Raw genomic sequence first — 56,170 nt, forward strand, 5'->3', positions numbered from 1 at the left:
TCTTTGCCGCTGGCTTTGTCGGTAAAGATTCGATCAAGCGCCACATCGGCCAACTGGCGTTCAGTGTTTTGTGATGTTGAGCTTACCCGGATGTATCCAACGTTTTGACCTTTCATAATGCCCGCCTATGTGTAAATTAATGTCTTAGATACAGATTAACACTTGTAAAATAATTGTCAAATTAACTTTTATTTACACGGTAGAAAGCGGGTTTGCGGGCATGGTTGGAAGTGTAAAATAATGTATACATTTATTACGCCTGGATGCGGCTAGGGTGGAGAGGGGGCGAAACCTGGTAGAGAATACAATCAGGTTGATTTGTTTAAAATTTAAGCATTCCCGCAATTTGAGACAATTTTGACATCTCAGAATCGGTATCGGCAGATGAGACCGTCGGCCTTACTTGGCCAAAGTATTTTCTTTGCCTAGTTCCATCAATATATTCAACATTATTTTCAATCTCAAAAAATCTGGCCTGGCATATCCTGCTTCCTACGATAAGCTCGACTGGGCTATTTCCATGATTGAACAATTCTAAGGGTATGCATCCACGAAAACCAGGTTGTACCATTGTATTCAAGGGGATGCCCAGCCTTGTATAACTACTTCTTGAAAGAATATCGGCATAAACATTAGAAGGTAAAGAAACATATTCTAATGTTGTGCATAGAACTACTTGATGAGGGTAGAGGACGAATTTTTCACCTAAATCCCTACGTGTTTCTTGAAAGTATGACCCTATTGCTCGGTGATTTGGAATGTCTGGATTTATACTTGTTCCTATCGATGGTTTCCTTGTGAGAATTGAAACAAAGAAATCATAGCCAAGCCGCAAATCGATAGTAACAGAGCCAATTTGCGAGATATCTAGCAATGGGTCGATAAATAAACTATCAGGCGAATCAGAGTTAAGCAATTCACACAATCTATCTTTATCAAGAAGGTTCAATATGCCTCCATCTATCGGTAATCATAGAATTTCTAATAGATTTCTCGACTAGATCATTTATAGCTCGTTTAGTAGTAACTTCGCCTGCTTCACTCCATAGACTTATCGGATTAATTTCTAGGGATTTAAGATAGTCTGCACCAGCCTCGAAGATCCCATGAAGTTCTGCATTGTTTTTAATTGCGTAAGGACGGGCATTATTAAAAGAATCGAATACATTTGGCGCAGAGTAAAACACTTTTAGTTGTTGTAGCCCCTGGCTTAAAAGTATCGATTGGAACAGATTGATAATGTCAGAGTTGTTTCCAGAAAGGAACGTATCTATCAAAGAAAGTCTATCACTTGTAGCTGGATGCGTTACAGTCGGGGGGGTTGTTTTTGGCAAATTCAGCTAAAAAATCCCTAATCGCTTTTCCTGCATAGCTTGCCGCAAAAAGATCAGCAAAATATTCTCTTCGATGATGAATTGCTATTTGATTTACTAAGTCAGGACTTAAACCGCTAAAGTTGATACTTGGCAATGGAAGCATCGCACTAGGCACCAATAATAATGACTGGTTCACTATGCCTTGATGGATATCTATAAAGTGCCCAAGTTCATGGTAAAGCGCTACATTTAATAATGGTCGATGTTGATAAAGCTTTGGAAAGGCTATTTGTACCAGTTCGCTCTCAAATTTAATACCAGTATACGACTCAGCCAGAATGTAAAATTGTGGCCATACCCCCTCAAAATAAAAACTGTAATTCTTTTCTTGTGTGAGAGCTGTAGTTATTAGGGCTTTTTTATGCGTCCAATCTTCAAGGGCAAGCTTTAAACAATGCGCAATTTCATATGGTATTTTTTTGGAAGTGCTGCCTGATAGAAATTTAGACGCAGTCCAAATTTGATTCGTCATAGAATCTGCAACATCTAGTGGTATCGCAGAGAAGTTTGATATGAGGTTATCAGTTACTGACCTAATCTGCCCGAGGTAGACATTTAACTCGTGACTAAAATAGGGGGTTTCAGCTATTTTGGCTAATTGATTGCCTAATAGCTGAAGATTTGTTTTAGTAAGCAGAATAATGCCTCATTTTTTCAAGTACTTTATTAGCGATTACAGTACTAATGCTTTCAAAGGTAGTAATTTCGTCAACGGCGGCTGTTAGTTCGGGATTTGAGCTCATTTCTAAAGCTAATGCTATAGATTCAGAGCTTGTTTGTGCCGATACGTGATGAGGGTTTTCATGCAATGCTTTAGCTTCAGTAATAACTGTAACAAGGTGGGATTTTAAGCCTTCCGGCACATTCTGTGATGGATTTGCAGCCAAAGAAAAAATGAGCCGAACTAGACCAAGAGATGTATCACTAGTGGGAGTTGCTGCAATCATTGGCGTCACCTATTATGTTAATTATTTGTAACTTACTATGGTTGCTTTTATATTTTTAGAGCAAGCTGCAAGGTATTTTTAGCATTAAGTACTTAAATACTATAAAAACTATTTTAGCCTAAGTACTAAGATTCTTAATCGACTTAGGCTAATCAACTCTGCATGTAGCAACACTAGCTATACAGATCATTCTGGGGCCACCAGTAAAACCTTAACGCCCAATAAGTTTGAATCATCCAGGAACTAGCAATCAAAATCAAGAACTCCAGTAACAAATTTTGTTATTGGAAAGGTATTTTTTTGTTTTTTAATGGATCATCAGTGGATCATTTTAAATAGCGATAGATCTGAAAATATTTTAACTCATTGATTTAAATGGTGCCGGCAATAGGAATCGAACCTACGACCTTCGCGTTACGAGTGCGCTGCTCTACCTGCTGAGCTATGCCGGCTTTGTGATTTATTTGTAAATAGCTTTGGGATCCTTCAAGACGGGTTCCTTGGTTTGCCATTCCCCGTCGGTCAGACTGCGGTAAAAGCAGCTTTCCCGGCCAGTATGGCAGGCGATGCCGCCTTCCTGCGCTATTTTAATCAAGATCACGTCCGCATCGCAATCAAGTTGTATGTCGATGACTTTTTGCCGGTGGCCGGATTCCTCGCCCTTACGCCATAAACGTTGGCGGGAGCGAGACCAGTAGGTGGCGTAGCCTTCGCTGACGGTTAGCGCCAGCGACTCGCGATTCATCCAGGCAAACATCACTACCCGGCCAGTGTCGTGCTGTTGGGCGATGACCGGCACCAAACCGTCTTCCGACCATTGGATTTCATTCAGCCAGGTGTCGCTCACAGGCGTACCTCTATGCCGCGTGATTGCATGTGGCGCTTGGCTTGTTCGATGGTGTATTCGCCAAAATGGAAAATACTGGCGGCCAGTACGGCGTCGGCCTTGCCTTCGATGATGCCGTCGGCTAGATGATCCAGATTGCCGACGCCGCCGGAGGCGATCACCGGAATGCTGACCGCTTCGCTAATGGCGCGGGTCAGTAGCAGGTCGAAGCCGGATTTGGTGCCGTCTCTGTCCATGCTGGTCAGTAGAATTTCGCCGGCGCCGAAGTCTTTCATTTTAACCGCCCATTCCACGGCATTGATGCCGGTGGGTTTTCGGCCGCCATGGGTAAAAATTTCCCAACGATTTTCCTCGCCCGACTGACTGACTTTCTTAGCGTCTATGGCGACCACTATGCATTGCGAGCCGAATTTTTCCGCTGCCTGATTGACGAATTCCGGATTGAATACGGCCGCGCTGTTGATGCCGACCTTGTCTGCGCCGGCGTTCAGCATGCGGCGAATATCCTCCAGGGTCCGAATGCCGCCACCGACCGTCAGCGGAATAAATACTTCGCTGGCGACTTGTTCGACCACATGCACGATGGTATCGCGGTTGTCGTGGGTGGCGGTGATGTCTAAAAAGGTGATTTCATCCGCGCCTTCCAGGTCGTAGCGGCGGGCGATTTCCACCGGATCGCCGGCATCGCGGATGTCGACGAATTGCACGCCTTTTACCACGCGGCCGTTATCGACATCCAGGCAGGGAATAATACGTTTGGCAAGACTCATGAGTTACGCTTGATTATGTGTTTGGGCCGGCTAAAATCAGACGCCCGGATCGGCATAGGATTCGGCGAGTTTTTCCGCTTCGGCAAAATCCAGTGTACCTTCGTAAATGGCGCGGCCGGTAATGGCGCCCATGATGCCTTCGTGAGCGACTTCGCCCAGTGCGCGAATATCGTCGATATTGGTGATGCCGCCGGAAGCGATAACCGGGATGGTGATTTCGCGCGCCAGTTTGGCTGTGGCCTCGACATTGACGCCCTGCATCATGCCGTCACGGGAGATGTCGGTGTATATGATGGCCGATACGCCCTGGGCTTCAAATTTTTTGGCCAGATCGATGACATCGTGACGGGACAGTTTGGACCAGCCGTCGATGGCCACTTTGCCGTCTTTGGCATCCAGGCCGACGATGATATGTCCGGGGAATTCAATAGCGACATCGCGCACGAAATGGGGCTCGCTGACGGCTTTGGTGCCGATGATAACGTATTCGACGCCGGCTTCCAGATAGGCTTGAATGGTGTCTTCATCGCGGATGCCGCCGCCGATTTGTACGGGTACATCGGGATAAGCCTGCACGATGGCATGAATGATGTCCGCATTTCTGGGTTTGCCGGCAAACGCGCCGTCCAGATCGACTAAGTGCAGGCGGCGGGCACCCGCTTCCACCCATCGACCGGCCACGGCAACGGGGTCGTCGGAAAATACCGTATTATCGTCCATCCGGCCTTGGCGCAAGCGAACACATTTCCCTTCTTTTAAATCAATTGCAGGTATCAGCAACATAGTTCAATCTCAACGGTTAAATCACTTTATCGAAAGGTTAAAAAAGCCGATGTGCGGCAGTCGGTTTTAAGAGGTGCCGTCCCAGCACAAAAAATTTTGTAATAACTGCAAGCCTACAGCCTGACTTTTTTCCGGGTGAAATTGCACGGCAAACACATTATCCCGGGCCAATGCGCAGGTGAAAGGCCTTGGGTAATCAGTGCTGGCTATGCTGTCTTGTTCATGGTCGGGGTTGGCGTAATAGCTGTGCACGAAATAAAAACGGCTGTCCTGAGCAATGTTCCGCCATAAAGGGTGCGGCTTTTGTTTGACTCGGTTCCAGCCCATATGCGGAATTTTCAGCGGTTGCCCTTGCTCATCGCATAAGTGGTCGGCAAAACGCCGCACGTGGCCGGGAAACAGATTTAGACAATTGATGCCGCCGTTTTCTTCGCTGTCGCTCAATAGTGCCTGCATGCCCAGGCAAATACCTAAAAAGGGCTTGTGTTGCGCTACCTGCTGAATCACCTCGACCAGATGTAAGTCATGCAGCGCCTGCATGCAATCGCGCATGGCGCCTACGCCGGGGAAAACCACCCGGTCGGCATTCCGAATTACGTTTGCATCGGCACTGATTTGCACATGGGTTTGCGGGTCGGCATGTTGAAGTGCTTTGGCAATAGAGTGCAGATTACCCATTCCGTAATCAATAACGGCAACTGATGACATAAAAACCAGAAAATTAAGAAGGAAAACAGCTCAAGCGGATTATAGACTACCTTTGGTTGATGGCATGATGCCAGCCATTCGCGGGTCCGGACTAATGGCCATGCGCACGGCGCGGCCAAAAGCCTTGAAAACGGTTTCGGCGATATGGTGGGCATTACCGCCTTTCAGGTTGTCGATATGCAAGGTCACCCCGGCATGATTGACAAAGCCCTGAAAAAATTCCTTGAATAAGTCGACATCGAAACTGCCTATCAAGGCGCGTTTGAATTCGACTTCGTAAAACAAACCAGGCCGGCCGGAAAAATCCACCACTACCCGCGACAAGGATTCGTCGAGCGGACAATAAGCATGACCGTAGCGGTAAATGCCTTTCTTATCACCCAAAGCCTTGGCAAAAGCTTGGCCCAGGGTAATGCCGATGTCTTCCACGCTGTGATGAGCGTCGATATGCAGGTCGCCATTCGATTCAATGTCCATATCGATTAGGCCATGCCGGGCAATTTGATCCAACATGTGGTCAAGAAAAGGCAGCCCGGTTCGAAAAGAAGCGGTGCCATTGCCGTCGAGATTGACGGCAATTTTAATCTGCGTTTCGAGCGTGTTACGTTCGACCTGTGCGGTACGTGGGTTCATGCTGGCTGTGAATGGGTTATTTCGGCGCTAGTTTACGTGATTGTGACCACTACGCCAAACTCTTGCTGGCAATTTCGTAAACATCCTTGGAAAGCGGTTCCGTGGCGGCGATGCGATGCAGCTGTTGCTTCATCAATTCCTGCCGTTTGCTGTCGTGGCGGCGCCACTGTGCCAAGCCGGTGACCATGCGGGAAGCGATTTGCGGATTCAAGGTGTTCAGCGCCAAAACCTGGTCGGCCAGGAAGCGATAGCCTTCGCCGTTTATGGCGTGGAAATGCAGCGGATTGGCTTGGCTGAATGCGCCGATCAAGGCCCTCACCCGGTTGGGAGTGTGCATATCGAAGGCGGGGTGTTGCATCAGTCGTTGTACGGTGGCAAAGGTATTAGGCATGTGGCTGGCGGCTTGTAAGGCAAACCATTTGTCGATGACCAAGGCTTCGTTTTGCCATTGCTGGTAAAAGCTGTCCAGACAGGCGGCTTTATCCGGGTGGTGGCTGTTAACGATGGCCGACAAGGCCGCCATTTGATCGGTCATATTGCGGGCTTGTTCGAATTGCGCTTTGGCCAATGCGTAGCTTGGGCCGGATTCCAGTTGGTTGAGATAACTCAGACAGACGTTTTTCAAGCGCCGTCTACCGATGGCGTCGGCACTGAACTGACCGGATTCATCCCGGTGGTGGATGCGGTAAACCCGGTCAAAATCGTCCCGCAGGTCGTGAGCCAAGGTTGTTTTGACGAATTCGCGGGCATGATGGATGGCTTCTACATCGACGATCGGCATTTGCCCGGCCAGATAGCTTTCGTCCGGCAGAGACAGTAACAAGGCTTGATAGGATAAATCGTCGCCTTCCTCGGCCAACAGGGCATGGAAAGCTTTTACTACCAAGGCATTTAGATGCAACGGGCGCTGCTGGTGTAAATCTTCGATCAAATCGAAAATCACTTTTACCGCCAGCTGCTGGCCGGCTTCCCAACGGTTGAAGGTATCGCTGTCATGTTGCAGCAAAAAGGCCAGTTCCTCCAGGCTACGCGGTATGTTTAAGTTCACCGGCGCGGAGAAGCCGCGTAACAGCGAAACCACCGGCGGTTGGGCCAGTTTGTCAAACACAAAGGTTTGCTCGGATTGGATCAGGTTGAGGGTGATCTCCTCATGGCGTTCGCCGTCGAGGACGATGGGCGCCGGCGAGCCGTCCGGGGCTAACAAGCCCAGTTTGACCGGAATGTGCAGCGGGGCCTTTTTCGGCTGGTTGGGTGTGGGTGGGCAGTTTTGTTGAATCGTTAAACGCAGTTGCCGGGCCTCTGCATCGAACTGTTGACTGACTGTCAGTACGGGCGTGCCCGCTTGCGAATACCAGCGGCGGAACTGATTTAACTCTGCGCCGTTAGCTGCTTCCATGGCATTGATAAAGTCTTCGCAGGTGACGGCCTGGCCATCGTGGCGGGCAAAATATAAGTCGCAGCCTTTCCGAAAGCCTGCCGCGCCCAGCAGCGTGTGCAGCATGCGCACCACCTCGGCGCCCTTTTCGTAGACGGTCAGCGTGTAGAAGTTGTTGATTTCGATATAGGCTTCCGGACGTATCGGATGCGCCAATGGCCCGGCGTCTTCGGCAAACTGGCGGGTTCTCAAGGCGTTGACGTCTTCGATTCGCTTGACGGCCGCCGAGGTGCGGTCGCCGGTAAATTGTTGGTCGCGAAACACCGTAAAGCCTTCTTTCAAACTCAATTGAAACCAGTCGCGGCAGGTCACGCGATTGCCTGACCAATTGTGGAAGTACTCATGTCCGATCACGCCTTCGATATGCTCGTAATCGCTGTCCGTGGCGGTGTCGGGACGAGCCAGTACGAATTTGGTGTTGAACACGTTCAGGCCTTTGTTTTCCATGGCGCCCATATTGAAATGGTCGACGGCGACGATCATGTACAAATCCAGGTCGTATTCCCGCCCATAGGTTTCTTCGTCCCAGCGCATGGCATTTTTCAACGACTGCATGGCGTGCGCGCATTTGTCGACGTTGTGCGGTTCGACGAAGATCTCCAAGGCAATGTGGCGACCGCTCATGGTGGTAAAGCCGTCCGCCACGCAATCCAGTTGCCCGGCCACCAAGGCAAACAGGTAACAAGGCTTGGCGAAAGGATCTTCCCAGCTGACCCAATGCCGATTGTGGTCCAGTTCGCCCTGGCCGATCTTGTTGCCGTTGGACAGTAACACAGGATATTGGCTTTTATCGGCTGTAAGCGTGGTTTTAAAGCGGCTCATTACGTCCGGTCTGTCCAGAAACCAGGTGATTTTTCGAAACCCCTGCGCCTCGCATTGGGTGCACAACATGCTGCTGGACAGGTACAGGCCTTCCAAAGCGGTGTTGGCTTTGGGGTTGATGCGGTTTTCTATGCTAATGACGAAGCTTTTATCCTGCGGAACCTGGTGGATAGTCATTGCTTCCGGCGTAATCACAAAATCCTCAGTCGCAAGCTGATTGCCGTCGATGCCAATACTCACCAGCTCCAGTTCTTCACCCATCAGCGTAAGAGACACTGCTTGATCGGCGCTTTGCGGATTGCGGCGCATGCACAAACGGGATTTAACCAGGGTATGCCGGTCATCCAAATCGAAATTTAATTCGACACTGTCGATCAGGTATTCGGGGGGGGTGTAATCTTTGAGGAAAACAGTTTGGGGAGTGGCGTCGCGCATGATTTATCGCTCGTTTTGAGGGGCAGGTTTAGGTTTGTAGGATATCAGCCAATAGGTCAGTCCCAGCGCGACGATTACCGCAGCCATGGCGATAACATAGGGCCAGTCCAAATCCTTGAAATCCAGCATAATGACTTTTCGTGCTACCGCCATCAAGGCCGTGGCGATCACCAGTTTAATCGGTAAAGCATCGTATTTGATGTAGACGGTGATATTGATAAAAATTTCGATGGCAATCAATACCGACAGGAAAGAGCCGAAGACTGCCAAAATATCCGTAACGGTCAGCAGCATGAAGGGCGCTGCCATAAGCCGCTGGTAAATGACGTAAAACACATCGGCCACGCCCCATAAAATCACCAGGGTCATGAGCACGGCCATCACCTTCACCGCGAAATGAATCACGACATGCAGTGCATTGATAAGGCCATCTTCAGCGACAGGCGGCAATTTTTCCTCGACATTATCCATGTCGCGTAAGTTGCGGCTGGAAGATGGGCGAGGCGGTGTTGTCGGGCGAATTGGGGGTTTATCCATGAGTTGAGTTCCGCTGATGTAGAAACGCGGCATAGGCCAGCAGGCCCCATGCCAGCAAAAAAGCCAAGCCGCCCAGCGGGGTGATCATACCCAGCCAGCCAATGTTCAGTATCGCCAGTAAATATAAGCTGCCGGAAAATAATACTATGCCCGTCACCAAGGCCCAGCCGGCCCAGGTCAGGAATTTTTGCCGAGGCAGTGTCGCTATCAAGGCCAGTAGCAGCGCATGCCACATTTGGTAGCTTACCGCAGTTTTGTAGATGTCCAGGTAATGTTCCGACAGCACATTTTTCAAGCCATGCGCGCCAAAAGCGCCCATTGCCACTCCCAAAAAGCCGGCTACCGCGGCAAATATCATGAAACGTGCTTGCATTATTTCTCCAGTAGACGCGGCATCAATTGCACCAGATTACAGGGACGGGTGCGGAAATCCAGTTGATCCTTGATCAGGTTTTCCCAAGCGGTACGGCAGGCCCCGGAGGAGCCCGGCAGGCAAAAGATGTATGTACCGTTGGCCACGCCGGCCAAGGCGCGGGATTGCACGGTGGAGCTCTTAATATCTTGATAAGAGATCATTCGAAATACCTCGCCGAACCCGTCCAGTACTTTGTCCAGTAATGGCGTAATGGCTTCCGGGGTGCCGTCTCGACCGGTGACGCCGGTGCCGCCGGTGCTAATGACGGCATGAACCGCCGGGTCGGCAATCCATTGGCTGACAATGGCCCGAATCCGATAGATATCGTCGGGTACTATTTTTTTGTCGTGTAGCTGATGACCGGCTTCGCTCAGGCCGTTGACCAAGGCCAAGCCGGAGGAGTCGTTTGCCTCGGTACGGCTGTCCGATACGGTCAACACGGCCAGATTTAAAGGCAAAAATTCTCGAGCTTCACTCATTGGCGTCTCCTGAAAATGGTCTTGCATTCTAAGTAACAGCTCGGCGGCAGGCAAGCGGCGATTCAAGATCATGCCCTTGAATGATTTTGAGCGGGGTAAACCGCTACTTAAATGAGTGATTGGCCTGCAAGTTATTTCCAAAATGGCAGAGTGATTTTCGTGTAGGTCATATTCATGTCATTGCGTCAAATGCCTTGCTGCAGAGTTTACCGGCGCGGGATATGACGCAATTATTTCATAGGCAGGCGATTATCGGTCGTGATTTGTACTTTAGTGCAGTGTTTGGCGTAGATAAAAGCTGTTAATATGCGCGACTATGCGTGAAATGCCATAAAGGTTGTCTTAATTTTGTTTCAAAATACTTATATTTTTGTCATTATTGCGTAATATGCCTCATGTATAAGTCATATCGCATTTTTACTGCGTTATATGACGCAATTATTTCACAGACAAATTCATTCAGGGAGAAAACGAATGAGAGCAAGCGTTTATAGCTTTATAGCTGTCGGCATATTGGGTTTTTCCAATCTGGCTTCCGCCAGCATTTGGGAGCCTACAGCCAATGTAGTCAATTTTTTTAGTTTTCCGGCTTTTGCGGCCGGTCCGGTTGCCTGGTCGCCAACCAGTACCCTGGGGATTTTTGAAGATACCGAAACGGCTTTCACGACGACACCCATTGCCCAATTCAGCAGTGGCGCGAATATCGCGTTTAGCCAAATTCAAGGCAGTCAGGACTGGTCTATCAGAGTGGATTCTCTGGTAAACGGAGCGACCGTTTCTTCTACCGGCACTCTGGCGGATTCCAGTCGCTTTCAAGTTGCCTGGCTTTCCAGCGAGGGCACTGCTAGCGAAAAATGGGTGGTGCAAACCGGTAGCACCTCAAATCCCTGGACGCCGAATTTTTGGCAATTGCTTTTTACAGACACTTCATTGGTCAGCAATAACGTTTCTATCGCCTATGCGACTAACATAAAGCCTTACCAGGCCGGTCCCGTTAGTAATACGCCTGTGCCCTTACCGCCCGCTGCGCTGAGCTTTTTAACCGGCATCGTCGGTTTTTTAACCTTACGTAAACGCCGCACTGCTTAAGGGTAAATCCTCCGTTTAGATTCCACTCCTATTTTTCAAACGATGCTCGGTCGGATGGAGAAGGGTGGGATCAAGCTACGGAGGCTTTGTTTTTTGAAGAGAACATTTTGAGTCTCATGCTGAAGTGAGGCGTTGAGCGGCTATTTCGGCTATTCCATTGCAAAGAACCGCTTAACTAAAGCATTAACTTTTCCATAAAATGCGCTCTGGCTTGAGTCGGTTGTAGGCTGAGGCCGGCATTTTCAGCCAGTTGATGGAAATTTTCAGATCGTTCGGACATAAACGATGCGGCCAGCATCAATTCCAGTTCGACTTGCGGCACCTGGCGCATGAAACGGCGCACTAGCTCCGAATCCACGCCGTCACCGCCAAACTCGCCCAAGGCCAAAGAACGGGAAAAACCGTAGAACTGCCGGATACGGTTTTCGCACAGTTGGGCATGGCGGGCCCGGTTGGCGGGGTTTTGCAAAGACTCGGCGATTGCCAATGCGGTGATGGAGGCGTTGTAAAAGGCGTTCAGCACACCGTGGGAATAAATAGGGTCTACAAACGAGGCGGCGTCACCGATACAGTAAAAGTTTTCTCCGCATAATTTACTGGAGTAGTAGGAATAGTCCGGCCGTTGGCTAAACGAGTTTTCCAGGTATTCGGCCTCATCCAGCAGCAGGTCCAAATAAGGGGCTGATTTCAAAGTGTGCAGAAAATAGCGTTCGCGTTGGGTTTTATCCATGGCGCGAGCTCTGTCGGTGTTGATAACCAGGCCGACGCTACTGACCTGGCGCATGGCAATATGCCAGATCCAGCCTTCTTCAAACGAAGTCACGAAGGTGACCGGCCGAATTTTAGTGACGTCACCGGCCGGATAACTGCGGCCATCGGCACCGACATAACGGGAGTTTTTAAAATGCCCCCACAAAGACAAAAAGCGCATGCGAGAATCGATTAACCGTTTGGATTTGAATTGTCCGGCCAGTACGGCAGACGAACCGCTGGCATCGATCACAAACCGGCAGCGAATCGCACCTTCGAACGTATCGCCGCCGCGCTTATCCAGATAGCTGACTTCCGGCAGCTGCAATTCCAGTTTGGCATCCCGCACGGCTACCTGTTGAAACACCTTCGCACCTTGATTTTCGGCATGTTTCAGCAATATCTCATCGAAAATATCGCGTTCTACGTGCAGAGCGGGGCGGGTGAAGCCGAATTCGGCAAAGGCAATCCGGTGGATTTTGCCGTTCCAGACCGTAATGCCGCCGGCCTTGGCGACAAAGCCTTGTTGTTCCATCAGTGGCGCGGCGCCGGTCAGCTCGGCATATTTCCATACGTGGGGGATCAAACTTTCCCCCACTTGCGGTCGCGGGTGCCGGGCTTTTTCCAGTAGCACCACATCGACGCCTTGTCTGGCCAGCAAGGCCGCCACGCTGGAACCGGCGGGCCCGCCACCGATGACCACTACATCGCAGCGTTGCGGAATACCGTTATTAATCGACAATATTGTCCACCTTGTCATTTTTGAAATGCACGATAAAACGGTTGAAACGATTCGACCAGTAGGTCCAGTCGTTGCTGTTCAAAGAAGGGGTTTCGTTTTGCGGCGGGTAACCGATGGCCGCCAAAACCGCTTTGCGGCTCATGCCTTTTTTGACTTGTCCGGCCAGAATGGCGTCCTTTTCAGTCGCGGAAAACTGACTCAAATCGACTTTGTTGGGGCCGGCGATTTTTTTAAAGGCTGTCTGCATGTCGTCTACAGTGTGCTTGGGGACGTTTTCTATGCTCAGCGGCTGGCCGCTTTCCACTAATCTGAGTTCCGCTTGATCGGCGCGGATGGATTGCAGGCTAACGGCGGTATTGATTGGAATCAGTATGCCTTTCCGGTAGTTAGTGGTGCGGAAATTGTTCTTTTCCTGAAACAAGCTGAACTGGGTGTAATACACCTGTCCCGGTTGTACGCCAGGCGCAAGTTGATCCGGTTTCAGTTCTTTTTTGCAACCTGTCAATAAAACGATCAGGCTTAGCAAAGTCAGTAAAAAAGTTTTTCTGTGCATTGGCATATCCTCATGGGCGGGTTATGTAAGTGCTGATGGATCATCCCGATAGCGTTTGGATCGGTACATCGAATAATACACGTAAGAAAATCCCAGGAACAGCGCGATAGATGCCAAGGCTAGTTCCAGGGTTAAGGGAATCAGTAGTAATGAAGACAGGAGTTCCAGCAGAATCAAACTCAACAGGGTGTTAACCACGCCGATTCTGGACATGCGCGAACAGACGTAAACACCCAGCGGAGCGCCCATGACGACGATAGGAATGGCGGCCAGCCAATATTCCGTTACCGGCGGTACAAAGCGCCCCGACCAATAAATCATTGCAAATGCGGACCAGGAGGTCAGCACCATCATGACGATGACAGTCGGTGTTGCGGACTTTTCGCAGAGCCGAAACCATAACACCAAGACCGAAAATACAATGATTTCCAGGCCGCTGCCCAACAAGCCGCTGATGAGGCCGCCCAACATGCCGAAGGCCAGCAAGGTAAGCTTTTCCAGGCTGCCGAAAGCAGGCAGGCTAACATGGCGGTCGCGGTGCGGGTCGCGATTATGCCACCACAGCGCCAACGCAAAGCTGCTCTGAATGACGGTAAACATCATTCTTACCGCGCTGGCGGGTAACTGCTCGGCTATCATGAAGCCGAACCACAGCATGGGTATCGCCCCCAGTACCACCCAAAACACTGCTCGCCATTCCACCCGTATGTGTAATAGCAAAATGGTCAACAAAGCAGAGCCCATTCCTACGCTTTGCGTGACCAGCGAAAATAATTTGGCTTGCGTGGCGGGAATGGCCAGTATTTTGGTGAATACCGGAAAAGCCACCGCGCCGCCGGCTTCGCTGGTGGCGCCGGCAATAAACGAACCGAAGGCCATGGTCAGTGAAATCGGCCAATGTTTGGCCAGGGCCCATAAAGGCGGTGTACCGGGCAGAAAATACCAGCCTAGCCAGGCCAGCGGCGGGATGAGTAGCGTGAGTTTTTTGTTAAGAGGCATCGGCTTTGATCCCAAGTTTGTCCAGAAAGATAGCCGGCGAAGCGTAACTCATTTCGCCGCTGGTGCTATCAACCGCCGCCTGCACGGTATGGCCCTTGGCCAGCACTTCGCCGGATTCGGCATCGGTGATCAGATATCTGATTTTCATGCGGTATTCCCATTCCACCAATTCCGCCGATACCTTGATGCGTTGATCAAATTTTGCCGGACGGACATAGCGTAATTGAATGTCGACGATGGGCCAAATGTAGCCCGTGGCGCGCATGGTCATGTAACCGTAGTCTATGGTGTCCAGCATCGCGCAGCGGGCGATTTCGATGTATTTACAATAATGCCCGTGCCAGGCTATGCCCAGAATGTCGATATCGAAGAAAGGTACGGTCAATTCCACTTCGGCGCGGATCATGGTGAATCATTCTCCAAAGGCTGGTTTTTGCCGCCGGTTTCGGCCGGGGTCTGCCAATACGGATAAAAATTAAACCATTGCAAGGGGGCGATACGGCAATGGATTTCCAGCTGTTCGGCATAACGCCGCGCCAGGGTTTTCAGCATATCCCGGCGTTGCGGTTCGGCGCGAGGAATGCGGATGGATTCGGCAAAAGGTTGCAGATCAATTTTATAACGGCCCTGTGTCGGATAACAAAAAAGTGTAAACACCGGGCAGCGCAGCAGCGAAGCCAGCAAATACGGGCCCTGAGGAAAAGCGGCATTCGCTCCCAGGAATGGAACGGTTATGGTTCGCCCGCCTTGTACGGGTACTCTGTCGCCCACCATCACCAAAAATTCGCCGGCTTCGATTTTTTCCTGTAATTCGATGGCGATGGCCGGATTCAGTTCGGTAACCTGAATCAGTTTGATGGTGGCGCTGCCTTTACCGCCGCCCAGCAGGCGGTTGAATTTTTCGGCATGCCGGGTGTGAACCAGAATATTCAGATGAATGTGGCCGCGCAGATTGGCGATGGCCTGACAAATTTCCAGGTTGCCGATATGGCCGCTGACCAGCATGGCGCCGCGTTTTTGCGCCAGCAGCTCCAGCAGTAACGGCCGGTTGGGAAAGTCAATTTGGCCGGCATCGATATAACCCATCCAGGCGATGATTTTATCCAGCAGGGTTTCACCAAAACCGAGGAAATGTCGGTAACTTTGCCACCAGCCCCCGCCAATGGGTGAATCGGGGAAATATTGGTTCAGACGGCGCAAATAATCCCGCGAGGCCTCGCGTGCGATGCTGCCGGTGAAGAAATAAAAACTCACCACCGGGACTAAAATTAACCGAAATGCCCAACGACCGAAGATCCGGTAAATCCACACCAGGGCCTTGATGCCCCACACCAGACTGGTTTCTTCCAGCGAGGCCCAGTGTTTGGGTGTGTTATCCGCCGTCATGACCAATGTCGCGCCAATAGTTGCGGCAGACGGGGCAACATGCCGAAGAATAGCCGGGCATGGGTCAGGCTGATGCGCAGATTGTCTTCCCAGCCGCGAAAGTGCGAAACGCCGTCTTGCGGATAACCCACTTTGGTGGGCATGGAAACGATGGGCAGGCCCTGCCAATACAGTCGAACCAGAATCTCCACATCGAACGCCATGCGCTCTTCAAGGTCTACGCCGCGAATCAATTGGGCGCAAGCGGCAAGCGGATAAACCCGGTAGCCGCACATGGCATCGCGAATTTGCAGGGATAAGGTGTTGATGATCACCCAAATTTGCGTCAAATACCGGGCGTAATAGCGTAGCTTGGGTATGGAGGCGTCGAAAATCGGTTGGCCCAGCACTAGCGCTTGCGGATTTGCTTGAGCGGCGGTGATAAATTGTTGTAGATCGTTTAGATTGTGCTGACCGTCGGCGTCGATTTGCACGGCATGGGAATAACCCAAGTCATGGGCATGCAGGATGCCGGCCTTGACGGCGGCGCCTTTGCCTCGGTTGGTATCCAGTCGCAGGGTTTGCAGCCAAGGGTATCGCGCGGCCAAGCCGCGTATCACTTCCGCGCAGGCCGGCCGGCTGCCGTCGTCGACCAAAATGCAGGTTAACGGGTCGGCCGCCAAATGCGCCACGATGCCCGGCAACGGCTGCTCGTGATTATAAACCGGGATCAGAATGCAAGGCTTAAACGGAAAGGTCATGGAAGTAGATCCTGCCCGAGCTATATTCGCGGGTTTCGGAGTGGTAACGAAACTCCAATTTACAAGCCCGTGGCGGATAACGCAAACTCAGTTCGAAGTGCTGGTCCGGCAATAGCAGTTCCTTGAACTTCACCGCTTCCATATGGCTAAACACGGCTTGCAAGCCCAAATACCGTTGGGCGTAATGCACGGCCCATTGGATTTGGACTACGCCGGGCACGATAGGCACTTGCTCGAAGTGGCCGGAAAAGTAAGCCAAATTTTGCGGGATGCATAAAGACAGAATAATCCCGTCGGCGGTTTCGCGGCTGCCGATGAACTCGGGATATAGCGCCGGGTTTTGCTCAAGCGGGGCGGAAGGCTTCAATAGCTTGCCTTCACTTTACGGCGCACCAGCATTTCGCCAGCCATTAACAGGCCCATCAAGACATAGGACAGGCAGCCGTTGTACAAGCTCCACAGCCAGGGGTCGCCATACCAGAGGGTGAGCAGGGACAGGCCGGCATTGCAGAAGAAAAACACACTCCAAATCAGGGTGACTTTACGGGTGTAAGCGACGCCTTTGGCGGGTAAATCCGGGTCTTCCAGACGAGCCAGCCGTTCTACTGCGCTGGGTGGATAGACCAGGCTGTAGGCAAAAACCGCAAAAAACGACAGACTCACCAAGACCGGGTAACTGAGTAGCCAGCGGGTTTCGTTCAAAAAGGCAATCGCCAATAAAAAGATCAAGCCGGCCGGCGCCAATATGGCCGCAATGCCGGCCGGTTTCGGGCTGGGGTTTCGGGCCAACAGGCGCAGCAAAAAAACCGCCGCTAAAGCCAGCGCGATTGAGCGGGGTTGAAAATATTCCAGCGAATACCAGACCAGAAACGGGTAGCCGATCGTGACGGCCCAGATAAGACCGCTTAGGCCGATGCGTAACATGGCAATGAGTCCGGTTTCGGTGGGGTTGCTGGTTTGGCGGATAGGCTTAGACGCTCCGGCAGCCGTTTGCGGATGAGCATGGGCAATTATGCAGAGGTAATACGATGTACCGTGTCGACGACGTCCTGTATGGTGCGGGCGTTTTTGAAGTCTTCCGGGTTAATGCGTTTGCCGGTCAATTCCCGCAGTCTGACCATCAAATCGACCGCGTCGATGCTGTCGATATCCAGATCCGTACTCAAGTTTGCAGTTGGGACGATGTCCTCGGGCGCCAGCTCGAACATTTCCGCCATGATTTCTTGCAAGAATTTAAAAACATCTTCTTGGGTTTTCATACTGATTTATTTTCCTGTTGCGATACCACAAAGTTGGCCAGATTTTTTACCGAGGCGAAATGCTCGACCAATCCGGTTGAATGGGTATCGATGTGAATATTGTATTTTTTTTTCAATGCGACGCCCAGTTCCAATGCATCGATGGAATCAAGGCCCAGGCCGGCGCCGAAAAGCGGCGTTTCAGAAGCAATGTCAACCGGAGTGATGTTTTCGAGTTCAAAAATGTCGATGATTAAACGTTTAAGCTCGGCTTCAAGATTTTCCATGCTGTGCCAACTGCTCAATAAAATACGCTTCCAGTTGCCGGGTCGACTGCCGCGTTATTTGCGAGCGGCAGCTGTGTTCGGAAATTGGCGTTAACCGTATATGATCCCCTACAAACAGGCTCAAAGTAAACCTCTTTTCAGGTATCTGATACCATTTTTCGCGCTTGGTCAGGGTGGTTGGATGGCAGCCGATAGTAACCGGTAAAAGTTTAGCCTCGGCTTGCAGGGCTATGGCGGCGGCGCCGCGCTGAAATTTGATGGCTTTGCCGGGCGTGGTGCGGGTGCCTTCCGGAAAAATGATCAGCGAGCTGCCCGCGTTTAATTCTTCCGCGCAACGTGTCACCAACATTTCCGGATCTTCGGCATAGATATAGCCCATGGCACGAATGGGAATGCGCATGAAGGGATTGCGAATCAAGGCGGGTTTCACAATACAGGTGGCGTTGGGGATTTGCGAAATCAGAAATACGATGTCAAGCAAACAGGGGTGATTGGCGATAACCAGATTGCCGTCGGCAAGAAGCTGTTCCCGCCGGCCTTGCACTTGGTAATTAAGAATACCGATCACCCGCATGAAATTCATGTAAACCCGGAAAATGCCTTGCATTAGCCGGCGAGTGCGGCGTTTTTTATCTCCGCGCCGGCCCAGGAAGGGTTCGAACAGAGGAAATAACAGCCCCCAAATCAGGATACCCATGGCGCCGAACAGAAAAAAACTCAAACCGGTGCCGCACAACCGCCAGTAATAATTCAGGCGCTCAAGCATAGTCTAAATTCCAGTGCCAGTGCGCACGTTCCAATCGACAGCTGCCATGGCGGCGATTATTCAGAATAGCTTGTAACAGGTCGGCTTCGTTGCTGTCGCTATTCGCAGGAATGTCCGTGGCTTCGCGAAGCAGATTCAGTTGAGGGCCGTGCTGGCCGGCTTTGCTCAAAACCATCGCCAAGGCCCAAGTTTGTCCGGATAGCGCCAAATAAGCCTGATAACATTCCGGCAAAGGTTGTTCGTACCAGACCAGCATTACTTGGGGCGCTTCCAGCAGCAAGCCGGCCGCTTCCAAAAATGGGGTGAAAAAACCTTCGCTGCCGCCGGCCAAGGAGAGATAAGCCTGGGAGCTTTCGCTATGTAAACTGTGCAGGCCGCCGATGGCGTTGTGCACGCACAGGCTGAAGCGGCTGGGCGACACGCTGCCGTCGCTGGCTAAACCGGACAGTATTTCCAGATAATACTGGCTTTCGCCGTGACAGGAAAAAAATACCGTCGGCATATCGCCGCGGGCCAGCCGGCAATGCCAGGCAACCGCGCAGGCCGCGCGGGCCAGCGGCGATAAGCGCCGCCGCTGCATCATCGGTAGAAAACTTACATCGGCATTATCGGTTTGATTGGGTAATGTTTGTCCAGCCGGCCAGATTTCCACCGCTGCCGGTAAAGGCTGGGATTGCCATATGCACCAATGCTTCAAGGTAAAATCCAGCGGGCAGGCCGCGGATGACACTGGTTCGGGATGTTTCATCCGTGGTCACCTATCAATTATCCCAACGCCGGAAAACCAAGGAGGTATTCACCCCGCCGAAGGCAAAATTATTGCTCATCACATACTCGGCAGCCAAAGTGCGGCCCGTGCCGGTGATGTAATCCAGTTCAGCGCAACGGCTGTCGACATGCTCCAGATTCAGATTGGGATGGAACCAGCCGTCGCGCATCATCTGAATCGCCGCCATGGCTTCCAGCGCGCCGCAAGCGCCCAAGGTATGGCCGGTATAGCCTTTCAGGCTGCTGATCGGCGTATTGGCGCCGAACACCGCCGCGGTGGCGTAGCTTTCGGCGATGTCGCCTTGCTCGGTGGCCGTGCCGTGCGCGCTGACGTAGGCGATTTGCGCCGATTCAAGTCCGGCATCCTGCAAGGACAGGCGCATCACCAGTTGCATGGTGTCCGCATTCGGCTGGGTAATGTGGGCGCCGTCGGCATTGGTGGCAAAGCCGGCCACTTCCGCATAAATTCTGGCGCCGCGCGCCCTGGCGCGCTCCAGCTCCTCCAAGACCAGCGTGCAACCGCCTTCGCCAATGACCAGGCCGTCGCGGTCCCGGTCGAAAGGGCGCGGGGTCAGTTCGGGTTCGTCGTTGCGGGTGCTGGTGGCGTATAAGGCGTCGAATAAAGCCGCTTCGGTCGGACAAAGTTCTTCGGCCCCACCGGCCAGCATCACATCCTGCAAGCCGAATTTGATGGCCTCGTAAGCGAAGCCAATGGCCTGGCTGCCCGAGGTACAGGCGCTGACCGCCGGAATAACCCGGCCGCGAATCTGAAAAAATACCGCCACGTTGGCCGTGGTGGTATGTCCCATCATTTTTAAATAGGTGGTGGCGTTCAGATTGCCGATATCGTTATCGATCAACATTCTGCCGAAATCGGCGATGGCCGGCGTCGAGCCTACCGAAGAACCGTAAGCCACGCCGGTACGACCGCCGCTGACTACCGGGTCGCCCAGCAGGCCGGCATCAGTCAACGCCAATTCGCTGGCGCGGGTGGCCAGCAGGGAGACGCGGCCCATGCTGCGGGTATTCTTGCGGGTGTAATGAGCAGGCAGATGAAAATTTTCCACCGGTCCGCCCAACCGGGTCAGCAGGCCGTTATATTTATCCCAGGCCGGCAAAAAACGGATGCCGGATTGCTTGTTGATCAGCCGGTTGCGGATTTCCTGCCAGTCGTTACCGATGGGTGAAAAGCCGGCCATGCCGGTCACGACCACACGGTGGGTCAACATAAACCACCATTCACGGAGATCACCTGGCGGGTGATATAAGCGGCATCGTCGGACATCAAAAACGCCACCAGTCCGGCGACTTCGTCCGGCGTGCCGGCGCGTCTGGCCGGAATGGCCGCCAGAATTTCATCCAAGGGTAAATTGTCCAACATCTCGGTTTCGATCAGGCCGGGGGCGACGCAATTGACGGTAATTTTGCGTTTGGCCAATTCCAGCGCCAGCGCCTTGGTGGCACCGATGATGCCGGCTTTGGCGGCGCTGTAATTGACTTGGCCGCGGTTGCCTATCAAGCCGGATACCGAAGACAAGGTGACGATGCGTCCGGGCTGGCGGCTTTGCACCATGGGCATCACCAGCGGGTGCAGCACGTTATAAAAGCCGTCCAGATTGCTGCGCAATACCGCGTCCCAATCGTCGTCGCTGAGGGCCGGAAAGGCGTTGTCGCGCGACAGGCCGGCGTTGCAGACCACGCCGTAGTAAGCGCCGTAACTGGTGATGTCGGCTTCCAAAGTGTCGCGGGCAGTTTGCCGGTCGGCCAGGTCGAAACAAAGCATCCGCGCTTGTCGGCCCAGCTGTACGATTTCGTCCCTGACCTGCTCGGCTTCGATTAAACGGCTGCGGCAATGCACCACCAGATCGTAGCCTTCGCGGGCCAAACGCAGTGCGATGGCTTTGCCTATGCCACGGCTGGAGCCGGTTACCAGGATGGTTTTTTGCTTCATACGCCTTTTCCGGCCAGAAATGTTTTTGAATCTTGTGGCATCAGTAAATTCAGTTTTGAGGTTGCCTGGATGTTATCACCTTCCAGGTGGCAATCGAATACCACCATATCATTGGCGGCCTCGATGATTTTTTCGGCCCGGATGGTCAGTTTCGCGCCGCAGCGGAAACTACCGGCCGAGCATTGATAATGGCGGGTGCCTAATAAAAATCCCAAGTCTATCGCCTGGCCGCGCAGTTTGCGCTGATAGCCGGAATATGCCGCCACCGCCTGTGCCATGAACTCCAGGCCCACCCAGGCCGGCACGCCATGGTCCGGGGTGGAAAACAAGCCATCCTCGCGTACGGTCAGTTCCACGGTAATATGGCCTTCGCCGGCATCCAGCACTCTGTCGATCAACACCATACGCCCGGACTGCGGCAGCAGAGACGCCACAGCATAGGGGAAGCCGGCTGTCTGCTCAGCAGCGTCCAATGAGCAAGGACACATTGTTACCTCCGAACGAAAAAGAATTGCTCAAGCAATATTGTAGCCGCTTAGACTGACGCTTATCCAGCGTAACGAAACCCAGCGGCGGCAGTTTCGGGTCGGGCTCGCCGTCCCAAAGGTGCGGCGGCAGGCGCAGTTCGCCGTTCAAGGCGGACAACAGCAGCCAACACAAGCCGGCCTCAATGGCGCCGGCCGCGCCCAGGCAATGGCCGGTGGCCGGCTTGCTGGACCCGCAGGGCGTGTCGGCACCGAATAAAGTGGCCACGGCCCGGCTTTCCATGGCGTCGTTCTGCAAAGTCGCCGTGCCGTGCAGATTGATGTAATCGACTTGTTCCGCGGTCCGGCCCGCTTCCAACAAGGCATTTTGCATGGCGGCATGCGCGCGGGAGCCGTCCGGGCGCGGCGCGGAAATATGATAGGCATCGGCGTTGGCGCCGACCCCCAACAAGGCAATCGGCGCCGATTCGCGAGTCATCAGAAACAAGGCGGCGCCTTCGCCTATCACGGTGCCGTCGCGGTTTTTGCTAAACGGATTGCAGCCTATCCGGCTCAACGCGCCCAAGCCGGAAAAGCCCTGTAAAGTCGTGTGACACAGCGCATCGGCACCGCCGACGATGACCGCATCGCAAAGATTCAGGCGCAATAAGCGGCGCGCCGACGCTAGGGCGTTGGCGCTGGATGAACAGGTTGTAGACACGGTGTAGGCGGGGCCCTGAATATTCAGATAATGGACCAAAAATTCAGTGGCGCCGCCCAGCTCTTGCTGTTTGTAGTGATATGCGGCGGGTAATTGTCCGTGGGTCAGCAATCGGCTAACCGCCGATTCGCCCTCCGCGATGCCCGAGGTGCTGGTACCCAGCAGCAAACCGATACGCGAGCGACCGTAACGGGTGATTGCCGATTCGACGGCGGGGGCGATTTGCTGTAAAGCCGCCAACAGCAGACGATTATTGCGGCAGGCGTAGCGCTGTAAGTCGGGCGGCAGAGTGGGCAGATCGGCGGTGATGCTGATGGCGGGCACGGCGGTGTTTAACCAGACGGGCGGAACGGCTTGGCTTATCCGGCCGGCCAGCCAGCTCGATAGCACCTCGGCTTTGCTGGAGCCCAGTGCGCAGACAATACCCAAGTCATGTAAATACATCGTTTTCCTCCTCAGTCGTGTTTACAAGGGCGGACAGATGTCGGCAAGGGCTGTAATTCTTTTACTGCAACGCTGGGTCATCGGGTTGCTTTCATCCCAGGCATAGCCGGCCAGAATGGCGGATACCATGGCCTTGACACTGGCCAGCTGGCTTTGTTCGAAGATGATGCGCTGAAAGCTGCCGTCGTACCAGGCTTCCACATACGCTCTGAATACCTCTATGCCTTTGCGTAGCGCTTGTTCGTACTCGGTTTGCCAATCGACCGCCTGGCCGCGCAATTGTTTATCGACCAGTGGAACGGCTAGGGCGGCGGATTTTAAAGCAATGGTGACGCCGGAGGAAAACACCGGATCCAAAAACTCCCCGGCATTGCCGAGTAGCGCAAAGCCACTGCCGGCCAAGCGGCTGACATTGGCCGAATAGCCGCCGATTTGATTGGCGGGGGTGTCGAAGCGACTGCTGGCGAGTAACTCGGCCAGCCGGGGTTCCTGACAAGCCAAGTCGCGCAAAATCGCCAACGGTGTGCTACCGATTGCGTCGGGAAAACCTTGCGGAACCACCACGCCCAGCGAACTTCTGCCGTTGCTGAACGGAATCAGCCAGTACCAGATTTGATGATGGTTGGGGTGTATGGCGATCAGTATCTTGTCACGGTCGTAATTTTTCGTGGTAATGCGGTCTTCTATGTGGGTGAACAGGGCCTGCCGGGCCGGCAGCGAGGAAGGCGTTTCCAGATCGAGCAGTCTGGGCAATACTCGCCCGAAACCACTGGCGTCCAGCACCATGCGTGCCGTCCAGTCGCGAGTGACGCCCTGGGTATCAACGCTTGTCAGGCTAGCGAGGCCAGGCCTGTTGAAATCTGCGGCAACAATCTTGTGTTGGTAATGAACGGTCACACCGGATCGTTGCGCCGTTTCGGCCAGTACCTGATCGAAACGGCCGCGCGGCACTTGAAAGGTGGTGCCCCAGCCGGGTGTGAACTTTTCCCTGAAATCGAATTCGGTCAGTTTGCCGGCATGCGAAAAGGCGGCGCCGTTTTTGAGCTGAAAATGTTCGGCACCGACCGCGTCCAGCATATCCGCCGCTTCCAGAAACGCCATACACTGCGGAAGTAGGCTTTCGCCTATCGAAAAACGCGGGAATTGCTGCGCTTCCAGAATGACCACCCGGTGCCCCAGTCGGTTCAACATTTGCGCCGCTACGCTGCCGGCCGGGCCGGCGCCTATGATCAATACATCCGTATCCATTGTGGGTTGGCTGTTGGGTTCGGTTAAAATAAAGGTCGGCATCACAGCAGGCGTTTAAAGCCCAATTCCCAGAGTTCAGTTCATGCAACAAGCCTTAGCCTTTCAGGAGTGTTCCGATTCATTCCTATCATATAACGATGAGCCCTTTGCCGTCTTTGCAGGACGGGTGATCAAGCGAAAAAACCTGTGGGGCGACGTGCAACGCTTGGCGGCTCTGCTACCGGAACGGGCTTATATGATCAACTTATGCGAAAACCGTTATTTATTTTGCATAGCGTTGCTGGCCGCCGCCAGCCGGGGGCAGATTTGCCTGTTGCCGCCGTCCGGTCAACCCGCGGTTATTCAGGAAATCCGTGCCGATTATCCCAACGCCTATGTCGCCGCCGATTGCAAGCCGCAATTGCAGGGGATGATCTGGTTCGAAGTGGTTGCGCCGGATTATGCTGTACAAGCCCAGCGGCCCGTTGAGATCGATTGGCGCGCCAGCCGTTTGATCGCCTTTACCTCCGGCAGCAGCGGCAAGCCTCAGGCCAATATGCATACTTTGGAGACGCTAAGGATTTCCGCGAGCATGGCAGTCGGCAGCTTGGGGTTGTGGGATCAAGTCCGTTTGATGGTCTCCACCACGCCGCCGCAACACATGTATGGGTTGGAAACATCGGTGTTCTGGCCGTTATTTTCCCGCTTGGTCTTGTACGACAAGCGACCGTTCTTTCCGGAGGATATCCGTTGCGCGGTGGCCGACTCGGCCTGGCCGGCGGTATTGGTCACCACGCCTACCCATTTGCGGCATTTAAGCGGCGGCGATTGGCATAACCTGTGCGCTGTTATTTCCGCTACCGATACCTTGTCGGACAAACTGGCCGGCGAAGTCCGTGCCATGCTGGGGCAATCGCCTGTCGAAATTTACGGCAGCACCGAAACGTTGTCGTTTGCGCATAGGCAAACCTTGGCCGGCAGTTCCTGGCGGCTTTATCCGGGGTGCCGGCTGTTTCGGAATGGGCAAGGACAAACCCTGTTGCAAGCGGCGCATTTACCGATGGAATTGGTGTTGCAGGATGGTATCGGCCTGCAAGCCGATAACCGTTTTGCGGTACTGGGCCGACAGGGCGATATGGTCAAGATCGGCGGCAAGCGCTCCTCTTTGAGCGAGTTGAATCGCAGGCTGTTGGACATACCAGGGGTCGCGGACGGTTTTTTCTACGTGCAGTACGTCCAAGCCGGGGAAGACAGATTGGCCGCCGTAGTAGTGAGTCAGCTGGATAAACAGCAGATCAGAACTGGCTTGCAGCCTTATCTGGACCAAGTGTTTCTGCCCAGGAAAATTCATTATGTCGACGCCATTCCGCGTACTCAGGCCGGCAAGCTGACCAAAAGCGCGCAAGACGCCCTGTTGGCAGCGCTGGCGTAGTGAGTTTGTGGGCGGTTGGTCAATCTGCTAACCTGCCGGTCCCTTAGGTTTAAATCTGACAGTCATGCGCGGCGTTCACAGGGAATCAAAACAAGAAACTTATGACGTGGTAGTGATAGGCGCCGGCATCGGCGGCTTGAGCACAGCCGCATTGCTGGCCAAGGCCGGCAAGTCCGTATTGCTGGTGGAGCGCCACGACAGGCCGGGCGGCTATGCGCACAGCTTTAAACGACGCGGGTTTCATTTCGATTCCGGCGTGCACTTGGTCAGCGGTTGCGGCCCGCAAGGCTATCAAAACGGCAGCAGTATTTACCAAATTTGCACGGCCGTCGGCATAGACCCGCAGGCGCTTTTCATGCCGATAGAAAGCTATGCGCGGGCGGTTTATCCGGGATGCGAAATCACTCTGCAAGCCGGAGAAAGCGCATTCATAGAGGGTTTGTGCGCGCATTTTCCTCGGGAAAAAGATAATCTGCGGGTCTTGATCCGGCTATGCAAGGTGCTGGCGGAAGAGGCCATGCTGGCGGAAACTATTCTGGAACAGGGCCGCTCGGCGCGGGTTTCGCCGGCGGTGGCGTTGGCGAATTTGTTGCGTTACCGTCGGGCCAGTCTGAGCGAAGCCTTGGACGAGTTTTTAAAAGATGCGCGGCTGAAAAGCCTTTGCGCGTCGCTGTGGCCGTATTTGGGTTTGCCGCCCGCGCAGTTATCTTTTTTATACTGGGCCTGCATGATGGCCGGCTATACCTACGAAGGCGGCTATTATTGCCGGGGCAGTTTTCAGGCCTATGCCAATGCATTGGCCGGCGCCCTGGAAACCCACGGCGGCGAGCTGCTGCTGAATGCCAGCGTGCGGCAAATTGTGGTGGAGCAGGGCAAGGTCGCCGGCATCGTGTTGGAGAACGGCCAGCTGATTCGCGCCGACATCGTGGTGTCCAACGCCGACGCCCGGCAAACCGCCGAATTACTGATAGGCAGGGAATATTTGCCGCAACCGTACTGCGACCATTTGGCGCAACTCACCCCGTCCACCTCGATTTTCGTCAGTTATGTCGCCACCGATTTACCCATGGCCGAGCATGCCCACGAGTCGTTTTTCTTCGAATCGTTTGATCATGAAGCGGCCTATGCCTCAAACCAAAGCGGCGATTTCAACTGGTTTTCCGCCACCTTGCCGTCCCTGACCGATCCCTCCCTGGCGCCCGATGGCCAGCACATCATGCTGCTGACCACCCTGTGCCGCTTCGATATCGGTACATCCTGGCGGCAGGCGAAAAAGCCGTTCGAGCAACGCTTGTTGGCAAAAGCCGAACGCCATTTTCCCGGCCTGCAGGATCATTTGCTGCTGGTGGAGTCCGGCACCCCGCGCACGCTTGAGAGGTACACGCTGAACCGGCAAGGCGCGGCCTACGGTTTCGCCGCCACCCCCGAGCAAATCGGCCCCAACCGGCCCGGCGTTCGCGGGGTTTTGCCGGGGCTATTTCATGCCGGACACTGGACCCGGCCGGGCGGCGGCATCGCCGGGGTCAGTATTTCCGCCTTGCTGGCGGCGGAAGCGGTGTCGGGTAGGGTTGAGAATAAATGAAGGCCATAAAAGCTTGCGTAATCGCACGGTTAGGAGTCAACATTCCTCCGATTACGCTATCGCTAATCGGAGCTACGCGGGCTTTTTAAATCATTGAGTTGCAGTTGTTGACGGATTTTTAAGTCACGGATTCAGGATAAACTAAACGGAGTATTATTGACCCATACTACGTTGGTGAGGGGAGTAGCCACTTCTGGACCAACCCAAATGACCACGGCATTTGAGGCTTTGCAAACACCCAAAAGCATAATTAAACTGAACAGCCTTAAAGACCCATACAATTTTTCGAAAATAAACACAGCTATCCCTCTTTAGTTTGCCAAATAGTTTACGCGTTAGCTTAACAGGTAAAATGACGCGCAAGGCTGGCTTTTTTCGAAACCGCCGTCTAACTGAACGGGGTTTGTTTTCCCCATCCTGATTGTTTAAAACCAGCGTGAAATAAGGAAATGTTTGGAATGGGTTGAATAGCCCGCTCCTCCTGCGGCATGACACCTTTCCATTTTGCGCCCTGCATACGCGCAAGAATATGTCCGATTTGGCTGACTGCGACGTACGGTTTAGATTATTGCCAGCGATCGCTTCCGATGATTTTCTCGGCAGTTGATTTAAAAATGACCTCAGAAGGCGGTGTGAAGAGCAAAATTTCAACACCCAATGCCGAATTCCGGGGAGCATGAAGATATCAGCCGCAGTTGACAGCAGCGGCCAAATAGAATATTAGTTTTTTATAATATGTGTTGCTGGGATAAATGGAATGCCCGTCGGCGAACTTTAACCCACAGCTGGGACTGGAATTATGAAAACTTGTTATTTTATCGGCCTTTTGGCTCTGTTCAGCGGTTTTGCCTGTCGGGCCGAAACCGCGCCTACAACTCCCTTGGCGCCCGGCTATGCCGCTTTGCCGTATCAATTGGCCGCGCCCGCCAGTTACTCGCTGCCGGTGATCGGCGCCGCCGGCGACGGCGAGATATTGACCAGCGACAATCAACCCGAACACCTGCACGATTTAATGGGCGATAAAGTGGTGTTGTTAAGCTTTATTTACGCCACTTGCAGCGACGTAAACGGTTGCCCGCTGGCGACCCAGGTGCTGCATAAAATCAGCAGGCAATTGCAGAAACAACCGGAACTGGCCGCAAAATTGCGGTTGCTGACCTTGAGTTTTAATCCGAGCAACGACACTCCGGAGATGATGCGCCATTACGGTTCCGGATTTAAAACCGGCGATTTCGATTGGCAATTTTTGACCACCCGCGACGAACAAACCCTGCAGCCGATACTGAATGCCTATCAGCAAAACGTGCAAAAAATTTACGACGAACAAGGCCAGTTCACCGGTACTTTTTCGCATTTGCTGCGGGTTTATCTGATCGATACCGACAAAAATATCCGCAATATCTACAACGTGGACTTTCTGCATGCCGACACGGTCATCAACGACGTAAAAACCTTGTTGATAACCCCCAAACCGGCGGTGGTCGCGCAGCCTGAGACCGGAGAAAGCCTGTATCAAGCCGGCGATAACAAACAAAACTACCAACAAACCGATTATCAAACCCGCTCGTTGGCGCTGGAACACCGGCAAGGCAAGCCGGCCAAGCTGATCGAGTTTGCCAGTAAGCCGCCGCTGGGTTTACCTAAACTGCCGCAACCCAAAGACAACCGGCTGACAAGCGCCAAAGTCGCATTGGGCCGCAAACTGTTTTACGACCGTCGGCTGTCGTTCAACAACACCTTTTCCTGCGCGATTTGCCATATTCCCGAGCAAGGCTTTAGCAGTAATGAAATGGCGACCGCCGTAGGCATAGAAGGCCGTAGCGTGCGGCGCAATAGTCCGTCGCTGTATAACGTCGGCTATGCGCAATTACTATTTCACGACGGCCGCGAAAACAGCCTGGAGCAACAGGTGTGGGGGCCGTTGCTGGCGCATAACGAAATGGGCAACCCCTCCATCGGCCATGTGGTGGATAAAATCAAGGCCAGCGCGGATTATCGGGGACTGTTCGAAAAGGCCTTCAATAAAGGCCCGAGCATGGAAACCATAGGCCAAGCCTTGGCCGGTTATCAGCGTACCTTGAACTCGGCGGATTCGCCGTTCGACCGTTGGTATTTCGGCAAACAAAGTTCGGCTTTAAGCGCTGCGGCACAGCGCGGGTTTAAGCTGTTTACCGGCAGGGCGGGCTGCAGCAGTTGCCACGGCATAGGCGAGAAGTCCGCTTTGTTTAGCGACCAAAAACGCCACAACACCGGTATCGGATATGCCGAGTCCATGCGGAAAACGCCGGAAAAGCAGCGGGTGCAAGTCGCGCCCGGGGTGTTTGTGGAAGTGGACAATAAAAGCCTGCAAGGCGTTGCCGAAACCAAGGCCAATGACTTGGGCTATTACGAAATCAGCCAAAACCCGGCCGACCGTTGGGCCTACAAAACCCCATCCTTGCGTAACGTAACGCTCAGCGCGCCTTACATGCACAACGGCAGCCTGGCCAGCCTGAAACAGGTGGTGGCGTTTTATAACCAGGGCGGCATCGCCAACGAAAACCTGTCGCCACTGATTAAACCGTTAGGTTTGTCGGCTGCGGAAATCGACGATCTGGTGGCGTTTTTACAGGCGCTGAACGGCAGCAATGTCGAAACGCTGGTGTCCGATGCCTTTGCAGCGCCGGTAGGGGATAGCCAGTAATTCAGGCTGTCGGGGTATTTTTCGCATAAAAGTGGCCTCTAAACCAAAACGCCACGTTCACCAAGGCTATCATTGCCGGCACCTCGATCAGCGGCCCGATCACGGCCGCAAACGCCGCGCCGCTATTGATGCCGAATACCGCCACCGCCACGGCAATTGCCAGCTCGAAGTTGTTGCTGGCGGCGGTGAACGCCAGCGTGGTGGTTTTACCATAATCCGCGCCTATGGCTTTGCCCATTGCAAAGCTGACCAAAAACATCACCACAAAGTAAATCAGCAACGGGATGGCAATTCGCACCACGTCCAGCGGCAACTGCACAATCAAATCGCCTTTCAGGGAAAACATCACCACGATGGTAAACAGCAGCGCGATTAACGTCAGAGGGCTGATTTTAGGCACGAAATTGTGCTGATACCAGTCTTTGCCCTTGGCTTTGATCAGCACAAAGCGGGTGCTGAAACCGGCAATGAAGGGGATGCCCAGATAGATAAACACACTTTTGGCGATCTCGGCGATGGTGATGTCGATCAGACTGCCTTGCAGGCCGAACAGCGGCGGCAATACACTAATGAACAGCCAGGCATAGAGGCTGTAAAACAGCACCTGGAACACGCTGTTGAACGCCACCAATCCGGCGGCGTAGTCGTTATCGCCGCGCGCCAGCTCGTTCCAGACGATGACCATTGCAATGCAACGGGCCAGGCCGATCAGGATCAGGCCGGTCATGTATTCCGGATAATCGCGCAGAAACAGCATGGCCAACGCAAACATCAGGATCGGTCCGATCAGCCAGTTTTGTATTAACGATAGAGACAATATCCGCCAGTTGCGAAACACCTCACCCAGGTCTTCGTAATGCACCTTGGCCAGCGGCGGATACATCATAACGATCAAGCCGATGGCGATAGGGATGTTGGTGGTGCCGACGGAAACCGCGCTGTTGAAAGCGTTTACTTCACCGGGAAAAGCAAAGCCGATAGCCACGCCCGCCGCCATGGCGGCAAAAATCCACAGGGTCAGGTAGCGGTCGAGAAATGATAAGCGTGGGTTGGGACAGCTGGGCGTATTCATGGCGTGCTTCTTGAGATGTTAGTAGCTAGGGGGCTAGGCTTCCGTGGCTGGCTTACAGCAACTGGAGCCAGATTCGAGTTGTATCGCCTGATCTTCGCCGAACATCGGAATGGCATTCAAGGAGTGAAAGGCTTCCCAGGCGATGCCTTGCGGATCGACGCTCCAGTATTTGTCGGATTGCGCATAGCAACAGGCCGCCTGTTTTTGCGCGGTGACCGGCAAGGCCGCGGCAGACAATCCTTGTTTTACGGCTTCCAGTTCCTGATCGGATTCGACTTGAAGACCCAAGTGATCCAGTCCCGCTTTGCGCCCCCGATTGGAGACGGCGAAATTGAGGCGCGGGTCGTCCAGCATCCATTTGGCATAATCCGCTTCCACTACAGTGGGTTCGGTTTGAAACAAGGCGCTGTAGAAGCGGATGTTTTGTTCCAGGTCGTCTACGGCAATATGAATGTGAAAACGTTTCATGGTTGTGTCCAGGTTAGGCTCTTGGTTAAAGTTAGAGCGGGTTCTGTGGTTAAACTGTGCTGCCCGCCAACTGCAACAAACGCTTAACCCCAACCGGCTCTTCCTGTAATAAAGGCACTACGGCGTAGCGCTGGGCGTGGCTGCGTGCGACTGCGTCGATTTCACGTAGTTCATTTGCCGCCCGTTGGCGCAACAAAGGTGCCTGCACTGCGGTTGCGGCAACGCTGTTATTGATGATCCAGGCCCACGGTTCGATACCGGCACGGCGCAGATCGGCTTGTAGATGGGCGGCTTCCAGTACCGGCGTGGTCTCGGCCAGCGTCACCAGCAGCACTTTGGTTTGTTTGGGATCCTGCAGCTGCATCATCGGGGTTAGAAAGTACGAGTCGCCATCCATCTGCCGGGCCACTTCGCGATGGTATGCGCCGGTGGCATCCAGCAACAGCAAGGTATGCCCGGTCGGCGCGGTGTCCATCACCACGAATTTTTGGCCGGCTTCGCGGATAATCCGCGAAAAGGCCTGGAATACGGCAATTTCTTCCGTGCACGGCGAGCGCAAATCTTCTTCCAGCAAGGCCCGGCCTGACGCATCCAGCTTGGCGCCTTTGGTTTCCAGAACATGCCGGCGATAGCGGGCGGTTTCCGCCGCAGGGTCGATGCGGCTCACCGTCAAATGCGCCAATGCGCCGTTCAGGGTTTCGTTTAAATGCGCTGCCGGGTCGGAGGTGGTCAAATGTACCGGCAGACCGCGTTGTGCTAGTTGCACGGCCACGGCCGCGGCCAAGGTGGTTTTGCCCACGCCGCCTTTGCCCATCAGCATCACCAAGCCGTGAGCGTCTTTGGCTATGGTATCGACCAGTTCGGCAAGTTTGGGCGTATCGAGATCGGTAACCGCCGCAATCGCTGCAGGTTGCGAAGGGGTGTCCAGCAATAGTTGCCGCAAGGTAGTCAATCCCACCATATTGAACGGTTTCAGAAACAGTTCATCGCGGGGCATTCCTTGTAATGGCGCCGGGATATTCCGCAAGGCGCTCTGTTCGCGCCTATAAAGCGCCTGCGCCAAAACGTCTTCGGTAGTCTCGCCGACAGGCAGCAGCGCGTTGATTAGCAAATACTGGTTTCGCAAGCCGATGGCGGCGAGTTCTGCGTGAGTGCGGGACACTTCGGCCAAGGTGCTTTGCTGAGCGCGCGCCACCAGGATCAGCCGGGTACGTGCGCCATCGGATAAGGCTTCCACCGCGGACTTGTACTGAGTCCGCTGTTTTTCCAGACCGGCCAGCGGGCCAAGACACGAGGCGTCGCCTTTGCCCGTTTCCAGAAAATCGCTCCAGGCCCCCGGCAGTTGTAACAGGCGGATGGTGTGACCGGTCGGCGCGGTATCGAAGACGATATGCTCGAAATCGGTGGTTAGCGCCGGGTCGGTCAGCAGCGCGGTGAACTCGTCGAATGCGGCGATTTCGGTGGTGCAGGCGCCGGATAACTGTTCTTCGATACCTTGAATCACCGTATCCGGCAGCAGGCCGCGTACCGGACCGACGATACGGTCGCGGTAAGCTTGCGCCGCCGCTTGCGGATCGATTTCCAACGCCGCCAAACCGGGCACGGCGGGAATGGCGGTGATTTGGTTACCTATGCCAACGCCGAATACCTGGCCGACATTGGAGGCCGGATCGGTGCTGACCAGCAGCACCCGTTGCCCGGATTCCGCCAGCCGCACAGCCGATGCGCAGGCCACCGAGGTTTTACCCACGCCGCCCTTACCGGTAAAAAACAGGAAACGCGGCGCTTGGTCGAGAAATTTCATAGTTGGCATTGGCTGGCTAAAGAGGAGGTTATTCGAAGTTTCCGCGTTAACAGCATTTGCTGCCGCTACAGCAGGCCGATTCCGCGGCCGGTTCAGTGACCGTAAGGCCGGCCCAGCGCGCCAGTTCGGCGCGACTCGGATAGCGGCCCGCCAAAGCCACTTCGCCGTCAACCAAAATTAGCGGTAAGGCATCGGCGCCGGAGCGCTCCAAAAAGCCTTTGGCGGCAGGATTTTCGGCGAATGCCAGCGGCTGTTGGGCCAGATTGAAGCGTTCGATTTGCGCGCCGTTTTGTTTGGCCCATTCGACAGCGGCGGAAAAATCGACCAATTGTTGATCGACATCCACGCCGCACACGCCGGTGCTGCAACATAATGCAGGGTCAAATACATGTATGGTAGTCATGACGGATTTCCTTTAATTCTCGGGTAACAGGGTGCCGATGCGATCCAGTTCCGCCTTCAGCCGTTGCGGATGGTTTTTCAGTTCGTCCAGCGGCAAGGCCAGAAAAGTTTCGATGCGATGGCGGAGTATCCGGTAAGCCTGCATAAACGCTGCGTCGATTTCCGCATCCGTGCCTGCAACATGAGCCGGATCTTCAACGCCCCAATGGCTGCGCATCACTGGGCCCAGATAGGCCGGGCAGGTTTCGTTGGCGGCGTTGCCGCAGACGCTCAGCACGATATCCGGAGTCACCGGCAGGTCGTTCCAGGACTTGCTGTAATAGCCTTCGGTAGAGATGCCTTCTCTTTCCAGCAAAGCCAGCGAACGGGGATGTATCTTGCCGGTCGGTTTGCTGCCGGCGCTCATGCCTCGCCAGCCCTCGGGCGCTAAATGGTTAAAAGTGGCCTCGCCGAGCACGGAGCGGCAGGAATTGCCGGTACAGAGAAACAGAACGTTCATATTAAGTTGATGCATTAAGTGATTATAGAAATTAGTCGCAGCAGATTGAAGATGCGCCGGCGTCGAAACAGTGCTCCGGGTGGCCGGTACAGCATTCGGCGGTCAGATAGTCGACCAAGGCCTGCATCACAGCCAAATTCGCCCGGTAACGCTGAAAGCGGCCTTCCTGGGTGACATTCAGCAAGCCGGCATGGGTCATCGCCTTAAGATGAAACGACAAATTGGTCGGCGGCAGCGCCAAAGATGCAGCGATCTCCCCGGCTACCAAGCCGGAAGGCGCGTTTTTAACCAGCAGCCGAAACACATCCAAACGGATGCCGGAGGCCAGGGATTCGAATAAAGCGGTGGCAAGTTGTTTGTCCATTGGTCAACTATACAACAATGTTTGAAATATTAAAATATATAATCAACCTGCTTTTCACTTTGCTGGCTGGGTTGGATTAAGGGCTGGACGAGGCAAGCAACGGGTAAATCTGACGAGACCAATTGCAGCGGGAAATAAGGCATACTTCCTGACATATCAATTTAAGTTTTATTATTTTGGTGATGTGCCGGGTGGGGTGAGTCGCGGTTAGGTTTTTCGTTAAATGGCAGTGCCATTCGGCAGCTGCCGGCCAAAACCGGACCGTCGGTATCGCTATCCAATTTCACCAGAAATTGCTACCTTTGACCTAATTGACTGTCAGGTATTTGGCGAGCAAAATCACCTCAGAACTGAGTCACTACGGACTATATCCTCTCAACATTTTAGATTGAGTCATCATCATTCAGATATATCGTCCGCGATTAGCACCCTCTGGCCTAATGAAGTTAAAATAATGTCAATTTAGAACTGGATAGTCACATCATGAACGAGCAAATCGAGAGCCGAATCACCCATAATCCCCTGCAGTGCGGTGGCAAACCTTGTATTCGCGGCATGAGAATACGGGTCAGTGACATCTTGCAAATGCTGGCAGATGGTGTCAGTAGTGAGGTAATTCTGCTTGATTACCCGGACCTAGAACTCGCTGACATCCAGGCCTGCCTCCTCTACGCAGCCCGACGAGCCAACCTCGAACGACTGGTCGCATGATTTTTTGGGTTGCCGCTCAACTACCGCCGAATCTGGCCGATTGGTTGCGCTGGACATTCAAAGTTGAAGCGTACGCCCTACGAGAACTGGGATTGCGTGATGCCGACGATCTAGAAATTTTCAAACGCGCTCAGCAAGAGGGTATCGTTTTAATCAGCAAGGACAGTGATTTTGTCGAACTACTGCTGCGTCAGCAACCACCACCACAATTACTTTGGGTCACTTGCGGTAATACCACCAACCAGCGATTACAAGAATTGTTCGACGAAGTTTTTCCGAAAGCTCTGCAATTATTGGTTGAAGGTCATGTGGTTGTGGAATTAGCTGATAAGTCGTGACGTCTCGTTAAGTTGTTTTATCACTGCTTGTTGTCGGCCAATTGAACTCAGTGACGAACGGCCGCTTTCAGGTATCGGAATTCAATGACAGCTTTCCGGCGATGAATCTGAAGAGCAGACTGTCGCCAGGCGACCCAAAAGAGTCATTCGTTCACCAAATACTGATGACAACTTATTGTCTGAAAGTGGACGATCAATATTCGCGACAAATACTTTCCTGATTACGTATAAGCTTCAGCCTATTTAAACCTAGAAAAAGGTTTTGTGTCGCTATCGCGATGCTCATGTAAAGCCGGGTCCCGCTGCAATTCAATCTTGCCAGGGATTGATGACATCAAGCTCAGGGTAATTGAAGTCCCGTACATTGCGAGTCACCAGTCTCAACCCATGCGTGAGTGCCGTGGCTGCCAGTAGACTGTCGATAGCCGGGATGGGTCGGCCCATTTGGGCATTCAATCGTCCCCAACGATCAGCAACGTAGGCATCCACATTCAAAATCCGGCCGGAAAAAAACTGGGGCAGTTCCACTTCCAGCCAATCCAGCAATTTGAACTGGCGATCGTCATTGACCAGCGAATCGATCCCTTTACGGATTTCTCCCAAGGTCAATACACTGAGGTAAAGCGTGGTGGCGGGGCGTGGTTCGAACCATTCGATGACGCCTTTATTGGGTTCACGGCGACGCAATTCCGATAAGACGTTGGTATCGATCAAATAACTCACAGTTCGAGCTCTCGGGTCAGACTGACATCGCGTTCAATAACGAGATCGTCCTGATCATATAGAGGTGAACTGCGCATGAACTCAACCAGCGATTGGCGATTACCCGTGAGTCGGTCGTAGTCGGCACGTGAGAGCAGTACAGCAACAGAACGACCGTGATGGGTGATTTCCTGCGGCCCATCCTGTTCGGCGCTACGTAATACAGTGGAAAGACGTGCTTTCGCCTCCTGAATTTGCCAAGTATGCATAATCAACCTCCAATTCTGACTGGTCTAGTCCGATTTTAGGCGGTAACTATTTTAAAAGCAAATCATGCCTTCTGACTGCACCCGGATTCTGAGCATCGCCATTGATTAGACTAAGCAGGTATTCCCTTCGGTAAAAGGTAATCTGGTAGGCCATTGGAAAGCCCAATAATGAAAACAATGCGTATCCAAAATCGCGAATATGAAGCAAACGAAATGATTGGCGGTAATGGGCCAGTTACCTGTCCATCGCTGAAAATTGGCGACTGTCTCTTGATGGCCGTTTGGTTGAGGTCGCCAACGGCGGCTTTATAGACCTCCCGTCGCAGAATCTGGATTTGGCTGACTAGCCGCTATGGAGAAACGCGACCGGCTCTTTTGGGTCGCTATTGACTAGTCAAACATTTCCGAAATTTGGTTTGCGAACACCCGCGTTGATTCCCGGCAATGTACTTACTCAATACAGTCAGCACATTTGAATACATCGTTCATCATCATGCCGTGGATTATTCACCCAGTCGCTGACTGGCGTGGTCGTCATCTCCGTATAGGCGGCATTATCGAGTAACGCGAAGGCTTGCTCTGGATTGGCCGATTTATCCAACCATTGGTGATAGCGTTCCAGTGGAATGATGACCGGCATTCTATCGTGAATGGGTTGCATCAATTCGGTAGCCGCCGCGGTGATAATGGTGCAGGAGTACAGGGTGTCGGTTTCATGCTGCCATTGTTCCCAGAGGCCGGCAAAGGCAAACAGTTGATTATCTGCTCGATGTATATGGAACGCCTGCTTGCGGTCTGCATTTTTTGCCCACTCGTAAAAGCCATCCGCTGGAATCAAACAGCGACGATGTTTAAACGCTGCCCGAAACGACGGCTTTTCGCGCACGGTTTCAGCTCGGGCATTGATCAGGTGCGAACTGTTTTTGGTATCTTTCGACCACGATGGCACTAAGCCCCAAAACAGCTTGACCGCCTTACGCGATTGATCGTCCAGTTCCACGATACTGAGAATTTTCTGACTCGGCGCGATGTTGTAGCTGGGTTGAAAGCGCAGCTGTCTCAGCAATTGAAAATGTTCAACAATGGTTTCTGAGCTGGCAGACAGGCTGTAACGGCCACACATCTTTATCGGTCCGATTAAGACAATTCCGCTGCTGCCCTTTCGGCTTTATTGTTTCTGATACATACCTATGAGTTCAGCCTTTTCGATGATATGTCCAGTCATTGACGCTTCAAGTTCGGCTTTGTTCGGCTGATTGAGGTCAGGCAATTCGATGTCCAGCGCATACAGCTTGTGAAAGTAGCGGTGTTTGCCTATGGGTGGACAAGGGCCGCCGTAACCCGTGCGTTTCCAGTCGTTTTGGCCTTGCTGCGTCGTAGCCGGTAAATTGCTGGCAGCCACGGCTTCCGGTAATTCGCAAATCGCAGGCGGAATGTTATATAGCACCCAATGCACCCAAGTCATTTTGGGATCAGCGGGGTCTGGGGCGTCGGGGTCATCAACGATCAAGACCAGACTTTTGGCTTGCGCGGGAACTCCAGACCAGCTTAAAGCAGGCGAGCTATCGTCACCTTGGCAAGTGAACTGTTTGGGGATATCCGCTTGATGTGCAAAATTCGGAGATTTGAGGATCATCGTCATGTTTTGCCCTCCCTCTGGGTAAGCATTCAAGGCTAACAATAAACAGAAACAGGTGGACAATAGCCTTATTTTGGAAAAACCTTCAAGCGCGATCATTGATGACCTCTTTAGCATAAACTCAGCCTAAACGATGAGCATAAACCTTACCTGATCAGGTGGCAAACCGGCAACTTATGCTGACTTGTTTAATCGGATCGGGGACTTTCTGTATAGGGCATTGCAATAGCGGCTTAGGGAGTCGCAAAAGGGCTTGTCGGGCTGTGTGATGAGTCTGACTTAGGTCCTATGACGCCTTAGGGTAGACTTTACGCATTCAAATCACGTTCTCGCTGGTCATATATGATTGCAGCCAAAATGCGTAATTAAAGTATGCCTATTTTTCATTTGCAGCGATGCCTGCGAACCCACTTTACTTCGTGTATGGCGATTCTATGCTTCACTTGCCTATACAAAAACTACCGAAAATTTCACCCAACAGGTCGTCGGAAGTAAATTCGCCGGTGATTTCCGACAGGCTGGTTTGGGCTTGGCGGAGGTCTTCGGCGACCAGTTCCGGGGCCTGGTTTTTTAACTGGTTGCCGGCGTTTTCGACGGCTTGTTGTGCCAAGCTCAAGGCTTGCAAATGGCGGCGGCGGGCGATGAAGACGTTGTCGGTGGTTTCGCCGAAGCCTACGCTGCTTTTCAGGTATTGTTTCAGCAAGTCCAGACCGGCGCCGGTTTTGGCGGACAGGTAAATTTCGTCTCTGTGCGGATGTTCTGTGATTTGTGCGGGGTGCCCGGACAAGTCGATTTTGTTGAAGACCAGGGTGACGTCGATGCCAGCGGGCAGTTGGCTCAATATGGCGTTGTTTTCGCTGTCCGTGCTATCCATCAGCAGCAGGACTTTGTCGGCTTTTTCGATTTCGCGTTGGGCGCGGCGGATGCCTTCCTGTTCGACGATATTGTCGCTGTCGTGCAGGCCGGCGGTGTCGATGATGTGTAAAGGCATGCCGTCGATCTGGATGCGTTCCCGCAACACGTCGCGGGTGGTGCCGGCGATGTCGGTGACGATGGCGGCTTCGTGGCCGGCCAGCGCATTCAGCAGGCTGGATTTGCCGGCGTTGGGTTTGCCTGCCAGCACCACGCTAATGCCGTCGTGCAGCAAGCGGCCCTGCTGGGCCGTGGCATGTATTTTTTGTATTTTACCGTGCAGTTGTTCGATTTTGTTGGCCACCATGCCGTCGTTGAGAAAGTCAATTTCTTCGTCGACAAAATCGATCGCGGCTTCGATATAAACCCGCAGTTCGATCAATTCGTCTATCAATTCGTTGATTTGATCCGAGAAAACGCCTTGCATGGATTGCTGCGCGGAGCGTACGGCTTGTTCGGTGCCGCTGGTGATCAGGTCGGCGATGGCTTCGGCTTGGGCTAGGTCGATTTTGTTGTTTAAAAAAGCCCGCTGACTGAATTCACCGGGATTGGCCGGGCGTGCCCCCAGGCTCAAGGCTCGGCGCAACAGCATATCCAATACCACGCTGCCGCCGTGGCCTTGCAGTTCCAGAGTATCCTCGCCGGTAAACGACGCCGGGCCGGGGAAATACAGCGCCAGCCCGGAATCGATGACGCTATCGTCCGCATCGTAAAACCGGCTAAACAGGGCGTAACGGGGTTTGGGTGTTTTGCGGGTGATTTGTCGGCCGATGTCGAGTGCGACAGGCCCGGAGATGCGGATAATGCCGACACCGCCGTTACCCGGCGGTGTGGCTATTGCGGCGATGGTGTCGCTAGTGCTTACCATCTTTTCAGCTTAATGGGCGTGGGAGTCGCCTTCCAGTACGTGTTTGGTGATGTACCACTGTTGGATGATCGACAAACTATTGTTGCAGATCCAGTAGACGACCAAGCCCGAAGGGAAGAACAGGAAGAATACGGTGAAAACGATAGGGAACATTTTCATTACCTGCGCTTGCAACGGGTCGATAGGCGCCGGATTCAGGCTTTGCTGAATTTTCATGGTGATACCGTACACAATCGGCAACAGGTAGAAGGGGTCTTGCGCCGATAAATCCTGTATCCACAGCATAAAAGGCGCCTGGCGCAGTTCCACGGTTTCGATCAGCACCCAGTACAGCGAAATAAACACCGGAATCTGTACCAGCATGGGCAAACAGCCGCCCAGCGGGTTGACCTTTTCCTTTTTGTACATGGCCATCATTTCGGTATTGAATTTCTGCCTGTCGTCAGGATAGCGCTCTTGCAGTTCTTTCAACTTGGGTTGAATCTTGCGCATTTTGGCCATGGACTGGAAGCTGGCTTTAGACAGCTTGAAGAACAAGGCTTTGATGAAGAAAGTGACGCCCAGGATAGCGATGCCCCAGTTGCCGACATAGTCGTAAATCTGGTTCAGCATCCAGTAAATCGGTTTGGCAACGATGGTCAACCAGCTGTAGTCGACGGTCAGTTCCAGGCCGGGGGCTACTGCTTCCATCATGGGCTGAATTTTTGGGCCGACGAATATTTGCGCGTTGAAAATCCCGTCGTTGGCCGGTTGTACGCTGACATCTTGCGAGTAGGAGCCGATTACGAAGCGGCCTTCGTTGAGCGCTTTGGTGTAGAAATGGTTTTCCTGGTCGGCGGGCGGAATCCAGGCGCTGGCGAAATAATGCTGGATGAATGCGCTCCAGCCGCCTTGAGTGGCGACATCCAGGTTGCTGTCGACCATGTCGTCGTATTTGACTTTTTGGTATTTGTCTTTTTGGGTATAAACAACGCCGCCGGAATAGGTTCTGATGAAGTTGTTGCCGCTTTTGTCGCTGTGTTCGACGCGTAACAGCTGATTGTATTGGCGGCCTGTCCAGGGTTTATCGGACTGGTTGCTGACTTTATGCGTCACATCGACAGCATAACTGCCGCGCTTGAACGTAAAAGTTTTGGTGATGCGCAGGCCTTGTTGGTTTGTCCAGGTCAAGGGAACGCTCAGCGCGTCCTGGCCTTCCCGCAGCTGGTAGCTGGATTTCTCGCTGTCGAACTGGGCATGGTGGTCGGGTACGCTGGCGGAGTCGCCGCTGGCAACCAAGCCGCTTTGAGCCAGAAACAGGTTGTCGGGATTGCTGTCGAACAAGCGGATGGGAGACAGATCTTTTTCCGGTGCTTGCATGCCAATCAGCTTGTAGGCCTTATTGACGTAGGTGTTTTCTTTTTCGTGCGGGTATTGCAGCAAGTCCAGATTGCGCAGGGTGCCGCCCTCAGGATCGATTTCCAGGGCAAATACGTCTGTTTTTACTGTGATGATGCGGGCGCTTGCAGCGTCCGCCGGCTGGCTTCCTTCTGTTTGGACAGGATTTGCCGATGAGGCTATTTCGTTACCGCCGGCGACTAACGGGGTGTCGGAGACGATTGCTTGCGGTTTCGGGCCATAATCAATCTGCCATGATTCCCAAAGCATATAGGAGATCATCAGCATCGCCATGACAAGTATAAATCTAATGTTATCCATTGTTATTTACTCAATTTTTCTGGAACAGGATCAATGCCGCCCTCGTGGAAGGGGTGGCATTTTAATAATCGTCGAAGCGTGAGGTAGGAGCCCTTGGCAGCACCATGCAGTTGAATAGCCTCCATGCCATAACTTGAGCAACTGGGATAGAAACGACATCTCGGTCCCAGTAGCGGGCTTATGAAGTATTTGTAAACCTTGATCAGGGTTATGAGCAGGAATCGCATCGATCTACCAATTTAAGCCAATGCCTTTCCAATGACTTCCTCAAAATTTGCACGTCCGCATTTGCTGCGTCACCGCGCGCCAATACCACAATATCTATGTTGACAATCTGTTGTTTTTGTAAGCGAAAGCTCTCCCGGACAATTCTTTTTATGCGATTCCGTGCGACTGCTTTTTTAATGGCTTTTTTGGCGATGGCCAATCCCAGCCGCGGATGCGGCAAAGGACTGTTGATCGCTAGCACTGTAAAATACTTATCACTGGATTTTACAGGGTTTGAAAAGACATTTTTATATTCGGCGGGCGTCCTGAGCCGATATAAATCGGGAAAACCGAAGTCTTCGGCTGACAATTAGACTGTCAAGGAAGCGCGGCCTTTCGCTCTGCGCGCATTGATCACTCTGCGCCCGCCTACAGTAGCCATTCTGGCACGGAAGCCGTGGGTTCTGGCGCGTTTAAGTTTGCTTGGTTGATAGGTTCTTTTCATGAGAGTTTGCCTTATTAAATAAAACGGATAAAAAAGGCTGCGGATAATACGTGAACAGCTTCATACTGTCAATTTGACTTGGTATTATCAAATTGGTAGAACATAGAGTACTGTATAAAAATAAGTGGGAATTTTCAACATAACAGCAGGAGTTTAGACGTGAACAAATTCAACCGTTCGGTTTCATTAATGGCAGGGTTGCTATTGGCAGGCTGTGCGACAACTACAGGTTGGAGGCCTACCGTGGATACCTATAACGACAGGAATGCATATAGACTCGACCAGGATATGCAGGAATGCCAGCAACTGGCGTCGCAAGCCGCCAGCTCTTTCAAAGAGACGGCCACAGGAGCTGCTGTTGGCGGTTTGATTGGCGCTGCTGGCGGCGCGGCAATTGGCGCGGTGACCGGCAATCCGGGTAAAGGCGCGGCGATTGGTGCGGCGGCGGGCGGCATAGGCGGCGGGGCCAAGCAAGGCATACAATCCGACGACGGCTATAAAAACGCTTACAGAAGTTGCTTAAGACAGCGTGGCCATACTGTCCTCAATTAAAGTTCCAGCCATCCTCGATTGCAGGTGATTGATGTCTCAGGTTATCTGCAATCGTTACCTTAGTTGCATTTGTAAAATTTCAATGTCTGGCGACTTTTAGCGCCTAAACAGCTGCTGTTTAACAGTCTGCTTTCTTTCGACGCGTATTCACTGATTTGATCAAACGTCGGCGGGTGTATTTTTTACCTGGGGTATGACGCTTTTGGGCATGGGTACCGGTTATTTTGCATAAAACAGGATGCGAGTTAGTTTTTTTGATAAAAAGACCTAAAATTTATCAGGAATATAACAATAAGGTGTGGACATGAAACCCGGTATTACCCCCAATAACACAGAATACAAATTGGCCGAGGAAGACTTTATAGTCTCCAAAACGGACAAGTCCGGTCGGATAACCTATGCCAACCGGATATTTATGGAAATAGCAGGCTATCCGGAACATCAATTACTAGGCGTACAACATAACATCATACGTCATCCCGACATGCCGCGAGGGGTGTTTCGGTTTATGTGGGATACCTTGAAGTCCGGCGAGGAATTTTTCGGGTTTGCCAAAAACCTCTGTGCCGATGGCGGCTTTTATTGGGTCTTTGCCAATATCACGCCGGACTATGACAAAGATGGAATATTACAGGGTTACTATTCCGTGCGGCGTAATCCGCCGCGCTCGGCGCTTGAAGTCATTACCCCGGTTTATAACGAAATGTTGGCTATAGAAAAAAACAGTTCCGTCAAGGAGGCGCCTGTTCAGTCGCTGGAGTACCTTTTCGATGTAGTCAAACGAACCGGGTCCAAAAGTTACAACAACCTGGTGCTGCAGCTGTATAAACCCAACGGAGTATCGAAATGAGCAGAGTCAGCGCTAATATTCCGTTTTTGAAAACCCGGGTAAACTACGCAGTTGCGGGTATCTTGTTTTTCGCGCTGGCACTGTTTGCCTATTGCCTGATGGCGCAGGGTTTTTCCTGGGTTGCGTTGGCTTTGACTATTCCGAATCCCGTCATCGCATGGTACATCTGGAAAACCGCCAAACAAAATCTGGATGTATTGGGGCGCATGGAAGACGTATTGAGATTGACTAACCATGGGGAACTTTACCACCGTGTTACAGGCACCCGTGGTTTGGGCGAAGTAGGTAAGGTGGCTTGGGAATTGAACGAAACGTTAGATATCATCGAGTCGTATTTTAAGGAAATCAATACTTGTTTCAATGAGGCCGCCAAAGGAAATCATGATCGGTATGCCTTGGGAGACGGGTTACCCGGTTTGTTAAAGCAGTCGACCAAAGACATGAACTCGGCATTGGAGCAAATGAATGAAAATGCCAAGTTGATGGTGAAAAGACGCCTATCCGCCGGCCTGCATTCTCTAAATACCGCTAACCTGTCAGGCAATTTAAAGGCTTGTCAAAATGATCTGATTGGTATCACCGAACAATTGCAAAAGGTGGAAATCATTACCATGGAAACCGGCCGCAACGCCGATGACAGCCTGGATACCGTAGAGCAGATCAGTTCGTCATTGCAAAATATTAACGCCACGGTTCATTCGGTATCGGAAGTGATCAGCGATTTGATCAGCGATAGCAAAAAAATTACTGAATCATTATCCATGATCACCGGGATTGCCGATCAAACCAATCTGTTGGCATTGAATGCATCCATAGAAGCGGCCCGGGCCGGCGAACATGGCCGCGGCTTTGCCGTTGTCGCCGATGAGGTGAAAAATCTGTCGGAACATACTAAGAATGCTGCCTTGGAAGTGTCCAGAACGTTAAAGGCCTTTAACATGCGCGTCGGACAAATGCATCAGGAGGCGGAAAGCTCTTCGTCGTTATCGCAGGAGGTTATGCAGCAGGTCAGCTCGTTCAGGCACCAGTTTGCAGGGTTATCCGATTCGGCAAAGGCTTCTGTGGGGTACATTACCTATGCCAAGGATAAGTCTTTTGGCTTGTTGACCAAGCTGGACCACATTATCTACAAGCAAAACGGCTATATTGCGATCGAAAGCCATGACGATTGTCCGGAATACCGCGCCATTAAAATCGATAATCACAACTGTCGGCTGGGTAAATGGTATTACGAGGGTATCGGCTATGAAAAATTCCGGACCACCGAAGCATACGGCCATTTGGAAATACCCCATCAGGATATACACAGAACCACGCAATTGGCCTATGAAATTTCACGTGGAAATTGGGAAACCGATGCAGTGAAGCTGGATGAAATCATCAAACAAATGCATGCGTCGGAAGCGGCTAGCAATTTGGTCATGCAATACATCGACGAGATGGTGGAAGAAAAAAATCGCTTGAAATAAATTAATAGCCCGGATAGCCCAATGGCTATCCGGGCTATTATTATTCAGGCACTTTTGTCGGTTGTAGGTTAGCTTTCTTTTTCCAAATGCCGTCTTGGGCAAAACATGACCAGCCCCATTGCAGCCAATTCAATAGCGCCAGCGCCATCCACAAGGACCAACCCAGCATCAGTATCCGATAAACCATCATCGGCACGGCTACCACGGTTGCGGTTGGCAAGCTGGGGCCGCTGTGATCCTGATACCAGTTCAAGTTTAGCGCCGTGGATTGATTGCCGGTAATTTGCATATCCGGCGCGCCGAGTAAGCCTTGCTGGACGGCGGCAAATAGCAATATTACCGCTGTCAGCGTCAACAGTCCTAAACCTACTTGCACCAAATTAAAATAAGTTGGCGAGGTTGGAGGGTATTTTGCCCGTGAACCCAGCGCAAACAGCCAAGCGATTACCAGCAGACCGGCTGCGATATGGATTTGGCTTAAGCCCAGCAGCAGCAGAAACCAATGCCGGGTTTTTAACGGGGTTAATGGGGTTTTGCCTAGTCCGATGGCCAATAACAGTAACACGGCTACTAAACCCCAAATTAACGCGGCAGGGCCGAATTTTGGGCCGAAAGTGAATATCACCCAGCGATCCTGACCGTTAATTACTTGTATTTGGCTGTTGACGCTAGCGATGCCCAGGTCAACCGAAGGTGTGGTCAAGATGGTGGCCTGTTCGTTTTGCGTCTGCCAACTTAAGGATATTTGCTGCGCACCCGGCCTAATCGGCAGCGTGACGGTTAGGTCTTTTTGTCGGATAGGTTGGCTGACGCCGTCAATCGCGACGTTTTGCAGCACGGCTTGTGGCGGTAGTTGCACATTATGCTGGCCGCCCTTGGAGCTGCGCATGTGCAAATTCAAACTGGCTTGCTGGCTGCGTTTACCGGGCTGAATGCTCAATTCGGTTTTGTCTATGGTCAGGGTTGGCCCGGGCACTGCGGCCGGCCGGCTGATTTGCAAGGTTACGCTCTGACCCGGCCAGGGTCGCCATTCGGGTAGCCAGGCCCCCTGTTGGTCTTGATGGTGCACAACGGCAATGCCGCTGGTTTGTAAATGCCAGGTCGGGCTGACGTCGGCACGCCATAATTCGCTCCAAGCGGCATTTTCGGCGGCGGTTAACTGCAATTGTTCGCGTTTTTCCAATAGCGACTGCCATTCCAGGCTGGCTTGTCCGGCTGGTATGTTGACCAGGACTTTACCGTCTTTAACGTGAATTTTAGCGCTGGTGACGGCTTCTCCCGGAAGCAGTGGGAATTCTAAAACCACCGGGCTGTCGTTGCCGGCCAATTTGACAACCCGTGTGGCGACGCGCCAGTCCAGGCCCAATTGCAAGGTTCTTTCGATGCGTACAAAGGCCGGCATGGCGGTTTGCAGCAATTGTTTGGTTTGCCGAGTCGCTTCGGGGTTGAGGCGGGTAAATTCCAGTTGCGGGCCGGTTTTAGCGTCTTCGTATAACCCATCGACTCGCCATCCTTCGCTATCGATATGCGTTTGTTGCGGTTGCAAGGGTAAAGGCAGGGTAAATTTATACTGCGGCGTATGCCGGCCTTGCAACAAGACTTTATGCACACCCTCATCGACCCCCAACCAGAGTGAGCCATCGTTTTGTCTGACTAAAGCCTGGGCGGGATGACCGTCGGTAGTGATCTGTTCTGGAAACCACTGTTTCAATTGGGCAGGCAACGGCACGGCGACCGCTTCTTGCGCATGAATCGACAATTCTATTTGCATGCTGTCCGGTTTGATATGGATAGCCATGCTGGCGATTTGCGCACAGGAAGGCAAGCATTTCGGTGCTTGTAATAGCCGGGATTTTAACTGCTCCAGCAGGGCTTGATCGGGTATGTCCGCCCAGCTGTCATGGCCGGGCATCATCAATATCGGTACCAGCAACCAGACAGGCGCGGCCGGAAAGGTGATACGCCATCGGTTGTTGACCAGACCCAGCATTTTTAAGGTCAGCAATGCCGCCAGCAAGGCTTGGGCAATATGCAGCAACAAAGTCCAGCCGGGTGACAAATACCACAGCCGGATGGCCTGCTGGCTATCCACCGCGCCGTTCCAGACGAGTTGCACTGTTTGCCACTGCCATTGCGGCAAGCCCGGGCCGGTTTGCAGATTGGCCTCCGGATCAATACGATCGAAGTTGGTGGCGGAGCCGTCATCGCCGGCCATGCTGGAATAGGCCTTATTCATCATTTTTCGGGCTAAGCGTGGGGCGGGCGAGGCGGGCGGGGCCATGCTCAGTTGTTCCTCGGCAATGCCGCCGCTGAGTGCATCGCTCTCGGTATAATAATTGGCTTGAATCGGTTGCCAAGATCTTTCCAGTTGCGGGTAAATACCGATACGGATTTGCGCTATCATGAACGGCACCACGATTATGATCAGGCTCAGCCAGCAGAGATTGCGATACCACTTCACCCAGTGCGAAAAGCGGTTCGCCGGCAATACTTTTAATAATGCCAGGGCTGCGAGCGTATTCAGCCATATCCAACGTGGCGCCTCGGCCTCATGCCAGAACAAGGCTAGGCTAAACAGAGCCAGCAGCCCCCATTGCCAGCACCACAGCCGGCCGATGGCCAATGCCACGATCAACACCAAAAACAGGTCGAGCAAGGTCCAGCGGGTCAGCCAGCTATCGGGATCGTTGTCCACGCCGCTGACGGCCAGCAGACGCCAGCCGGGCGGGATATTTAATTCAGCCTGGGCCTGTTGAAAGGCTTGTTGCCAGCCGACGGCATTCAGCGTGCCGATGTGGTTGTCGATACGGCTATCGGCCTGTAATTGTATGGCGCCTCGGCGAACTTCGACGCCCTGCCGCCGATCGCCAAGCTGGGTTATCAATTGATTTTGCCCGTTCAGCAACACTTGTCCCAATGACGTATTAGGTAAAGCGTTCAAGCGCCAGTCGCGGGTCATTTTGCCGTTGATCCGGTCGCTAACAGTGTAACCGCCACCGTCGAAGTCCAGCCAGAGTTTGCGCTGTAAATTCAATTGATTGGGTTCGGGTTCGGGATCGCCTTGCCGGATCAAATTAAATTGCATGCTTTGCCCTTGTTTGATCTGATAGGTTGGTAGATGCCGCCATTCCGCCGGTAGGTTGGTTTGGCTGGCGTCTATGGCAGGCAAGCCCGTGACTTCCACCAGACGTAAGGCAGGCATGGCCTGAAATGCCCATAATTCGGATGCCGGCCAATTGGGGTCTTGAACGGCGAAGTCCAGTTTCAGCAGTGGTCGAGGGTGACGGGCTTGTAAGGTAATGCTCCAACTGCCGGGGCGGACCTGCAGCAACAGGCTGCCATCGGTTTCGATGCGGGCAGGCAGTGGGCTCTCGAGCCCAACCGGAATAAAGTCTGGTAACAATGCATGCGGCAAGCTGATTTCACGGGCCGTGCCGGAGATGTTTAATTGCAGGCGCGTATTGATTTGTAAAGGGTTGTCGTCAATGACTTCTCTAAAGACTTGCAGGTCCTGACTATCCTGTTGAGTATCGGCTGAAGCGGACGGACCATGCAACCAGATTGCGCCTTGCTCGATACGCGGATAGGCGATGGATTGGCGGTTTACGGATAATTGAACCAAACCGGAATTCTGGGCAACCGCAAGGCTTTCCGGCAGTTTATCCCAGTTGAATTCGCCACTGACTTGATAATGACCGGCGGGCATCCGAATGGCCGGCTTGTTTTGGTGTTCTAGCACCGCAGCCGGCTGTTGGTTGACCATCACCTGTTGCGGCCAATGCCGGTTGTCGCCGGGCAGGATGATCCAGTCGGGCTGATATAAGCGCCATGCGCCGCTAAATCGGCCATTGCGGTCCTGCAATTCCAGCTTTAACGGGCCGGGCCAACTGCAGGTTTTCTGCTGAAAGTTGTTATGGAAAAACGGGCAGTCGAATTGGGTCTGATCGGCCAATACCCAAGATACCCAGGGTTTTAATGCGTCCGGCACGGTTTGGCTGTCAAACGCTGTTGCCAGATAAGGCCGACAAAATAGCAGCAGAAATATCAAAAATTTGCGGGCGTCAGTCATATTTATTGCTCCAATGAAGAATGCAAGGGCAAGTTTAGCCACAAATAGCGGTTAGAATATTCGTGAATAATAAATTGCAACAGCTGGATGAAGTTGCAACGCCGATTAAAACTGTTGAAGGGTACTCTTTGATGTTGAACTTGGGGCGGATTTTGGGTTTATGCTGTGCGTTTTGGCTGGCTTGCCTGAGCCCGGTTTGTGCCGACACATTCTACACAGCGGGTGTCGAAGGTTGGCTGCATAACTTGCAGGATTATCTCAATCCGCACCATCTGCCCCATTATCAACCGACGTTCAGTACTGAGCCCAGGGTGCAGGTAAAGGAATACATTGTCGGTATTCATCCGCTGCACAACCCTAAACGGCTGTTTGAAGTATACGGGCCGATTGTCGAACATATCAACCAGCACATGCCGGAAGTTGAGTTTAAACTGGAGGCATCCCGGAATTACCAGGAATTCGATAAAAAACTGTATGGAGGCTATTTTGACATTGCCATGCCGAATCCCTATCAAACCATTAATGCCTTGCAACATGGTTATCGCGTGTTTGGAAAAATGGCGGACGATGAGGATTTTCGCGGCATCATATTGGTACGCAAGGACAGCGGTATTAACAGCGTGGCCGACCTTAAGGGCAAGGCGGTTTCGTATCCCGCAAAAACGGCACTCGCCGCTACCATGATGCCGCAATATTTTCTGCATACTCACGGTTTGGATGTGAACAAGGATATCGAAAACCGCTATGTGGGGTCGCAGGAATCTTCGATCATGAATGTGCTAATGGGCGATGTGGCGGCGGCGGCTACCTGGCCGGTGCCTTGGAAATTATTTTTGGCGGAGCACCCGGAGCAAGCAGCCGAATTGGAAGTGAAATGGCAAACCGAGCCGCTGCAAAACAATGGCTGGGTGGTCCGAAAAGACATACCTGTCGAGGTCATTGATAACTTTTCTCGTCTATTATTTTCGCTGCAAGATAGCGATGAGGGGCGGGCCATGCTGGCAGCCGTGCCCGTGTCGCGTTTTGAAGTCGCTAACAATCAAACTTATGCGCCTGTCGAGGCATTTTTGCAGCGCCTTAACCAAACCCTGCATTTGCCAAGGCCATGACTGCCTTTTTCCGCTTTCGATTGTGGGAGTCGCTGCGCCGGTTTGGGCGGGAGTCCATACACCGGCGTCTGGCCTTGGCTTTCGGTGGGGTTTCATTGCTGATGATGCTGGGCTTGGCCGGCTTGTTATTAAAGCAGCAACAGCACATTTTGGACCAAACCAGTATATTGCGGGCGAAGGCGCTTGCCAATGGACTGGCAAACAGCAGCAGCTCCTGGGTGTTGGCGAATGATGTGGTCGGCCTGCAGGAGATTCTGCAAGGGTATGCTCAAACCCCTAACTTAATTAGAGCGTTCGTGCTTTCGCCGCGCGGGCAAGTGCTGGCGTCCACCCGAACCAATGAAATCGGTCTATATGTGTCTGATGATTTGAGTCAGCAGTTATTGAGCCGGCAGCAGCCAAAAACCCGGTTGTTGCTGGCCGATCGACATATGATCGATGTGGCGGTGCCTATTACGGTGAATGCGCATCTGGTGGGGTGGGCGCGTATCGAACTGGATCAGCAGGCCACGCAGGCCAACTTACGCTCGGTGGCCGTCGCCAGTTTAAAGTTTATTGTGGTGACGGTAGTGGTATTGCTGCTGGTATCGTTGTGGCTATCGACCAGTCTGATCAAACCCTTGCAGTCACTGATGAGAGTGGCGTCGGCCATTGAAACCGGATCTCGCGCCGAACGCAGCCAGCTGGAAGGCAATAACGAAATTAGCCAGTTGGGTCGGTCCTTGAACAATATGCTGGATACCTTGGTGCGTTCCGAGCAGCAATTGGATTTGTTGAACCGGGTTTATGCGGCATGGACCGAGAGTGTGGCCACCATTGTGCGCGAATCCGACGAATACAGTTTACTGACGCGGATATGCAATATTTTGAAGGAAAAAATCCGCTTACGCTTAGTATTCGTCGGTATGCTGGATGCGTCCGGACAGATCAAGGTGTTGACGCATAGCGATAGCGAGCCGGGTTATGTCGATAAGCTGCATATTAGTGTCGACCCGCGTTCGCCCTACGGCCAAACCGTTTTGGCCCGTGCCATACGCCAAAAACAACCCTGCATTTTGAATGATTTGCTCGGCGAACCGGAAGCGCAATTCTGGCATAAATTGGCCAGGGAGGCGGGTATACAATCGGTTGCGGCATTTCCATTGCTGCGAAACAAGCACATTATCGGCGGCTTGGCTGTGTACTCCGAGCAAACCTATTTTTTTAGCGACAGCATCATTACGTTATTAAATGGGTTGGTCAACGATATCTCCTATGCCTTGGACAATTTCGATCGCGAAAGGCAACGCACGCAAGCGGAAATCGAACTCACCTTGGCGGCCTCGGTGTTCGAGAATAGCCAGGAAGGCATCATGATTACCGATGCCGATAAGACCATCCGCCGGGTCAACCTGATGTTTAGCGTGTTAACCGGTTATTCGGCCGAGGAATGTATCGGTAAATCCCCCAAACAAATTGCTTGTTGGCCGCAGCAAGCGGCTCTGGATCTGGCCGTTTGGGATAATGCCGATGCCGAGCAATGCTGGCAAGGCGAGGTCGACAGTTGCCGTAAGGACGGCGAGCATTATCCGCAATGGTTGTCCATCACAAAGGTTATCAATCAACAGGGACATTTGACGCATTACGTGGTGACGTTTACCGATATTACCGAACGCAAGCTGAACGAAGCGCGTATTTATAAATTAGCGTTTTACGACCCGTTAACGGATTTACCCAACCGACGGCTGTTGCTTGAAAAACTGGAGGCCGCATTAATCGCTAATCAGCGTAAAGGCGGTTACGGGGCCGTCATGTTTCTGGATTTGGATCGCTTCAAAATTTTAAACGATACCCAGGGCCATAATTTAGGCGATCAGCTATTGATCGAAGCCGGCAAGCGTCTCTGCCGGTCGGTGAGGGAAGTGGATATGGTTGCTCGCCACGGTGGGGATGAGTTTGTGGTTTTGCTGGAAGAGTTATCGGCGAACGAACAATCCGCGGCTATTAACGCGCAAAAAATCGGTAACAAAATCCTCAACGAAATGAATCAGGTCTACTGCTTGCATCAAGTCAACCCTGACGGCACTACCGCCCTGGTGGAACACTATTCCAGCGCCAGTATCGGGGTGGCTGTGTTTCACGGTTCGGGTCTCAGCAGCGAGGATTTGCTGAACCAGGCGGATATGGCGATGTATCAGGCCAAACAGGCCGGGCGCAATACCTTGTGTATGTTCGACCCGCAAATGCAGGCCGGGCTGAATAAGCGGGCCGCATTGGAGGCTGAGTTACGTAATGGCGTGGAGCGAAATCAGTTCAAGTTGTTTTATCAAATCCAGGTGGATCAGTGGGGGCGGGCATTAGGTGCCGAAGCGATGTTGCGATGGCAGCACCCGCGGCGCGGAATAGTGGAACCGAGGGAATTTATTGTCTTGGCGGAAGAAAGCGGGGTAATTGTGGGGTTGGGAAATTGGGCTTTACTGGAGGCCTGCACGACTTTGGCGACTTGGGCCCGGTTGCCGTCAATGGCGGATTTGAATTTGGCGGTAAACATTAGTGCCAAGCAGTTGAGTCAGCAGAATTTTGTGGAACAGCTGCAAACCATGCTCAGCCGAACCGGTGCCAATCCGAAGCGGCTAATATTGGAAGTTACCGAGAATGAGGTATTGGGCAGCGTGGAAAATACTATCGCCATCATGCAAGCATTAAAAGAGCTGGGGGTAGGCTTTTCGATGGACGATTTCGGCACCGGATATTCTTCCTTAACCTATTTGCAGCGTCTGCCGCTGACGCAGTTGAAAATAGATCGTTCGTTCATCAGCGGCTCAAGCAATGTGCGCGATCATGACTCGATTGTTCGGACCATCCTGGTTTTGGGGCAAAGTCTGAATTTACAAATCATGGCCGAAGGGGTGGAAACCGAGCAGCAGCTCGATTATTTGATTAGCGGCGGTTGCCAATATTTTCAGGGGTATTTGTTTGGCTATCCCGAGCCCTTAGCCGAATTTAATGCCCGGTTTAACCGGCAAACAAGCTGATTCGTTGGCTGGGTGACGGCTTATCGCAAGGGCTGCGGGCCGGTTACACCGGACCGGCCAACAAGCAGGGTTATTTCTGACTCAATTCAATTAAATCGCCCGATTCGCCGGCTAATAGGCGTTGTAAGTGAAAGGCGGCCAGTTTGTCGTCAGGATACGAGGCGACCAATTGTTGAAATGCGGAGATGGCTTCGGGCCGGGCGGCGCACATTAGGTCATGGGCTGTCTGGTAGGCTGCCAGTGCCGCGGGGTTGAGGCGTTTAGCGTCTAATGGCTCGTAAACCTCTAAAGGTATGGATTTGCCCTTTACCAGTAGATGGCCGATCCGGCGCCTGGCTATGTCAGGACAGCCGGACAGGGTGGCCGCCGACGCACAGATCAAGGTGCCGACATATTTGTTGGCGCCTTCCAGGCGCGAGGCAGTATTGACAACGTCGCCCAAAGCCCGATAGTCGAAGATGGTTTTGCCGCCGAAATTTCCGACTATCACTTCTCCGCTGTGCACGCCGATACGGGTTTGGCCGAAAGCGAGACCTTGGGCATTTAATTCGGCGGCATAGTGGTCGGCATAGCGCTGCATATCCAAAGCGCATTGGATGGCCCTGTGTTGATGGTCGTTTTGTTTGACGGGGGCGGAGAACATGATGGCCACGGCATCGCCGACTATCCTGTCCAGGGTGCCTTGATGGGAAAAGGCAATAGCGATCATATTTTCCAGATAAGCATTTAACAGACTCACGGCTTGGCTGGGATCCAGGTTTTCCATCAGCGAAGTAAAATCAACCAGATCGGTGAAGACAAAACTGCAAGTTTGGCGCTGTCCGCCCAATTCCAGCTCCTCGGGGTGGCTGATTAAATATTCCACCAGATTGGGCGAGATATAACGCGAAAAAGCCTGCTTGACCCAACGTTGGCTGCGTTCGCTGTAAATATGCCGAAAAATGCTGGTAAACAGAAATACCACTAGTAACATTAGCGAAGGCACCAGGGGATCGAGCAGAAAGCGCCAGTCGGCATAGGCGAGCCAAGCTGTGCTCCACAACAGTATCAAGGCCAGGAAAAAGCTGAAAAATGAAAAAATTGCATCATGGCCCAGAGCGATACCGCCGATTAGCAAGCCGCCAATTATGATAACCAGCATTTCCAAAGCAGTTGCCCAGCTAGGTCTGATCAGGTGCACGCCGGCGAGGATTTGTTCCAGGGCCTGGGCATGGATTTCTATACCGGGAATAATCCCGCCTAGCGGACTAAAGCGCAAATCCATCAGCCCTTGTGCCGAGGCGCCGATTAACAGGATTTTGTTGTGCAACCGGCTTTTGTCTATCCTGCCCGCCATTACCTGCCAGGCGGGAATATAACGCCGGTCGTCCGCTTGACTGTAATTGATCCAGATTTCGCCGCCGGCTGTGGTCGGCACTCGAATATCGCCTATGCCGATTTCAGCCAAACCCAAGCCGTTCGGTAGGCTGCGCAGAGTATAATTATTAGTCTTTTGAGCGAGCCGCAAACTTTCCGCCGTCAGGGACGGTACCAGGCTATTTTGATAGCGCAACAGTAACGGTACTTTCCTGACCACGCCGTCGGCATCGGCAATAAAGGTTAATGCGCCATTACCGGCCGCAACGTTTTCCAGGATGGGTAAGGGCGACAACGCGCCCTGAAATAGCTGCAAAAAAGGTAGCGGTGATGCGCCGATCTGCACGTAATGGGCTTTGACGGCGGGCGGCGCTTGCGGGGACGGGGCCGCCGACAAGGCAAAACCCAAAGAGATGGTGCTGCGCCGAATGGCTTCGGCCAACACTGCGTCATGGTCCGGCAGGTTGCCGAGTAATTGTCTTTTCTCGGCGGACAGCTGCCAAAAGTCCAACATGGCTTGCGGCGAGGTGCGGTCTTTTTCGGCGAATATAATATCGACGGCGATGGCGGACGGTTCGGCGGCCTGCAAAATAGTCAGCAGTTCAGCTATGCGGGTGCGCGGCCATGGCCATTGGCCCAGCCGGTCCAAGCTGGCATCGTCGATATTGATGATCCTGACCGGGATGTCCTGGTAAACTCGCGGCTTAAGGCGTTGAAACTGATCGAAGGTGGCGTTACGAATGATTTGTAGCGGCAGCGGCTCCCACAGATATAGGCTGCCGCAGCCGAGTATGGCTGTTACCAACACACCGCAACCGAGTATCAGTCGGAGTGGAGTGGCTTTTAATAGCATGGCGTCTGCAGAAAGGAAGGAAAATGCGTCGGCGGTTACGAGGAGGGGCCGATAAACTCATATATATCCACTTCGTCTATCTGTTCGGGCTGCAAGTATTTAGTGGCAAATTCTTTATAAACGCCGGATGTTAAAAATAGCTCGAACACATTGGGATCGATGTGGCGGTTGTTTTTCATGTTGCAGAGAATTTTTAACGATTCGGAGAGTTTGTACGGTTTTTTATAAGGTCGGTCGGAGGCTGTAATGGCTTCGAAAATATCGGCAATCGCCATAATACGCGCAGGGATGGATAAGTCGGTTTCAGTGAGTTTACGTGGGTAACCGCGCCCGTCCAGGGTCTCATGGTGGGTGGTGGCGTATTCGGGCACCCGCTGCAAAAAATCCGGGAAGGGTATTTTTTCCAGCAGATTGATGGTTTCGATGATGTG

At 52.7% G+C, this 56,170-nt stretch carries 59 protein-coding genes, 1 tRNA gene and 1 pseudogene (1 of these 61 cut by a window edge); 11 read left to right on the forward strand and 50 right to left on the reverse strand.

Features of this window, described 5'->3' with window-relative positions:
• The 15 genes and pseudogenes from M0R33_RS08930 to moaB all read right to left on the reverse strand — a co-directional run.
• Positions 1-116, reverse strand: a pseudogene (locus M0R33_RS08930) (recombinase family protein); the annotation flags it as partial.
• Between the two features lie 206 nt (positions 117-322).
• Entirely contained in the window at positions 323-949 is a 627-nt protein-coding gene (gene dcd / locus M0R33_RS08935; RefSeq protein ID WP_292567962.1) for a dCTP deaminase, read from the reverse strand.
• Complete coding sequence (locus tag M0R33_RS08940; RefSeq protein WP_292567964.1) at positions 936-1,277, reverse strand: hypothetical protein; 342 nt, start codon at positions 1,275-1,277, stop codon at positions 936-938. Before M0R33_RS08940 ends, dcd begins: the two co-directional genes overlap by 14 nt.
• 10 nt (positions 1,278-1,287) lie before the next feature.
• Positions 1,288-1,848 carry a hypothetical protein gene (locus M0R33_RS08945; RefSeq protein WP_292567966.1) on the reverse strand — a complete coding sequence of 187 codons (561 nt, stop codon included), beginning with the start codon at positions 1,846-1,848 and terminating at the stop codon, positions 1,288-1,290.
• A 154-nt stretch (positions 1,849-2,002) separates the two neighbouring features.
• Positions 2,003-2,323: a hypothetical protein gene (locus M0R33_RS08950; protein WP_292567968.1), complete on the reverse strand. Its 321-nt coding sequence runs from the start codon at positions 2,321-2,323 to the stop codon at positions 2,003-2,005.
• A gap of 376 nt (positions 2,324-2,699) precedes the next feature.
• Positions 2,700-2,775: transfer RNA gene (locus M0R33_RS08955), tRNA-Thr, on the reverse strand.
• Positions 2,776-2,783: 8 nt separating this feature from the next.
• Positions 2,784-3,170, reverse strand: a complete 387-nt coding sequence (hisI, locus tag M0R33_RS08960; RefSeq protein ID WP_292567969.1) for a phosphoribosyl-AMP cyclohydrolase — start codon at positions 3,168-3,170, stop codon at positions 2,784-2,786.
• On the reverse strand, positions 3,167-3,940 hold the full coding sequence (gene hisF, locus M0R33_RS08965) for an imidazole glycerol phosphate synthase subunit HisF (RefSeq protein WP_292567971.1): 774 nt from the start codon (positions 3,938-3,940) through the stop codon (positions 3,167-3,169). Before hisF ends, hisI begins: the two co-directional genes overlap by 4 nt.
• Before the next feature lie 36 nt (positions 3,941-3,976).
• Positions 3,977-4,723, reverse strand: a complete 747-nt coding sequence (gene hisA / locus M0R33_RS08970; RefSeq protein ID WP_292567973.1) for a 1-(5-phosphoribosyl)-5-[(5-phosphoribosylamino)methylideneamino]imidazole-4-carboxamide isomerase — start codon at positions 4,721-4,723, stop codon at positions 3,977-3,979.
• Between the two features lie 66 nt (positions 4,724-4,789).
• Positions 4,790-5,431, reverse strand: a complete 642-nt coding sequence (gene hisH / locus M0R33_RS08975) for an imidazole glycerol phosphate synthase subunit HisH (protein ID WP_292567975.1) — start codon at positions 5,429-5,431, stop codon at positions 4,790-4,792.
• Between the two features lie 39 nt (positions 5,432-5,470).
• Complete coding sequence (gene hisB, locus M0R33_RS08980; RefSeq protein ID WP_292567977.1) at positions 5,471-6,064, reverse strand: imidazoleglycerol-phosphate dehydratase HisB; 594 nt, start codon at positions 6,062-6,064, stop codon at positions 5,471-5,473.
• Between the two features lie 49 nt (positions 6,065-6,113).
• A complete protein-coding gene (gene pepN, locus M0R33_RS08985) occupies positions 6,114-8,756 on the reverse strand; it encodes an aminopeptidase N (protein WP_292567978.1) in 2,643 nt (880 codons plus the stop codon).
• Positions 8,757-8,759: 3 nt separating this feature from the next.
• On the reverse strand, positions 8,760-9,293 hold the full coding sequence (locus tag M0R33_RS08990; protein WP_292567980.1) for a phosphate-starvation-inducible PsiE family protein: 534 nt from the start codon (positions 9,291-9,293) through the stop codon (positions 8,760-8,762).
• On the reverse strand, positions 9,286-9,666 hold the full coding sequence (locus M0R33_RS08995) for a DUF423 domain-containing protein (protein WP_292567982.1): 381 nt from the start codon (positions 9,664-9,666) through the stop codon (positions 9,286-9,288). The genes M0R33_RS08990 and M0R33_RS08995 overlap by 8 nt, the downstream gene beginning before the upstream one ends.
• Positions 9,666-10,187, reverse strand: coding sequence for a molybdenum cofactor biosynthesis protein B (gene moaB, locus M0R33_RS09000; protein ID WP_292567984.1), 522 nt, complete (start codon positions 10,185-10,187; stop codon positions 9,666-9,668). Before moaB ends, M0R33_RS08995 begins: the two co-directional genes overlap by 1 nt.
• 474 nt (positions 10,188-10,661) lie before the next feature.
• On the opposite strand from moaB, the gene M0R33_RS09005 reads away from it, so the two are divergent.
• Positions 10,662-11,276 (forward strand): hypothetical protein, encoded by a 615-nt coding sequence (locus tag M0R33_RS09005; RefSeq protein WP_292567986.1) that lies wholly within the window; start codon positions 10,662-10,664, stop codon positions 11,274-11,276.
• Positions 11,277-11,451: 175 nt separating this feature from the next.
• Here M0R33_RS09005 and M0R33_RS09010 read toward each other — a convergent pair whose 3' ends face one another.
• From M0R33_RS09010 to M0R33_RS09090, 17 genes are all read right to left on the reverse strand, one after another.
• Positions 11,452-12,768: an NAD(P)/FAD-dependent oxidoreductase gene (locus M0R33_RS09010; protein ID WP_292567988.1), complete on the reverse strand. Its 1,317-nt coding sequence runs from the start codon at positions 12,766-12,768 to the stop codon at positions 11,452-11,454.
• On the reverse strand, positions 12,758-13,321 hold the full coding sequence (locus M0R33_RS09015) for a hypothetical protein (RefSeq protein WP_292567990.1): 564 nt from the start codon (positions 13,319-13,321) through the stop codon (positions 12,758-12,760). The genes M0R33_RS09010 and M0R33_RS09015 overlap by 11 nt, the downstream gene beginning before the upstream one ends.
• A gap of 21 nt (positions 13,322-13,342) precedes the next feature.
• Positions 13,343-14,320: a sulfite exporter TauE/SafE family protein gene (locus tag M0R33_RS09020; protein ID WP_292567992.1), complete on the reverse strand. Its 978-nt coding sequence runs from the start codon at positions 14,318-14,320 to the stop codon at positions 13,343-13,345.
• Positions 14,310-14,726 carry an acyl-CoA thioesterase gene (locus tag M0R33_RS09025; RefSeq protein WP_366043452.1) on the reverse strand — a complete coding sequence of 139 codons (417 nt, stop codon included), beginning with the start codon at positions 14,724-14,726 and terminating at the stop codon, positions 14,310-14,312. The genes M0R33_RS09020 and M0R33_RS09025 overlap by 11 nt, the downstream gene beginning before the upstream one ends.
• Entirely contained in the window at positions 14,723-15,706 is a 984-nt protein-coding gene (locus M0R33_RS09030; RefSeq protein WP_292567994.1) for a lipid A biosynthesis acyltransferase, read from the reverse strand. Before M0R33_RS09030 ends, M0R33_RS09025 begins: the two co-directional genes overlap by 4 nt.
• Positions 15,703-16,446: a glycosyltransferase family 2 protein gene (locus tag M0R33_RS09035; protein ID WP_292567996.1), complete on the reverse strand. Its 744-nt coding sequence runs from the start codon at positions 16,444-16,446 to the stop codon at positions 15,703-15,705. The genes M0R33_RS09030 and M0R33_RS09035 overlap by 4 nt, the downstream gene beginning before the upstream one ends.
• Positions 16,430-16,813, reverse strand: coding sequence for an AMP-dependent synthetase (locus M0R33_RS09040; protein ID WP_292567998.1), 384 nt, complete (start codon positions 16,811-16,813; stop codon positions 16,430-16,432). Before M0R33_RS09040 ends, M0R33_RS09035 begins: the two co-directional genes overlap by 17 nt.
• On the reverse strand, positions 16,810-17,370 hold the full coding sequence (locus M0R33_RS09045) for a hypothetical protein (protein WP_292568000.1): 561 nt from the start codon (positions 17,368-17,370) through the stop codon (positions 16,810-16,812). The genes M0R33_RS09040 and M0R33_RS09045 overlap by 4 nt, the downstream gene beginning before the upstream one ends.
• An 86-nt stretch (positions 17,371-17,456) precedes the next feature.
• A complete protein-coding gene (locus M0R33_RS09050) occupies positions 17,457-17,705 on the reverse strand; it encodes an acyl carrier protein (RefSeq protein ID WP_292568002.1) in 249 nt (82 codons plus the stop codon).
• Positions 17,702-17,971 (reverse strand): phosphopantetheine-binding protein, encoded by a 270-nt coding sequence (locus M0R33_RS09055; RefSeq protein WP_292568004.1) that lies wholly within the window; start codon positions 17,969-17,971, stop codon positions 17,702-17,704. Before M0R33_RS09055 ends, M0R33_RS09050 begins: the two co-directional genes overlap by 4 nt.
• A complete protein-coding gene (locus M0R33_RS09060) occupies positions 17,958-18,737 on the reverse strand; it encodes a lysophospholipid acyltransferase family protein (protein ID WP_292568006.1) in 780 nt (259 codons plus the stop codon). Before M0R33_RS09060 ends, M0R33_RS09055 begins: the two co-directional genes overlap by 14 nt.
• On the reverse strand, positions 18,730-19,485 hold the full coding sequence (locus tag M0R33_RS09065; RefSeq protein WP_292568008.1) for a beta-ketoacyl synthase chain length factor: 756 nt from the start codon (positions 19,483-19,485) through the stop codon (positions 18,730-18,732). The genes M0R33_RS09060 and M0R33_RS09065 overlap by 8 nt, the downstream gene beginning before the upstream one ends.
• 13 nt (positions 19,486-19,498) lie before the next feature.
• Positions 19,499-20,734, reverse strand: a complete 1,236-nt coding sequence (locus tag M0R33_RS09070) for a beta-ketoacyl-ACP synthase (RefSeq protein ID WP_366043457.1) — start codon at positions 20,732-20,734, stop codon at positions 19,499-19,501.
• The gene (gene fabG / locus M0R33_RS09075) at positions 20,728-21,456 is read right to left on the reverse strand and encodes a 3-oxoacyl-ACP reductase FabG (protein ID WP_292568010.1); all 729 of its coding nucleotides are present in this window, start codon (positions 21,454-21,456) and stop codon (positions 20,728-20,730) included. The genes M0R33_RS09070 and fabG overlap by 7 nt, the downstream gene beginning before the upstream one ends.
• Positions 21,453-21,944, reverse strand: a complete 492-nt coding sequence (locus M0R33_RS09080; protein ID WP_292568011.1) for a 3-hydroxylacyl-ACP dehydratase — start codon at positions 21,942-21,944, stop codon at positions 21,453-21,455. The genes fabG and M0R33_RS09080 overlap by 4 nt, the downstream gene beginning before the upstream one ends.
• Positions 21,916-23,085, reverse strand: a complete 1,170-nt coding sequence (locus tag M0R33_RS09085; RefSeq protein WP_292568013.1) for a beta-ketoacyl-[acyl-carrier-protein] synthase family protein — start codon at positions 23,083-23,085, stop codon at positions 21,916-21,918. Before M0R33_RS09085 ends, M0R33_RS09080 begins: the two co-directional genes overlap by 29 nt.
• A 21-nt stretch (positions 23,086-23,106) precedes the next feature.
• Positions 23,107-24,375, reverse strand: a complete 1,269-nt coding sequence (locus M0R33_RS09090) for an NAD(P)/FAD-dependent oxidoreductase (protein WP_292568015.1) — start codon at positions 24,373-24,375, stop codon at positions 23,107-23,109.
• A gap of 40 nt (positions 24,376-24,415) precedes the next feature.
• On the opposite strand from M0R33_RS09090, the gene M0R33_RS09095 reads away from it, so the two are divergent.
• From M0R33_RS09095 to M0R33_RS09105, 3 genes are all read left to right on the forward strand, one after another.
• Positions 24,416-25,744, forward strand: coding sequence for an AMP-binding protein (locus tag M0R33_RS09095; protein ID WP_292568017.1), 1,329 nt, complete (start codon positions 24,416-24,418; stop codon positions 25,742-25,744).
• A 64-nt stretch (positions 25,745-25,808) separates the two neighbouring features.
• Positions 25,809-27,326: an NAD(P)/FAD-dependent oxidoreductase gene (locus M0R33_RS09100; RefSeq protein ID WP_292568019.1), complete on the forward strand. Its 1,518-nt coding sequence runs from the start codon at positions 25,809-25,811 to the stop codon at positions 27,324-27,326.
• A gap of 799 nt (positions 27,327-28,125) precedes the next feature.
• Complete coding sequence (locus M0R33_RS09105) at positions 28,126-30,009, forward strand: cytochrome c peroxidase (protein ID WP_292568021.1); 1,884 nt, start codon at positions 28,126-28,128, stop codon at positions 30,007-30,009.
• Position 30,010: 1 nt separating this feature from the next.
• Here the strand turns inward: M0R33_RS09105 and arsB are convergent, their stop codons facing one another.
• The 6 genes from arsB to M0R33_RS09135 are packed head-to-tail and all read right to left on the reverse strand — an operon-like array spanning position 30,011 to position 34,618.
• The gene (gene arsB, locus M0R33_RS09110) at positions 30,011-31,081 is read right to left on the reverse strand and encodes an ACR3 family arsenite efflux transporter (protein ID WP_292568023.1); all 1,071 of its coding nucleotides are present in this window, start codon (positions 31,079-31,081) and stop codon (positions 30,011-30,013) included.
• A gap of 33 nt (positions 31,082-31,114) precedes the next feature.
• Positions 31,115-31,549: an ArsI/CadI family heavy metal resistance metalloenzyme gene (locus tag M0R33_RS09115; RefSeq protein WP_292568025.1), complete on the reverse strand. Its 435-nt coding sequence runs from the start codon at positions 31,547-31,549 to the stop codon at positions 31,115-31,117.
• A 49-nt stretch (positions 31,550-31,598) separates the two neighbouring features.
• Positions 31,599-33,353, reverse strand: a complete 1,755-nt coding sequence (gene arsA / locus M0R33_RS09120) for an arsenical pump-driving ATPase (RefSeq protein WP_292568027.1) — start codon at positions 33,351-33,353, stop codon at positions 31,599-31,601.
• A gap of 46 nt (positions 33,354-33,399) precedes the next feature.
• The gene (gene arsD, locus M0R33_RS09125; RefSeq protein ID WP_292568029.1) at positions 33,400-33,756 is read right to left on the reverse strand and encodes an arsenite efflux transporter metallochaperone ArsD; all 357 of its coding nucleotides are present in this window, start codon (positions 33,754-33,756) and stop codon (positions 33,400-33,402) included.
• 12 nt (positions 33,757-33,768) lie between these two features.
• Entirely contained in the window at positions 33,769-34,254 is a 486-nt protein-coding gene (locus M0R33_RS09130) for an arsenate reductase ArsC (protein WP_292568031.1), read from the reverse strand.
• Positions 34,255-34,285: 31 nt separating this feature from the next.
• Positions 34,286-34,618: a helix-turn-helix domain-containing protein gene (locus tag M0R33_RS09135; RefSeq protein ID WP_292568033.1), complete on the reverse strand. Its 333-nt coding sequence runs from the start codon at positions 34,616-34,618 to the stop codon at positions 34,286-34,288.
• 483 nt (positions 34,619-35,101) lie between these two features.
• On the opposite strand from M0R33_RS09135, the gene M0R33_RS09140 reads away from it, so the two are divergent.
• A complete protein-coding gene (locus tag M0R33_RS09140; RefSeq protein WP_066984972.1) occupies positions 35,102-35,329 on the forward strand; it encodes a DUF433 domain-containing protein in 228 nt (75 codons plus the stop codon).
• A complete protein-coding gene (locus M0R33_RS09145; RefSeq protein WP_292568037.1) occupies positions 35,326-35,667 on the forward strand; it encodes a DUF5615 family PIN-like protein in 342 nt (113 codons plus the stop codon). The genes M0R33_RS09140 and M0R33_RS09145 overlap by 4 nt, the downstream gene beginning before the upstream one ends.
• Positions 35,668-35,976: 309 nt before the next feature.
• On the opposite strand, the gene M0R33_RS09150 is transcribed toward M0R33_RS09145, so the two are convergent.
• From M0R33_RS09150 to rpmH, 9 genes are all read right to left on the reverse strand, one after another.
• Positions 35,977-36,390 carry a type II toxin-antitoxin system VapC family toxin gene (locus tag M0R33_RS09150; protein ID WP_292568039.1) on the reverse strand — a complete coding sequence of 138 codons (414 nt, stop codon included), beginning with the start codon at positions 36,388-36,390 and terminating at the stop codon, positions 35,977-35,979.
• Positions 36,387-36,638, reverse strand: a complete 252-nt coding sequence (locus M0R33_RS09155) for a type II toxin-antitoxin system Phd/YefM family antitoxin (RefSeq protein ID WP_066980822.1) — start codon at positions 36,636-36,638, stop codon at positions 36,387-36,389. The genes M0R33_RS09150 and M0R33_RS09155 overlap by 4 nt, the downstream gene beginning before the upstream one ends.
• A 463-nt stretch (positions 36,639-37,101) precedes the next feature.
• Complete coding sequence (locus M0R33_RS09160) at positions 37,102-37,761, reverse strand: SOS response-associated peptidase (RefSeq protein WP_292568043.1); 660 nt, start codon at positions 37,759-37,761, stop codon at positions 37,102-37,104.
• A 45-nt stretch (positions 37,762-37,806) separates the two neighbouring features.
• Complete coding sequence (locus tag M0R33_RS09165) at positions 37,807-38,280, reverse strand: YbhB/YbcL family Raf kinase inhibitor-like protein (RefSeq protein ID WP_292568045.1); 474 nt, start codon at positions 38,278-38,280, stop codon at positions 37,807-37,809.
• 436 nt (positions 38,281-38,716) lie between these two features.
• The gene (gene mnmE, locus M0R33_RS09170) at positions 38,717-40,057 is read right to left on the reverse strand and encodes a tRNA uridine-5-carboxymethylaminomethyl(34) synthesis GTPase MnmE (protein WP_292568047.1); all 1,341 of its coding nucleotides are present in this window, start codon (positions 40,055-40,057) and stop codon (positions 38,717-38,719) included.
• Between the two features lie 9 nt (positions 40,058-40,066).
• Complete coding sequence (gene yidC, locus M0R33_RS09175; protein WP_292568049.1) at positions 40,067-41,755, reverse strand: membrane protein insertase YidC; 1,689 nt, start codon at positions 41,753-41,755, stop codon at positions 40,067-40,069.
• A gap of 2 nt (positions 41,756-41,757) precedes the next feature.
• Positions 41,758-41,982 carry a membrane protein insertion efficiency factor YidD gene (gene yidD, locus M0R33_RS09180; RefSeq protein ID WP_292568051.1) on the reverse strand — a complete coding sequence of 75 codons (225 nt, stop codon included), beginning with the start codon at positions 41,980-41,982 and terminating at the stop codon, positions 41,758-41,760.
• The gene (gene rnpA, locus M0R33_RS09185; protein WP_292568053.1) at positions 41,964-42,332 is read right to left on the reverse strand and encodes a ribonuclease P protein component; all 369 of its coding nucleotides are present in this window, start codon (positions 42,330-42,332) and stop codon (positions 41,964-41,966) included. Before rnpA ends, yidD begins: the two co-directional genes overlap by 19 nt.
• Entirely contained in the window at positions 42,333-42,467 is a 135-nt protein-coding gene (gene rpmH, locus M0R33_RS09190; protein WP_013820710.1) for a 50S ribosomal protein L34, read from the reverse strand. It lies immediately after the preceding gene.
• Positions 42,468-42,656: 189 nt separating this feature from the next.
• On the opposite strand from rpmH, the gene M0R33_RS09195 reads away from it, so the two are divergent.
• The 3 genes from M0R33_RS09195 (at position 42,657) to M0R33_RS09205 (ending at position 45,338) form a co-directional block, all read left to right on the forward strand.
• The gene (locus M0R33_RS09195; RefSeq protein WP_292568246.1) at positions 42,657-43,019 is read left to right on the forward strand and encodes a glycine zipper family protein; all 363 of its coding nucleotides are present in this window, start codon (positions 42,657-42,659) and stop codon (positions 43,017-43,019) included.
• 304 nt (positions 43,020-43,323) lie between these two features.
• On the forward strand, positions 43,324-43,869 hold the full coding sequence (locus tag M0R33_RS09200) for a PAS domain-containing protein (protein ID WP_292568063.1): 546 nt from the start codon (positions 43,324-43,326) through the stop codon (positions 43,867-43,869).
• A complete protein-coding gene (locus M0R33_RS09205) occupies positions 43,866-45,338 on the forward strand; it encodes a methyl-accepting chemotaxis protein (RefSeq protein WP_292568065.1) in 1,473 nt (490 codons plus the stop codon). Before M0R33_RS09200 ends, M0R33_RS09205 begins: the two co-directional genes overlap by 4 nt.
• Before the next feature lie 40 nt (positions 45,339-45,378).
• Here M0R33_RS09205 and M0R33_RS09210 read toward each other — a convergent pair whose 3' ends face one another.
• Positions 45,379-49,407, reverse strand: a complete 4,029-nt coding sequence (locus tag M0R33_RS09210; protein WP_292568067.1) for a hypothetical protein — start codon at positions 49,405-49,407, stop codon at positions 45,379-45,381.
• Between the two features lie 62 nt (positions 49,408-49,469).
• On the opposite strand from M0R33_RS09210, the gene M0R33_RS09215 reads away from it, so the two are divergent.
• The gene (locus M0R33_RS09215) at positions 49,470-50,516 is read left to right on the forward strand and encodes a phosphate/phosphite/phosphonate ABC transporter substrate-binding protein (protein WP_292568069.1); all 1,047 of its coding nucleotides are present in this window, start codon (positions 49,470-49,472) and stop codon (positions 50,514-50,516) included.
• A complete protein-coding gene (locus tag M0R33_RS09220) occupies positions 50,513-53,530 on the forward strand; it encodes an EAL domain-containing protein (RefSeq protein WP_292568071.1) in 3,018 nt (1,005 codons plus the stop codon). The genes M0R33_RS09215 and M0R33_RS09220 overlap by 4 nt, the downstream gene beginning before the upstream one ends.
• A 70-nt stretch (positions 53,531-53,600) precedes the next feature.
• Here M0R33_RS09220 and M0R33_RS09225 read toward each other — a convergent pair whose 3' ends face one another.
• Both M0R33_RS09225 and M0R33_RS09230 read right to left on the reverse strand, forming a co-directional pair.
• Positions 53,601-55,739, reverse strand: coding sequence for an adenylate/guanylate cyclase domain-containing protein (locus tag M0R33_RS09225; protein WP_292568073.1), 2,139 nt, complete (start codon positions 55,737-55,739; stop codon positions 53,601-53,603).
• Positions 55,740-55,774: 35 nt separating this feature from the next.
• Positions 55,775-56,170: the final stretch of an HD domain-containing phosphohydrolase gene (locus tag M0R33_RS09230; RefSeq protein WP_292568075.1), read on the reverse strand. Its footprint extends 1,794 nt past the window's final position; only the last 396 of its 2,190 coding nucleotides appear in the window; the start codon falls outside the window, past its right edge; it ends in the stop codon at positions 55,775-55,777.

The organism is Methylomonas sp., from assembly GCF_023228165.1.
Taxonomy (GTDB): Bacteria; Pseudomonadota; Gammaproteobacteria; order Methylococcales; family Methylomonadaceae; genus Methylomonas.

What these genes read in the sequence shown, in the direction of transcription:
- M0R33_RS08995 (WP_292567982.1), bottom strand. Translation starts at nt 9,666, where the DNA reads ATGCAAGCACGTTTCATGATATTTGCCGCGGTAGCCGGCTTTTTGGGA.
- M0R33_RS09055 (WP_292568004.1), bottom strand. Translation starts at nt 17,971, where the DNA reads ATGGAAAATCTTGAAGCCGAGCTTAAACGTTTAATCATCGACATTTTT.
- M0R33_RS09210 (WP_292568067.1), bottom strand. Translation starts at nt 49,407, where the DNA reads ATGACTGACGCCCGCAAATTTTTGATATTTCTGCTGCTATTTTGTCGG.
- M0R33_RS09015 (WP_292567990.1), bottom strand. Translation starts at nt 13,321, where the DNA reads ATGCACAGAAAAACTTTTTTACTGACTTTGCTAAGCCTGATCGTTTTA.
- M0R33_RS09095 (WP_292568017.1), top strand. Translation starts at nt 24,416, where the DNA reads ATGCAACAAGCCTTAGCCTTTCAGGAGTGTTCCGATTCATTCCTATCA.
- M0R33_RS09060 (WP_292568006.1), bottom strand. Translation starts at nt 18,737, where the DNA reads ATGCTTGAGCGCCTGAATTATTACTGGCGGTTGTGCGGCACCGGTTTG.
- M0R33_RS09135 (WP_292568033.1), bottom strand. Translation starts at nt 34,618, where the DNA reads ATGGACAAACAACTTGCCACCGCTTTATTCGAATCCCTGGCCTCCGGC.
- M0R33_RS09165 (WP_292568045.1), bottom strand. Translation starts at nt 38,280, where the DNA reads ATGACGATGATCCTCAAATCTCCGAATTTTGCACATCAAGCGGATATC.
- hisB (WP_292567977.1), bottom strand. Translation starts at nt 6,064, where the DNA reads ATGAACCCACGTACCGCACAGGTCGAACGTAACACGCTCGAAACGCAG.
- M0R33_RS09160 (WP_292568043.1), bottom strand. Translation starts at nt 37,761, where the DNA reads ATGTGTGGCCGTTACAGCCTGTCTGCCAGCTCAGAAACCATTGTTGAA.
- M0R33_RS09155 (WP_066980822.1), bottom strand. Translation starts at nt 36,638, where the DNA reads ATGCATACTTGGCAAATTCAGGAGGCGAAAGCACGTCTTTCCACTGTA.
- fabG (WP_292568010.1), bottom strand. Translation starts at nt 21,456, where the DNA reads ATGAAGCAAAAAACCATCCTGGTAACCGGCTCCAGCCGTGGCATAGGC.
- M0R33_RS09090 (WP_292568015.1), bottom strand. Translation starts at nt 24,375, where the DNA reads ATGCCGACCTTTATTTTAACCGAACCCAACAGCCAACCCACAATGGAT.
- M0R33_RS09105 (WP_292568021.1), top strand. Translation starts at nt 28,126, where the DNA reads ATGAAAACTTGTTATTTTATCGGCCTTTTGGCTCTGTTCAGCGGTTTT.
- hisA (WP_292567973.1), bottom strand. Translation starts at nt 4,723, where the DNA reads ATGTTGCTGATACCTGCAATTGATTTAAAAGAAGGGAAATGTGTTCGC.
- M0R33_RS09145 (WP_292568037.1), top strand. Translation starts at nt 35,326, where the DNA reads ATGATTTTTTGGGTTGCCGCTCAACTACCGCCGAATCTGGCCGATTGG.
- M0R33_RS09200 (WP_292568063.1), top strand. Translation starts at nt 43,324, where the DNA reads ATGAAACCCGGTATTACCCCCAATAACACAGAATACAAATTGGCCGAG.
- M0R33_RS09195 (WP_292568246.1), top strand. Translation starts at nt 42,657, where the DNA reads ATGGCAGGGTTGCTATTGGCAGGCTGTGCGACAACTACAGGTTGGAGG.
- arsA (WP_292568027.1), bottom strand. Translation starts at nt 33,353, where the DNA reads ATGAAATTTCTCGACCAAGCGCCGCGTTTCCTGTTTTTTACCGGTAAG.
- M0R33_RS09140 (WP_066984972.1), top strand. Translation starts at nt 35,102, where the DNA reads ATGAACGAGCAAATCGAGAGCCGAATCACCCATAATCCCCTGCAGTGC.
- M0R33_RS09080 (WP_292568011.1), bottom strand. Translation starts at nt 21,944, where the DNA reads ATGTGTCCTTGCTCATTGGACGCTGCTGAGCAGACAGCCGGCTTCCCC.
- M0R33_RS09025 (WP_366043452.1), bottom strand. Translation starts at nt 14,726, where the DNA reads ATGATCCGCGCCGAAGTGGAATTGACCGTACCTTTCTTCGATATCGAC.
- M0R33_RS09045 (WP_292568000.1), bottom strand. Translation starts at nt 17,370, where the DNA reads ATGTTACGCATCGGCCTAAGCGGTCTTATCTGGGCCGTCACGATCGGC.
- M0R33_RS09005 (WP_292567986.1), top strand. Translation starts at nt 10,662, where the DNA reads ATGAGAGCAAGCGTTTATAGCTTTATAGCTGTCGGCATATTGGGTTTT.
- M0R33_RS08950 (WP_292567968.1), bottom strand. Translation starts at nt 2,323, where the DNA reads ATGATTGCAGCAACTCCCACTAGTGATACATCTCTTGGTCTAGTTCGG.
- M0R33_RS09205 (WP_292568065.1), top strand. Translation starts at nt 43,866, where the DNA reads ATGAGCAGAGTCAGCGCTAATATTCCGTTTTTGAAAACCCGGGTAAAC.
- M0R33_RS09065 (WP_292568008.1), bottom strand. Translation starts at nt 19,485, where the DNA reads ATGAAACATCCCGAACCAGTGTCATCCGCGGCCTGCCCGCTGGATTTT.
- hisH (WP_292567975.1), bottom strand. Translation starts at nt 5,431, where the DNA reads ATGTCATCAGTTGCCGTTATTGATTACGGAATGGGTAATCTGCACTCT.
- M0R33_RS09130 (WP_292568031.1), bottom strand. Translation starts at nt 34,254, where the DNA reads ATGAACGTTCTGTTTCTCTGTACCGGCAATTCCTGCCGCTCCGTGCTC.
- M0R33_RS09115 (WP_292568025.1), bottom strand. Translation starts at nt 31,549, where the DNA reads ATGAAACGTTTTCACATTCATATTGCCGTAGACGACCTGGAACAAAAC.
- M0R33_RS09100 (WP_292568019.1), top strand. Translation starts at nt 25,809, where the DNA reads ATGCGCGGCGTTCACAGGGAATCAAAACAAGAAACTTATGACGTGGTA.
- rpmH (WP_013820710.1), bottom strand. Translation starts at nt 42,467, where the DNA reads ATGAAAAGAACCTATCAACCAAGCAAACTTAAACGCGCCAGAACCCAC.
- M0R33_RS09035 (WP_292567996.1), bottom strand. Translation starts at nt 16,446, where the DNA reads ATGACCTTTCCGTTTAAGCCTTGCATTCTGATCCCGGTTTATAATCAC.
- M0R33_RS09020 (WP_292567992.1), bottom strand. Translation starts at nt 14,320, where the DNA reads ATGCCTCTTAACAAAAAACTCACGCTACTCATCCCGCCGCTGGCCTGG.
- M0R33_RS09070 (WP_366043457.1), bottom strand. Translation starts at nt 20,734, where the DNA reads ATGTTGACCCACCGTGTGGTCGTGACCGGCATGGCCGGCTTTTCACCC.
- mnmE (WP_292568047.1), bottom strand. Translation starts at nt 40,057, where the DNA reads ATGGTAAGCACTAGCGACACCATCGCCGCAATAGCCACACCGCCGGGT.
- M0R33_RS09030 (WP_292567994.1), bottom strand. Translation starts at nt 15,706, where the DNA reads ATGACGGCGGATAACACACCCAAACACTGGGCCTCGCTGGAAGAAACC.
- arsB (WP_292568023.1), bottom strand. Translation starts at nt 31,081, where the DNA reads ATGAATACGCCCAGCTGTCCCAACCCACGCTTATCATTTCTCGACCGC.
- moaB (WP_292567984.1), bottom strand. Translation starts at nt 10,187, where the DNA reads ATGAGTGAAGCTCGAGAATTTTTGCCTTTAAATCTGGCCGTGTTGACC.
- M0R33_RS09225 (WP_292568073.1), bottom strand. Translation starts at nt 55,739, where the DNA reads ATGCTATTAAAAGCCACTCCACTCCGACTGATACTCGGTTGCGGTGTG.
- pepN (WP_292567978.1), bottom strand. Translation starts at nt 8,756, where the DNA reads ATGCGCGACGCCACTCCCCAAACTGTTTTCCTCAAAGATTACACCCCC.
- arsD (WP_292568029.1), bottom strand. Translation starts at nt 33,756, where the DNA reads ATGACTACCATACATGTATTTGACCCTGCATTATGTTGCAGCACCGGC.
- M0R33_RS09220 (WP_292568071.1), top strand. Translation starts at nt 50,513, where the DNA reads ATGACTGCCTTTTTCCGCTTTCGATTGTGGGAGTCGCTGCGCCGGTTT.
- M0R33_RS09085 (WP_292568013.1), bottom strand. Translation starts at nt 23,085, where the DNA reads ATGTATTTACATGACTTGGGTATTGTCTGCGCACTGGGCTCCAGCAAA.
- M0R33_RS08945 (WP_292567966.1), bottom strand. Translation starts at nt 1,848, where the DNA reads ATGACGAATCAAATTTGGACTGCGTCTAAATTTCTATCAGGCAGCACT.
- yidC (WP_292568049.1), bottom strand. Translation starts at nt 41,755, where the DNA reads ATGGATAACATTAGATTTATACTTGTCATGGCGATGCTGATGATCTCC.
- hisF (WP_292567971.1), bottom strand. Translation starts at nt 3,940, where the DNA reads ATGAGTCTTGCCAAACGTATTATTCCCTGCCTGGATGTCGATAACGGC.
- yidD (WP_292568051.1), bottom strand. Translation starts at nt 41,982, where the DNA reads ATGCGATTCCTGCTCATAACCCTGATCAAGGTTTACAAATACTTCATA.
- M0R33_RS09050 (WP_292568002.1), bottom strand. Translation starts at nt 17,705, where the DNA reads ATGAAAACCCAAGAAGATGTTTTTAAATTCTTGCAAGAAATCATGGCG.
- M0R33_RS08990 (WP_292567980.1), bottom strand. Translation starts at nt 9,293, where the DNA reads ATGGATAAACCCCCAATTCGCCCGACAACACCGCCTCGCCCATCTTCC.